Annotated in this window: 44 protein-coding genes and 10 pseudogenes; 26 read left to right on the forward strand and 28 right to left on the reverse strand. The window is 68.6% G+C overall.

What is annotated here, in order from left to right; genetic code table 11:
• Window positions 1–90 precede the first annotated feature (90 nt).
• From EAO73_RS27910 to EAO73_RS36870, 8 genes are all read right to left on the reverse strand, one after another.
• Window positions 91–924 (reverse strand): alpha/beta fold hydrolase, encoded by an 834-nt coding sequence (locus EAO73_RS27910; protein ID WP_147974301.1) that lies wholly within the window; start codon window positions 922–924, stop codon window positions 91–93.
• 75 nt (window positions 925–999) lie between these two features.
• A complete protein-coding gene (locus EAO73_RS27915) occupies window positions 1,000–1,662 on the reverse strand; it encodes a hydrolase (RefSeq protein WP_147974302.1) in 663 nt (220 codons plus the stop codon).
• Between the two features lie 165 nt (window positions 1,663–1,827).
• A complete protein-coding gene (locus EAO73_RS27920) occupies window positions 1,828–2,229 on the reverse strand; it encodes an SsgA family sporulation/cell division regulator (protein WP_147974303.1) in 402 nt (133 codons plus the stop codon).
• Between the two features lie 50 nt (window positions 2,230–2,279).
• Window positions 2,280–2,936: a CE1759 family FMN reductase gene (locus EAO73_RS27925; RefSeq protein ID WP_147974304.1), complete on the reverse strand. Its 657-nt coding sequence runs from the start codon at window positions 2,934–2,936 to the stop codon at window positions 2,280–2,282.
• Window positions 2,933–4,018 carry an LLM class flavin-dependent oxidoreductase gene (locus tag EAO73_RS27930; protein ID WP_147974305.1) on the reverse strand — a complete coding sequence of 362 codons (1,086 nt, stop codon included), beginning with the start codon at window positions 4,016–4,018 and terminating at the stop codon, window positions 2,933–2,935. The genes EAO73_RS27925 and EAO73_RS27930 overlap by 4 nt, the downstream gene beginning before the upstream one ends.
• Before the next feature lie 105 nt (window positions 4,019–4,123).
• On the reverse strand, window positions 4,124–5,134 hold the full coding sequence (locus tag EAO73_RS27935) for a helix-turn-helix domain-containing protein (RefSeq protein ID WP_147974306.1): 1,011 nt from the start codon (window positions 5,132–5,134) through the stop codon (window positions 4,124–4,126).
• 185 nt (window positions 5,135–5,319) lie between these two features.
• On the reverse strand, window positions 5,320–7,650 hold the full coding sequence (locus tag EAO73_RS27940; RefSeq protein ID WP_191134254.1) for a helix-turn-helix domain-containing protein: 2,331 nt from the start codon (window positions 7,648–7,650) through the stop codon (window positions 5,320–5,322).
• A 410-nt stretch (window positions 7,651–8,060) separates the two neighbouring features.
• The gene (locus tag EAO73_RS36870) at window positions 8,061–8,192 is read right to left on the reverse strand and encodes a DUF1963 domain-containing protein (protein WP_147971945.1); all 132 of its coding nucleotides are present in this window, start codon (window positions 8,190–8,192) and stop codon (window positions 8,061–8,063) included.
• Window positions 8,193–8,408: 216 nt separating this feature from the next.
• Between EAO73_RS36870 and EAO73_RS27955 the strand changes: the two genes are divergently transcribed.
• Window positions 8,409–11,885 (forward strand): tetratricopeptide repeat protein, encoded by a 3,477-nt coding sequence (locus tag EAO73_RS27955; protein WP_224756490.1) that lies wholly within the window; start codon window positions 8,409–8,411, stop codon window positions 11,883–11,885.
• Between the two features lie 1,073 nt (window positions 11,886–12,958).
• A pseudogene (locus EAO73_RS37435) lies at window positions 12,959–13,099 on the forward strand (helix-turn-helix domain-containing protein); the annotation flags it as partial.
• A 93-nt stretch (window positions 13,100–13,192) separates the two neighbouring features.
• Here the strand turns inward: EAO73_RS37435 and EAO73_RS27980 are convergent.
• Window positions 13,193–13,768 carry a CGNR zinc finger domain-containing protein gene (locus tag EAO73_RS27980; RefSeq protein ID WP_147974468.1) on the reverse strand — a complete coding sequence of 192 codons (576 nt, stop codon included), beginning with the start codon at window positions 13,766–13,768 and terminating at the stop codon, window positions 13,193–13,195.
• A gap of 102 nt (window positions 13,769–13,870) precedes the next feature.
• On the opposite strand from EAO73_RS27980, the gene EAO73_RS27985 reads away from it, so the two are divergent.
• Window positions 13,871–15,052: an epoxide hydrolase family protein gene (locus EAO73_RS27985; RefSeq protein WP_147974308.1), complete on the forward strand. Its 1,182-nt coding sequence runs from the start codon at window positions 13,871–13,873 to the stop codon at window positions 15,050–15,052.
• 736 nt (window positions 15,053–15,788) lie between these two features.
• Here the strand turns inward: EAO73_RS27985 and EAO73_RS27990 are convergent.
• On the reverse strand, window positions 15,789–16,277 hold the full coding sequence (locus tag EAO73_RS27990; RefSeq protein ID WP_147974309.1) for an isochorismatase family protein: 489 nt from the start codon (window positions 16,275–16,277) through the stop codon (window positions 15,789–15,791).
• Between the two features lie 51 nt (window positions 16,278–16,328).
• Window positions 16,329–17,201 carry an oxygenase MpaB family protein gene (locus EAO73_RS27995; RefSeq protein WP_147974310.1) on the reverse strand — a complete coding sequence of 291 codons (873 nt, stop codon included), beginning with the start codon at window positions 17,199–17,201 and terminating at the stop codon, window positions 16,329–16,331.
• A gap of 315 nt (window positions 17,202–17,516) precedes the next feature.
• Here EAO73_RS27995 and EAO73_RS28000 point away from each other — a divergent pair, with 315 nt between their 5' ends.
• Window positions 17,517–17,705 (forward strand): DUF4236 domain-containing protein, encoded by a 189-nt coding sequence (locus EAO73_RS28000; protein WP_147974311.1) that lies wholly within the window; start codon window positions 17,517–17,519, stop codon window positions 17,703–17,705.
• A 544-nt stretch (window positions 17,706–18,249) separates the two neighbouring features.
• Window positions 18,250–18,429 (forward strand): hypothetical protein, encoded by a 180-nt coding sequence (locus EAO73_RS28005; RefSeq protein ID WP_147974312.1) that lies wholly within the window; start codon window positions 18,250–18,252, stop codon window positions 18,427–18,429.
• 316 nt (window positions 18,430–18,745) lie between these two features.
• On the opposite strand, the gene EAO73_RS28010 is transcribed toward EAO73_RS28005, so the two are convergent.
• Together EAO73_RS28010 and EAO73_RS28015 are read right to left on the reverse strand one after the other, a co-directional pair.
• Complete coding sequence (locus EAO73_RS28010; RefSeq protein WP_147974313.1) at window positions 18,746–19,543, reverse strand: hypothetical protein; 798 nt, start codon at window positions 19,541–19,543, stop codon at window positions 18,746–18,748.
• A gap of 364 nt (window positions 19,544–19,907) precedes the next feature.
• The gene (locus tag EAO73_RS28015) at window positions 19,908–20,192 is read right to left on the reverse strand and encodes a hypothetical protein (protein WP_147974314.1); all 285 of its coding nucleotides are present in this window, start codon (window positions 20,190–20,192) and stop codon (window positions 19,908–19,910) included.
• A 120-nt stretch (window positions 20,193–20,312) separates the two neighbouring features.
• Here EAO73_RS28015 and EAO73_RS28020 point away from each other — a divergent pair, with 120 nt between their 5' ends.
• The gene (locus EAO73_RS28020) at window positions 20,313–20,600 is read left to right on the forward strand and encodes a DUF3303 family protein (RefSeq protein WP_147974315.1); all 288 of its coding nucleotides are present in this window, start codon (window positions 20,313–20,315) and stop codon (window positions 20,598–20,600) included.
• Between the two features lie 722 nt (window positions 20,601–21,322).
• On the opposite strand, the gene EAO73_RS28025 is transcribed toward EAO73_RS28020, so the two are convergent.
• On the reverse strand, window positions 21,323–22,270 hold the full coding sequence (locus EAO73_RS28025; protein WP_147974316.1) for an NAD-dependent epimerase/dehydratase family protein: 948 nt from the start codon (window positions 22,268–22,270) through the stop codon (window positions 21,323–21,325).
• 129 nt (window positions 22,271–22,399) lie between these two features.
• Between EAO73_RS28025 and EAO73_RS28030 the strand changes: the two genes are divergently transcribed.
• The 4 genes and pseudogenes from EAO73_RS28030 to EAO73_RS28045 all read left to right on the forward strand — a co-directional run bounded on the left by EAO73_RS28030 (window position 22,400) and on the right by EAO73_RS28045 (window position 24,772).
• A complete protein-coding gene (locus EAO73_RS28030) occupies window positions 22,400–23,119 on the forward strand; it encodes a TetR/AcrR family transcriptional regulator (RefSeq protein WP_147974317.1) in 720 nt (239 codons plus the stop codon).
• Window positions 23,120–23,269: 150 nt separating this feature from the next.
• A pseudogene (locus tag EAO73_RS28035) lies at window positions 23,270–23,825 on the forward strand (dihydrofolate reductase family protein).
• 101 nt (window positions 23,826–23,926) lie between these two features.
• Window positions 23,927–24,299 (forward strand): annotated as a pseudogene (locus tag EAO73_RS28040) (transposase); the annotation flags it as partial.
• A gap of 119 nt (window positions 24,300–24,418) precedes the next feature.
• Window positions 24,419–24,772: a ferrous iron transport protein A gene (locus EAO73_RS28045; RefSeq protein ID WP_224756492.1), complete on the forward strand. Its 354-nt coding sequence runs from the start codon at window positions 24,419–24,421 to the stop codon at window positions 24,770–24,772.
• 371 nt (window positions 24,773–25,143) lie between these two features.
• On the opposite strand, the gene EAO73_RS28055 is transcribed toward EAO73_RS28045, so the two are convergent.
• Both EAO73_RS28055 and EAO73_RS28065 read right to left on the reverse strand, forming a co-directional pair.
• Window positions 25,144–26,358, reverse strand: a complete 1,215-nt coding sequence (locus EAO73_RS28055; RefSeq protein ID WP_224756493.1) for a YncE family protein — start codon at window positions 26,356–26,358, stop codon at window positions 25,144–25,146.
• Window positions 26,359–27,244: 886 nt separating this feature from the next.
• Complete coding sequence (locus tag EAO73_RS28065) at window positions 27,245–28,402, reverse strand: nuclear transport factor 2 family protein (RefSeq protein WP_147974320.1); 1,158 nt, start codon at window positions 28,400–28,402, stop codon at window positions 27,245–27,247.
• Between the two features lie 95 nt (window positions 28,403–28,497).
• On the opposite strand from EAO73_RS28065, the gene EAO73_RS28070 reads away from it, so the two are divergent.
• Window positions 28,498–29,478, forward strand: coding sequence for a LysR family transcriptional regulator (locus tag EAO73_RS28070; protein ID WP_147974321.1), 981 nt, complete (start codon window positions 28,498–28,500; stop codon window positions 29,476–29,478).
• Window positions 29,479–29,849: 371 nt separating this feature from the next.
• Here EAO73_RS28070 and EAO73_RS28075 read toward each other — a convergent pair whose 3' ends face one another.
• The gene (locus tag EAO73_RS28075) at window positions 29,850–30,434 is read right to left on the reverse strand and encodes a helix-turn-helix domain-containing protein (protein WP_147974322.1); all 585 of its coding nucleotides are present in this window, start codon (window positions 30,432–30,434) and stop codon (window positions 29,850–29,852) included.
• A 58-nt stretch (window positions 30,435–30,492) separates the two neighbouring features.
• Between EAO73_RS28075 and EAO73_RS28080 the strand changes: the two genes are divergently transcribed.
• The gene (locus EAO73_RS28080) at window positions 30,493–31,479 is read left to right on the forward strand and encodes an alpha/beta hydrolase family protein (RefSeq protein ID WP_147974323.1); all 987 of its coding nucleotides are present in this window, start codon (window positions 30,493–30,495) and stop codon (window positions 31,477–31,479) included.
• 201 nt (window positions 31,480–31,680) lie between these two features.
• On the opposite strand, the gene EAO73_RS28085 is transcribed toward EAO73_RS28080, so the two are convergent.
• The gene (locus EAO73_RS28085) at window positions 31,681–32,559 is read right to left on the reverse strand and encodes a LysR family transcriptional regulator (protein ID WP_147974324.1); all 879 of its coding nucleotides are present in this window, start codon (window positions 32,557–32,559) and stop codon (window positions 31,681–31,683) included.
• A gap of 894 nt (window positions 32,560–33,453) precedes the next feature.
• On the opposite strand from EAO73_RS28085, the gene EAO73_RS28095 reads away from it, so the two are divergent.
• Genes EAO73_RS28095 through EAO73_RS28105 form a run of 3 tightly spaced genes read left to right on the forward strand, consistent with a single transcriptional unit; the run spans window position 33,454 to window position 36,240 of the window.
• Window positions 33,454–34,401 carry an alpha/beta hydrolase gene (locus EAO73_RS28095; RefSeq protein WP_224756494.1) on the forward strand — a complete coding sequence of 316 codons (948 nt, stop codon included), beginning with the start codon at window positions 33,454–33,456 and terminating at the stop codon, window positions 34,399–34,401.
• Entirely contained in the window at window positions 34,385–34,846 is a 462-nt protein-coding gene (locus tag EAO73_RS28100; RefSeq protein ID WP_147974326.1) for a nuclear transport factor 2 family protein, read from the forward strand. Before EAO73_RS28095 ends, EAO73_RS28100 begins: the two co-directional genes overlap by 17 nt.
• Complete coding sequence (locus EAO73_RS28105) at window positions 34,846–36,240, forward strand: MFS transporter (RefSeq protein ID WP_147974327.1); 1,395 nt, start codon at window positions 34,846–34,848, stop codon at window positions 36,238–36,240. Before EAO73_RS28100 ends, EAO73_RS28105 begins: the two co-directional genes overlap by 1 nt.
• Before the next feature lie 307 nt (window positions 36,241–36,547).
• On the opposite strand, the gene EAO73_RS28115 is transcribed toward EAO73_RS28105, so the two are convergent.
• The 4 genes and pseudogenes from EAO73_RS28115 to EAO73_RS28130 all read right to left on the reverse strand — a co-directional run bounded on the left by EAO73_RS28115 (window position 36,548) and on the right by EAO73_RS28130 (window position 39,938).
• A protein-coding gene (locus EAO73_RS28115) for an IS5 family transposase (protein WP_412075462.1) occupies window positions 36,548–37,479 on the reverse strand; the annotation gives its coding sequence in 2 pieces (ribosomal slippage) (window positions 36,548–37,099 and window positions 37,102–37,479; 930 coding nt in all).
• 54 nt (window positions 37,480–37,533) lie between these two features.
• A complete protein-coding gene (locus tag EAO73_RS28120) occupies window positions 37,534–38,007 on the reverse strand; it encodes a hypothetical protein (protein ID WP_147974329.1) in 474 nt (157 codons plus the stop codon).
• Between the two features lie 148 nt (window positions 38,008–38,155).
• Window positions 38,156–38,449, reverse strand: a pseudogene (locus EAO73_RS28125) (GNAT family N-acetyltransferase); the annotation flags it as partial.
• A 163-nt stretch (window positions 38,450–38,612) separates the two neighbouring features.
• Window positions 38,613–39,938: an APC family permease gene (locus tag EAO73_RS28130; protein WP_147974330.1), complete on the reverse strand. Its 1,326-nt coding sequence runs from the start codon at window positions 39,936–39,938 to the stop codon at window positions 38,613–38,615.
• 214 nt (window positions 39,939–40,152) lie between these two features.
• On the opposite strand from EAO73_RS28130, the pseudogene EAO73_RS28135 reads away from it, so the two are divergent.
• The 6 genes and pseudogenes from EAO73_RS28135 to EAO73_RS28160 all read left to right on the forward strand — a co-directional run.
• Window positions 40,153–42,122: pseudogene (locus EAO73_RS28135) on the forward strand (catalase); the annotation flags it as partial.
• Window positions 42,028–42,234 (forward strand): annotated as a pseudogene (locus EAO73_RS36885) (DUF5709 domain-containing protein); the annotation flags it as partial. The pseudogenes EAO73_RS28135 and EAO73_RS36885, both read left to right, overlap by 95 nt.
• A gap of 43 nt (window positions 42,235–42,277) precedes the next feature.
• Window positions 42,278–43,435: an aromatic acid exporter family protein gene (locus EAO73_RS28145; protein WP_224756495.1), complete on the forward strand. Its 1,158-nt coding sequence runs from the start codon at window positions 42,278–42,280 to the stop codon at window positions 43,433–43,435.
• Between the two features lie 9 nt (window positions 43,436–43,444).
• A pseudogene (locus tag EAO73_RS28150) lies at window positions 43,445–44,287 on the forward strand (molybdopterin-dependent oxidoreductase); the annotation flags it as partial.
• A gap of 56 nt (window positions 44,288–44,343) precedes the next feature.
• A pseudogene (locus tag EAO73_RS36890) lies at window positions 44,344–44,595 on the forward strand (YbaK/EbsC family protein); the annotation flags it as partial.
• Between the two features lie 450 nt (window positions 44,596–45,045).
• On the forward strand, window positions 45,046–47,028 hold the full coding sequence (locus tag EAO73_RS28160) for a discoidin domain-containing protein (protein ID WP_147974332.1): 1,983 nt from the start codon (window positions 45,046–45,048) through the stop codon (window positions 47,026–47,028).
• Between the two features lie 802 nt (window positions 47,029–47,830).
• Here the strand turns inward: EAO73_RS28160 and EAO73_RS28170 are convergent.
• The 4 genes from EAO73_RS28170 to EAO73_RS28190 all read right to left on the reverse strand — a co-directional run bounded on the left by EAO73_RS28170 (window position 47,831) and on the right by EAO73_RS28190 (window position 51,531).
• Window positions 47,831–48,406, reverse strand: a complete 576-nt coding sequence (locus EAO73_RS28170) for a hypothetical protein (RefSeq protein WP_147974334.1) — start codon at window positions 48,404–48,406, stop codon at window positions 47,831–47,833.
• A gap of 331 nt (window positions 48,407–48,737) precedes the next feature.
• Window positions 48,738–49,256 (reverse strand): hypothetical protein, encoded by a 519-nt coding sequence (locus EAO73_RS28175; protein WP_147974335.1) that lies wholly within the window; start codon window positions 49,254–49,256, stop codon window positions 48,738–48,740.
• A gap of 717 nt (window positions 49,257–49,973) precedes the next feature.
• Window positions 49,974–50,405, reverse strand: a complete 432-nt coding sequence (locus EAO73_RS28180; RefSeq protein ID WP_147974336.1) for a hypothetical protein — start codon at window positions 50,403–50,405, stop codon at window positions 49,974–49,976.
• A gap of 454 nt (window positions 50,406–50,859) precedes the next feature.
• Window positions 50,860–51,531 (reverse strand): hypothetical protein, encoded by a 672-nt coding sequence (locus EAO73_RS28190; RefSeq protein ID WP_147974338.1) that lies wholly within the window; start codon window positions 51,529–51,531, stop codon window positions 50,860–50,862.
• Between the two features lie 762 nt (window positions 51,532–52,293).
• Here EAO73_RS28190 and EAO73_RS28195 point away from each other — a divergent pair.
• From EAO73_RS28195 to EAO73_RS28215, 5 genes are all read left to right on the forward strand, one after another.
• Window positions 52,294–53,199 (forward strand): S41 family peptidase, encoded by a 906-nt coding sequence (locus EAO73_RS28195; protein WP_147974339.1) that lies wholly within the window; start codon window positions 52,294–52,296, stop codon window positions 53,197–53,199.
• A 672-nt stretch (window positions 53,200–53,871) separates the two neighbouring features.
• Window positions 53,872–54,846 carry an SDR family oxidoreductase gene (locus tag EAO73_RS28200; RefSeq protein ID WP_224756496.1) on the forward strand — a complete coding sequence of 325 codons (975 nt, stop codon included), beginning with the start codon at window positions 53,872–53,874 and terminating at the stop codon, window positions 54,844–54,846.
• Window positions 54,847–55,060: 214 nt separating this feature from the next.
• Window positions 55,061–55,426: a MerR family transcriptional regulator gene (locus EAO73_RS28205; protein ID WP_147974340.1), complete on the forward strand. Its 366-nt coding sequence runs from the start codon at window positions 55,061–55,063 to the stop codon at window positions 55,424–55,426.
• A 46-nt stretch (window positions 55,427–55,472) separates the two neighbouring features.
• Window positions 55,473–56,489: an NADPH:quinone oxidoreductase family protein gene (locus EAO73_RS28210; RefSeq protein WP_147974341.1), complete on the forward strand. Its 1,017-nt coding sequence runs from the start codon at window positions 55,473–55,475 to the stop codon at window positions 56,487–56,489.
• A 12-nt stretch (window positions 56,490–56,501) separates the two neighbouring features.
• On the forward strand, window positions 56,502–56,726 hold the full coding sequence (locus EAO73_RS28215; protein ID WP_147974342.1) for a hypothetical protein: 225 nt from the start codon (window positions 56,502–56,504) through the stop codon (window positions 56,724–56,726).
• Between the two features lie 111 nt (window positions 56,727–56,837).
• Here the strand turns inward: EAO73_RS28215 and EAO73_RS36900 are convergent.
• Both EAO73_RS36900 and EAO73_RS28225 read right to left on the reverse strand, forming a co-directional pair.
• Window positions 56,838–57,083 (reverse strand): annotated as a pseudogene (locus EAO73_RS36900) (SAM-dependent methyltransferase); the annotation flags it as partial.
• A 19-nt stretch (window positions 57,084–57,102) separates the two neighbouring features.
• A pseudogene (locus EAO73_RS28225) lies at window positions 57,103–57,378 on the reverse strand (IS5/IS1182 family transposase); the annotation flags it as partial.

Here is a 57,378-nt window from a genome sequence, read left to right on the forward strand (position 1 = left end):
GTGGCTCCCCACGCCCGGACGCACGAAGGTGCCGGGGTGGTGACGTCGTTCGTCACCGCCCCGGCACCCGGGAGCCTTAGAAGAAGGGAGTTACCGCTTCAGGAATGCCAGCAGCGCCTCGTTGACCTCCTCCGCGTGCGTCCACAGCAGACCGTGCGGGGCGCCGTCGATCACGACGTACTCGGCGGCGGGCAGCGCCGCGTGGAAGCGCTCGGCGGTCGCGCCGATCGGCAGGATGCGGTCACCGCTGCCGTGCACGATCAGGGCCGGCACGTCGATCTTCGGGATGTCGTCGCGGAAATCGGTGAGCCACGTCGGGACGGCCGCGCGTGAGGCGTACGCGGAGGAGCCCGCCGCCGTCGCCCAGTTGGCGCGCACGACGGCTTCGCTGATGCGGATTCCGAGATTCTCGTCCAGGTTGTAGAAGTCCCGGTAGAAGTCCTCGAAGTAGGCGTAGCGGTCGCGGGTCACGGCGTCCAGGATGCCGTCGAAGACGGCGCCGTCGACGCCGTACGGGTTGTCGTCCGTTTTCAGCAGGAAGGGTTCGAGGCCCGCGAGGAACACCGCCTTGGCAACGCGCCCGGACCCGTACCTGCCGAGGTAGCGGCCGACCTCGCCCGTGCCCATCGAGAAGCCCACGAGGACCGCGTCCCGCAGGTCGAGCCGCTCCATGATCGCGTGCAGGTCGTCGGCGAAGGTGTCGTAGTCGTAGCCGGTCGTGGGCTGCGACGACTGCCCGAAGCCCCGCCGGTCGTACGTGATGACGCGGTAGCCGGCGTCGAGCAGGACGGGAAGCTGCTTCTCCCAGGAGTGGCCGTCCAGCGGGTAGCCGTGGATGAGGACGACGGGCCGGCCGCTGCCGTGGTCCTCGTAGAAGAGGTCGATGGGGGTGCTGTTTTCATGGCCGACGGTGAGGAAAGACATGGTGGGTTCCTTCGGGAAGGCGGGATGGGAATGACGGGTGCCCGGCACCACATGGGCGCCGGCACCAGGGGGGGATCAGCCGGCCGCGTGCGGGCTGATCATCGACTGGGCGTAGACGACGCCCATGCCGTACGCGCCACCGTGCTCCTTCACGACATCGAGCGTCGCGGCGTAGGTCTCGCCGCGCGCCCAGTCGCGCTGGAGTTCGAGGAGCACCTGGAGCCAGGTGACGGGCACGGCGCCCGCAGCCGTCATGCGCTGCATAGCGTGCTCGTGCGACTCCGCGGTGACGCCCGCGGATGCGTCGGCGACGACGTACACCTCGTAGCCCTGACCGAGCGCGGACAGGGCGGGCAGGACGAGGCAGACCTCGGTCCAGAGGCCGGACAGGATGATCTTGCGGCGTCCGGTGACCTTGACCGCCTCGACGAGCGCGGCGTCTTCCCACGCGTTCATCGAGGTGCGGTCGATGACCTCGTGCTTGGGGAAGACATCCAGGAGCTGCGGCAGGATCGGGCCGGAGAAGGACTCGGCGGCCACCGTGGACAGCACCACCGGCACGTCGAAGACGCGCGCGGACTTCGCGAGACCGACCGTGGCGTTGATGACGCCTGCACGGTCGGCGCTCGCCGCGCCGAAGAACATCTGCGGCTGGTGGTCGACGAAGAGCATCATCGCGCTGTCGGCTGTCAGCAGGTCCGGACTCGGGGCGGCCTGGACGGAGCTGGGATCGAACATGGTGATTCCTTGGGTGAGATAAGCGGGATGAGGTAGGAGCAGCCGGACACCGACCGGTGCCGCGCTCGGCATGGCGAACCTACGGCTTTCGGAGAAAAGGCAGTTGACTGTGAAGGCCCGCTTCCTGTGCCCTGCCTGCACACCTGCGGCCCCGGGACGGAGACGTCAGCCGGCCGTCGTGAGGCCCGCGAGCAGTTCGTCGACCGCTCGCGCGACGCACTCCGCGACCGCCGGCGGCCAGGTGTCGGTGCGGGCGAGATAGGTGAGCACAGCGGCGGTACGGAGGTACAGGACGCACCTGCCTGAGGGCGACCGCAGGACCAGTTCCGTATGAGTACCTGCCGCACGTACGCGTACGTCGCCCTCACCGGCCAGGCCGTGCACACCCTCCTCCAGCAGAGCCCGCGCGAAGACCCAGGTCACCGCCGGTCGACCGTCGGGTGACAGGAAGTCGCAGTGGACGGCGAGCGGGTCGTGCGGAAGATGCCGCAGATGGACGGTGAACCGTGCCAGATGAGCGTGCGGCCCGACGACGTCCGCGGTCAGTACGTGTACGACGCCGTTCATGTCCGCTCCGTCCACGTACGACGGCACAGGCCCCCCCCCGAGCCCGGCGGCTACCCCGCCGAGTTCGCGTGGGGGCTGCGCAATTGCGCCGCGAACGCACGGATGCCCTCCTCTTCCTGCTCGGCGAAACCGGACACCGCCGAAGCCCCGCGCACGGCAAGGGCGGTGGCGAGTTCGGCCGCCGCACGCTCGATGCGGCGGGGCAGCGCGGCATCGGCCTCCTCGGCGCCCGCACCCCAGTCGGCGGTAGCCGCGAAGACACCAGTGGGAACGACCGCGGCACGCAGATACGCGAAGAGAGGCCGCAGGGCGTGGTCCAGGACGAGCGAGTGCCGACTCGTTCCGCCCGTCGCGGCGACGAGGACCGGCCGACCGGTGAAACCGTCCGGGTCCCACAGGTCCACGAACGACTTGAAGAGCCCCGAGAACGATGCCGCGAAGACCGGCGACACCGCGATGAGCGCGTCGCTCGCACGTACGCGCTCCAGCGCCTCTTCGAGGGCGGGCGGCGGGAAACCAGTGACGAGAGCGGAGGCGATGTCACGGGCGAGCGGACGCAACGAGACCTCCTCGGTGACGCACTCGACCCCCACCTCCGCGCAGGCGTTGCGCGTCGCCTCGCCGAGCCGGGACGCGAGCAGAGCCGTCGCCGAAGGGACGCCGAGCCCGCCCGCCACGACCACGACGCGCCGCACGGGGCGGCTCATCGGGCGATCCCCGCCAGGTCACGCACGCGCGCCGCGTGCGTGGGAGCCTCGGCGACGCCGGTGGGCCGGGCAGCCGCCAACTCACGGCGCAGCACCGGAACCACCTCCTCGCCCAGGATGTCGAGCTGTTCGAGGACCGTCTTGAGCGGCAGCCCGGCGTGGTCCATGAGGAACAGCTGCCGCTGGTAGTCACCGAAGTCCTCACGGAAGCGCAGCGTCCGCTCGATGACCTGCTGCGGCGATCCGACGGTGAGCGGGGTCTGCTCGGTGAACTCTTCCAGCGACGCCCCGTGCCCGTAGACAGGCGCGTTGTCGACGTACGGCCGGAACTCCCGCATGGCGTCCTGGGAGTTCTTGCGCATGAAGACCTGCCCGCCCAGCCCCACGATCGCCTGCTCCTCCGTACCGTGGCCGTGGTGGGCGAACCGTCTGCGATAGAGGCGGATGAGCCGCTGGTAGTGGCGCGCCGGCCAGAAGATGTTGTGGGCGAAGAAGCCGTCCCCGTAGAAGGCCGCCTGCTCGGCGATCTCGGGGCTGCGGATGGCGCCGTGCCACACGAAGGGCGGCACGCCGTCGAGCGGGCGCGGAGTGGAGGTGAATCCCTGCAGCGGTGTGCGGAAGCGGCCCTCCCAGTCGACGCTCTCCTCGTCCCAGAGCCGCCGCAACAGTGCGTAGTTCTCCACGGCGAGCGGAATCCCGTCCCGGATGTCCTTGCCGAACCACGGAAACACCGGGCCGGTGTTGCCCCGGCCCAGCACGAGGTCGGTCCGACCCTCCGTGAGGTGCTGGAGCATCGCGTAGTCCTCGGCGATCTTCACCGGGTCATTCGTCGTGATGAGCGTCGTCGCCGTGGACAGGACGATGCGCTCGGTGCGGGCAGCGATCCAGCCGAGCACAGTGGTGGGTGACGACGGGACGAACGGCGGGTTGTGGTGCTCCCCGAGAGCGAAGACGTCGAGACCCACCTCCTCCGCCTTGAGCGCGATGGCCACAATGGCCTTGAGCCGTTCCCCCTCGGTGGGCGGCCGTCCCGTGACGGGGTCGGCGGTGACGTCGCCGACGCTGAAGATGCCGAACTGCATGGTGTTCCTCACTCGAAGCCTGCGGCGCGGCGGGTACCGCGCCGGTGCGAGGCTAGGAGCGGGGGAGCGGGCCGGGGAGCCGCTCGGTGTACGGGGCCTTGCCGCTCAGCGCCCGGCCGTCGGCCGTCGTAGGAAACGCCCCGCCTCGTCCGGCACGCCGCTCGCGGCGAAGGCGCGCGACCGCCATTCGAGCGGTGAACATCCGTGCAGCTGGCGGAAGGTGCGGCTGAAGTGGGCCGCGTTGGTGAAGCCGCACAGCTGGGCGACGGCGGCCACGGTCACGGCCCGGCGCCCGGGCCTGGCCAGTTCGCGTGCGCTCTCCTCGAGCCGACGCCGCTGGATGAGCCGGCCCACGGTCGACTCTTCCGCCTCGAAGACCCGGTGGAGGTACCGCAACGAGATGTGATGGGCCCTGGCTATGGACTCCGGCGAGAGCGAAGGGTCCCGGTAGTGCCCGTCGATGTACGCCCTGACCCTGCGCACCAGCTCTCCGCGCGGACCGTTCTGCACCGTCCCCGGATCCGGCGCGCTGTGCTCCAGTACGAGGAGCGTCACCAGGTCCACGAGCGCGGCCCCCAGCCGTTCGCCGACGCGGGGTGCCCAGCCCGCGGGGGAGGTGACTGCCGGGAGAAGCGACGCGAGCAGCGCAGCTGTCCCGGCCGTCGTGGGCAGGGCCGTGCCGGCTACCGAGCCCAACTGCTCCGCGGAAAGACCGACCGCCCGCGCGGGCACCCGCAGCACAACAGCGGTGAAGGGGCCCGCGTACGACAGGGAGCACCACTGCGCGCTGTCGTGCATCAGGAGCACACTCGGCCCGGCCAGGACATCGGCGTCACGTCGCCGGTACGTTGCCGAGCCGTGCGGGTGCAACAGGAGCACGAGGTCCGGCTCGTCCGCGCCCGACCTCCGCACCGGGACTCGGGTCACGCGCTGCGCGCCCGACACGACGGCGGAGACGGTCACGGCCCCCAGCCGGTGTATGACGACGTCCCCGTCCGGGGCCCTGCCGTCGGCGGTCGTGACGGACACCGGCATCGCGGCGTCGCCCCACCGCGAGCCCCAGCGGGCGAGACCTTCCTCATCGTGGACGGGGGCGGCAGGCAGCAAAAGGCTCAAGTGCGTGCTCCTTGTCTCCTGGGAACGGAGTGGGAAGTCGGGCGGGAAGTGCGGAAGGAGCCGACCGCAGATCGCCCTGCGTCCGGCTCCTTCCGCCGAATCCCAGCCAACCAAGCCGCCACTGCGGTAACCAGGCAGACACCAGGCGGTTTGGAACTGCCTGTCCGCTCCTTCGCCCAGGCGCCCTACTCGAAAGCAGTGCGGGAGGGCAGAGCGCCCGTACTGAGTCCGGCCAGACCCGCCCGCGCCTCCTCCCGAAGTTCAAGCGGAGCGGAATCGCCCAGCCCCAGCACGGCCCGGTAGTCGCCTTCCGCCTCCGCTGCCCGGCCGAGATGGGCCAGGCAGTGGCCCCGGTACAGGTGGATCTTGGTCGTCGCGAGGTGGAATCCGCTGTTCGCGTACGTTTGTTCCAGCCCGGCCAGTACTGCGGCCGCCTCTTCCCACCGGCTCTCATTCAGGTAGACGAAAGCGACGTGGTATCGGGAGATGCGGACAGTGACGGCGTAGCGCGGGTCATGTACCCCGCCCGGCAGTTGCGCCAGTGAGCCCATCACCGCGTGGTGCGTCTCGATCGCCTCCTGCCCGCGGCCGGCCTTGCGCAGCACTGTGATGTTCATATTCGCCGCTTGGAGATACCGGCGAGTGTCGCCCGCACGCAAGAAGAGATCCATGGCCTGCGCGATGTCCTCGACGGCGGGCACCACATCGTTCACGACATCGCGCAGCCAGCCCAGATACATGTATGCCTCCGCCTGCCGGCCGAGGGAACCGCACGCGGACGCGATGGCCAGCGCGGAGATGGCGGCCTCGAGCGCTTCCTCGTGTCGGCGGTGGCACTGCCAGCGCACCCAGGCAAGCATGCTCAGGCATCCGGCCTGGGCATCGAGATCGCCCGTCGCCTCGGCTGAACGGGCGCCGAGGGCAAACACCTCCGACCAGTGCCCCCAGGAAATCCAGGAGTTGCACACGCCCTCGACGGCGAACGCGATCACGACCACCCGTCCGGGATCCTGCTGCTCGGTTTCCTGCCGCAGCGCCGCGAGCCAGTTGTCGCTCTCTGCACGCAGCCACTCCAGGGCCTGCTCACGGGTACGGAAGTGTTCAGGCGACGCCGTCGAGTCGCTGCCTTCCCGGGCCTCCTCCTCTCCAGTGGCGACCTGCGCGGCAGCGGCGACCGTATCCAGGAGCCACCCGCGCAACCGGGCGGCAGCAGCCACCGAAACCGCCTCGTCGTCCGTGTCGCGATTCCGTGCGCGCCCATACAGGCGCAACAGGTCGTGCAAGCGGTAGCGATCCCCAACCGACGTCATCAGGAGCCCGGCCTCCAGCAACTCCTCCAACGTGTCCTCCGCCTCCACCACACTCGTCTCCGCGAGCACGGCTGCGTACGGAATGCTGAAGTCCCCGCCGGGAATCAGCGACAGCAGGCGGAACACACGCGCCGTTTCGGGAGCGAGGCGGGAGTACGACAGGTGAAACGCCGAGGCGACTCCCAGATCGCCCGCGCTGAGGGCATCCATCCGGCGGTCCTCGTCGGCGAGCCGATCCGCGAGCCGTCCCAGGGTCCAACCGGAGCGCGTCGCCGCCCAGTTCGCCGCGACCCTCAGGGCCAGCGGGAGGTGGCCGCACAGTCCGGCCACCCGGGCCGCCGAGTCCGGGTCGGCATCGACCCGGCCGTCGGCCACGACCGCCCGCAGCAAAGCGGTGGACTCAGATCCGGCGAGCGTTCCCAGCTCCAGGCGGTGCACACCGCTCAGCCCGGCCAGCGGCCGGCGGCTGGTCACCACGACGAGCATCCGCCCCTCCGCCGGGAGGAGCGCCCTGACCTGTGCCTCATGGCCGGCATTGTCCAGAACCAGAACGGCACGCAGCCCGGCGACGGTGGACTGATAGAGCGCCAGCCGTTCCTCACCGGTGAGCCGGCCAACCTGCGCGTCGTCGACCCCCCAGGCGTTCAGCAGCCGGACGACCGTCTCGTCCGGAGTCGGAGGCCGGTCCTCCAGGCCACGCAGGTCGATGAAGAAGGCGCCGTCGGGAAAGTCCGAGCGCCGCTCCTCGGCAAGACGGAGTGCCAGGGTCGTCTTGCCGCTCCCGGGCACCCCGGACACCACGGCCACCGGCGGCAGAGGCGGTGCGGTCCCTGTGGGCACCGCACCAGAGCGAGCGCCCTCTTCGATCAGGTCACCCAGCACCCTCAACTCGCCTTCGCGCCCGACGAAGTCGCGGATGCCTCGAGGCAGCGGAGCAAAATGCGCGGTGGGCGCGGACACGTCGGCTGCCCTCTCGCTGCGGTCGGCACGCGCGGCCACGAGCAATTCCTCGGCCTCCGCTTCTCCGAGCCGGAGGCCCTGCATCAGCGCGGCGACGGTGCCGTGCCTGGGCTTCGTGCTGCGGCCCCGCTCCATGTCACTGATCGCGCGCACGGACACCCCGGAAGCCTCCGCGAGCTGCTCGATCGTGAGCGCCCGTGCGAGCCGCAGCCGACGTACCAACCTGCCGAGAGAAGAGACCGTCACCGGGTGACCGTCCCGAACCATGCTGGCCTAGCCTTCCTCGTGGATCCGCCGGAAACGAACTGCGGCTGCATCGACGATGGTGTGCTCATGAGGAGCGAAGCGCTCTCATGAGCACACCGGACGAAGATGGGCAATTCACTGCCCTTGACATTAGTACTCGCGCACCGGGCTCTGATGGCCGCCCCCACCAGCCGCGATGCACGAGTGACAGATCGAACGCCGGGAGTACGCCCGGCAGGATGCCAGGCGCGGTAGGAGGCACGCCTACCGCGCCTCGACCCGGCGCGCACCGCGCTGATCGTGATCGACACGGCGCCGCTCTTCGTCCAGGCGAGCCCGTACTAGGGGCTGTGTGATGTCGTGATCACGCGGTGCTCGTGAGGCCCCCGGGACCGGCCGAACCGCAGGGGTCAGCCCAACCAGTAGTGCTCGACCTTGTCGAACCGTCTGGCGTGAAGGTCGTCGCGGCTGATCAACCAGCTGATGTCGCCGTCCATCCAGTCGTACTGGAGCGACTCCATGTTGAAGGTCGCGAGGTGCAACAGCGGTTGTCCGGGCAGCTCCCGCCATGCCCGGTCGTAGACCTCGTCGAACCGCTCCGGGGCGTCCCTGAGTTCGCGGACCGCCTCCTCCCGCAGGGGAGCAGGTCCATCACGTACTGGTTGCCGACGAACCCGCTGCCCGGATTGATCCGCCCTTCCGCCTGGACGGCTTCTACCGGACGTCCCGGCCGCTGGGCAACGTCGGGCGGGAGTCTGGTGCTGACGTCCGCGCACGTCGCAGCGGGGGCCGGTGAGCGGGTCGAGGTGTTCCGGCCCGGCCGTGACGGCGTGTGTGGCGGGCGGGTGGTGTGGTGCGGCACGCCCGGGGGGCGGGACGACGCCGCACTGGTCCTGCTCGACGACGGACCCTCATGGTCCTGGCCGGGGATGGTGCACTGGGGGCGGATGATCACCGACGAGCCCGGCACGGCGTGCCGGACATGGGGTGTGCCCGACGTTGCCCAGCGGCCGGGACGTCCGGTAGAAGCCGTCCAGGCGGAAGGGCGGATCAATCCGGGCAGCGGGTTCGTCGGCAACCAGTACGTGATGGACCTGCTCCAGCACCCTCCGCAGTGGTCCCAGGACGGCACCTCCCCTTGGGGCGGACTGTCCGGGGCAGCTGTGTTCTGCGACCGGCTGCTGACGGGAGTGGTGGCCTCCGACCGGGCGCATTCCGGCCACGGCCAGCTGACCGTCGTCCCGGCCTACGTTCTGCATCACGATCCGGCGTTCCGCGCGGCGCTGGCTGAACACGGCGGACCTGCCACCGGCTTGGAGGCGGTGGAGTTCCAGCACCTGGCCGACACCCCGACCGGCAGAGGCGGGGCGGGGGCGGCGTCGCCCGCGGTCCTGCTCCAGGCAGGCTGGCAGACGGTGCCGTTCCACGGCCGGGACGAGCTGCTCACCGATCTGCTCGCGTGGTGTGGCCGGGGCGGGTTCGGGGCGTGGCTGCTGCACGGGCCCGGCGGGCAGGGCAAGACCCGCCTCGCCCACCACCTGACCGGCCTCCTGGGCGCCGACAGCTGGGCCGTACTGTGGCCCCGCTCCGATGCCGACGCTGCCCAGCTGCGCGAGCTGCGGGATGTGGTCAAGCCGCTGCTGATCGTCCTCGACTACGCCGAGGCCCGCACCGGACAGCTGACCGCGCTCATCGAAGCCGCCGCCGACCACCCGGGCGCCACCCCCTTCAAGGTGCTGCTGCTGGCCCGCACCGACGGCGACTGGTGGGCCCAGGCCAGGCACGCCTCCCGCCTTGCCGAGGACTACCTCGACGATGCGCCCTCCGTGCTGCTGGCGCCGCTGGAACAAGCTCCGGAACCGCGCGCACAGGCTTACCGCACCGCCGCCCGCGCCCTGGCCGACGCCCTCCCCCGCGTGCGCGGCTTGGCCGGACACGACTGGCCCGCCGTCGCCGACGCCTTACCGCCCCCGAGACTCGACCAGGGCGCGTTCGCCAACGCATTGACGCTGCAGATGACCGCCCTCGCCGACCTCCTCGACGCCGCAGCCAGGGGTAACGCGGCGGCGGTGCCGACGGCTGAGCGGGCGCAGGGCGTGGAGGACCGGCTGCTGGGGCACGAACGCCGCTACTGGCAGCAAAGCGCCACAGCACGCGGCCTCGATCCAGCACTGAGCGGCGGCACGCTGGAAACGGCCCTGGCCGCCGCCCACTTGGCGGGCGCCGCTGACCGGGAACAGGCCGATCACACCTGGTGCAGGATTCCGGCTCTGGGCGATCAGCCACGCGATCGGCGCGACCAGATGACCGCCTGGATCGGCGCTCTTTACCCGCCCGCCGCGCCGGCCCGGCCATGGGGCGCCCTCCAGCCCGACCGGCTCGCCGAACGCCACATCGGACGCGTCCTGGACTCCGACCCCGCCCTCGCCCAACACCTGATGAGCGGCGCCGACGACGTGCAGACGGCCCAGCTCCTGACCGTCTACAGCCGTGCCGCCGCCCACCCGGTCTTCGACGGCCGCCTCGACATCCACCTCACCCACCTGTGCACACACCTGCCAGCACGGCTCGCCTCCCACGTCATCACCACCGCCATCCAGGCCGACCACCCCCAACCCCTCATCACCGCTCTCAACACCCTCGCCACCGACCCCACCGTCGAACCCGGCGACCTCGCCACCCTGTATAACCGGCTCCCGCACTCCAGCCAGCGCCTCTCCCGCACCGCCGTCAACCTCTCTCAGGCCATCACCAACCACTGCCGCGCCCTCGCCGAGGCGAACCCGGACGCCCACCTGAGTGATCTCGCCACGTCCCTGAACAATCTCTCCGTCCGTCTGGGGAACGCGGGGCGGCAGGTGGAGGGACTGAACGCGATCGAAGAAGCCGTCCGCATCCGCCGAGCCCTCGCCGAAACAAACCCAGACGCCCACCTGCCCCACCTCGCCAGATCCCTGAACAATCTCGCCGTAGACCTGAGGAAGGTGGGGCGGCGAGCCGAGGGCCTGAACGCGATCGAAGAGGCCGTCCGCCACTACCGCATGCTCGCCGAAGCCGACCCAGACGCCCACCTGCCCGAACTCGCCATGTCCCTGAACAACCTCTCTGCCGAGCTGGGGGACATGAGGCGGCGGGCCGAGGGGCTGAACGCGATCGAGGAAGCTGTCCGCCACTACCGCATGCTCGCCGAATCCAACCCGGACGCCTACCTGCCTGACCTCGCCATGTCCCTGAACAACCTGTCCACCGACCTGGGGGACACTGGACGACCGGCCGAGGGGCTGAAGGCGATCGAGGAAGCCGTCCGCCACTACCGCATGCTCGCCGAATCCAACCCAGACGCCCACCTCCCTGACCTCGCCATGTCCCTGAACAACCTGTCCATCCGGCTGGGAGACACTGGACAACCGGCCGAAGGGCTGAACGCGATCGAGGAAGCCGTCCGGATACGCCGCGCACTCGCCGAAACCAACCCAGACGCCCACCTCCCTGACCTCGCCACATCCCTGAACAACCTCTCCGTCGACCTGGATGAGGCGGGACGACTGGCCGAAGGTCTCGATGCCGTCGTGGAGGCCGTGCACATACGCCGCACCCTCGCCGAAACCAACCCGGACACCTACCTGCCCGACCTCGCCACGTCCCTGAACAACATGTCCAACTATCTTGCGAAGGCCGGACGACCGGCAGAGGGGTTGAACTCGATCGAGGAGGCCGTGCATATACGCCGCACCCTCGCCGAAACAAACAGAGATGCTCACCTGCCCGAACTCGGCGCCTCTTTGTACAGCCTGTCCGTCCAGCTGGGGAACGTCGGGCGGCAGGTGGAATGCCTGGAGGCGGTCGAAGAAGCCGTAGGCATCCACCGCACTCTCGCCCAAGCCAACCCAGACGCCCACCTGCCCGGCCTCGCCATGTCCCTGAACAACCTGGGCGGCCGGCTAGGGGAAGTAGGGCGGCGGGCAGAGAGCCTGGACGCCACCGAAGAAGCCGTACGCATCCGCCGCACCCTCGCCCAGGCCAGCCCAGAGGCCCACCTGCCCGGCCTCGCCATGTCCCTGAGCAACCAGTCCATCCGGCTGGGAGAGGTCGGGCGTCCGGCGGACGGCCTGCTCGCGATAGAGGAAGCCGTACGCATTTACCGCACCCTCGCCGTAACCAACCAGACGCGGTTTGACCCGTATCTACAACGTTCACTGGACATCGCCGCTTGGCTCAGGTCCCTTCCGCAGTAGAAGGTCACCCCCTGCTTCTTCGCCGCTCCCCCTTCGATTCGGCCGTCGTACCAAGCGTTGTCCTGGGTACTGAAGGGACAGCACCAGCAGGAGGCCGGGCGCAGTCGGGGGCAGGTGCGACGAGTGCAGGTGGTTGCCGGGGGCGGGCCGCAGCCGGTGCTCCGACAACAGCCGTCCGGGTGATCCATCCCGACAGTGGCGGCGTGCCCTCGCAAACCGCATTCGAGCATTCACACTATTCAATGGTGTCCACGTACGACTTCCCCCAGGTCCTGCGCGACACCCCGCTCGCCCTCCACCGCGCCCGTGCCGCCTACGGGCAGTTCGCCAGGACCTGCCGTGGTCGGCCGAATCGATGCCCGGGTGAGAGGCGGGCAAGCAACTGCACTCCAGCTACCGCCAAGCCCGACAGCCCCGGCTACGCCCCCGAACAGCACGAACAGGTCAAGAAATTCCGTGCCGAGCTCCTCGGGCTCAGCGCCTCCGTGACCACGCACCTGGACTGGGCAACGTTCAGCGAAGGCGCCGTGAAGGGCACGGACGGCGCTCAAGCACGCCCACGAAGCACAGCCCGACGGCGAGACGTGCTGAACACCGTGGCCGGCTCCGGCTCCATATCCCCGCTGGACAAGTGGCGTGGCACGCGGGAGTACCTCGCGTGGCAACTGCGCTGCGCCGACCAGCGTGTGCGCGAGCTCGAAGCCCAGGAAGAGCAGGAATGGCAGCAAGCCGCCCAGGAACGGGAGCGGGTATGGTTCAAACTCCAGCCGGGGCGTTCGCACGAGGGCGCGCTCTTGCCCTGCGGGGACTGCGCCGCCCGGGCAGGGTCAGGACGCGGAACGCTTTTCCGCCGTCCTCTTCGAGGCTGTGGTCTTCTTCGTCGCGGTCTTCTTGGCCGCCGGCTTTTTCGCGAGGCTCTTCTTGCGGGGCCGGATGTCATGGACGGTGGCGCCCTCGCCACTCTCGCCCCGCTTCTCCTTCGCCGCCGTGACAGAGGCGTTCAGAGCCGGTCCTCGACAGGGTGTTCCCGTTCGAGGACGCCAGGCGCGCATCGTCAACCTGCACGAGTGGGCATGGCGCGTTGCGTCGTCGAGAACGGATGGCCCGTGCGGCGGGCGGCAGAGCGTTTCCAGGTCAGCCACACCACCACCGCCTGCTGGGCCCGCGGCTACCGGCAGCTCGGCGTCACGGGAATCAGCGACCGTTCCAGCAGGGACAGGGGGTCCAACGGGCCCTGCCGATCTCTTGCACCAGCAGTACCGATATGCGCGATTCGACACGGGAGTTGGCCGTCGCGACGGCAGTAATTATTCTGTCACTGTGGCGCTTCTGCTCTGGTTTGCGTGGAAGCGTGCCTTCTTCTGACGGTTCCCGCAGGTGTTCATGTCGCACCACCGGCGGGTGCGGCTTCTACTGGTGTCGAAGAAGGCGGCTCGACAGGTCGGTGAGGCGCAGAGGGCCAGCCGCCCGTCCCGTTCACCGGCGACGATGGCGATCGCGTCGGCGGCGATCACGCCCAGAGCATCCTCCAGCGCGGAGGCTGGTTGCAGCTGCCAGCGGCGCTTGCCCTCAGGTGTCAGCATCGCGGTGGCCCGGCCCTGTCTGCTGCGGTCGTTGAGGATGCGGACAGCGCAGGCGGGCAGCGGGTCCTGGAGCGCGGCTGCGGTCGCGGCCGCGTGGATCGACTCCCTCAACTCCCGAGCGAGGTCGAGCTGCTCGGGAGTGCAGGAGCGCACATCGAGGCCGTAGATCGCCAGCCAGTCGACGAGTCGTCGCGGCGCGGGAATGCGCTCCACGGCCTCGCCATGCCGCTCGGACAAGGTCCCCGTGAAGCTGGTCGCCAGTACGACTCCGAGGCGGAAGTGGGGGAACTCAGCAGGCATCGAACCACCATAGCCGGTTGCGCGCAGGTACAAGGACACGCTAGAACCGTCATTGCCGGTTCGCACTGGGATGCTGCCGGTACGCGATGACCAGGAGGTCCCATGTCTCGCCCCACCGATGACGTGTACGCATTCACATCCCGCACCACCGACGCCGAACTCGACGACCTGCGCGCGCGCCTGTCCGCGGCGCGGCTGCCGGAGACCGAGACGGTGCGCCGCGCCGCGCCGGGCCCGCACCGGTGGGACCAGGGCGTACCGCTCTCCGACCTCATCGATGTCGTCCACTACTGGCGCACCGGGTACGACTGGCGGTGTTTCGAGGACCGCCTGAACGCGATCGGCCAGTACCGCACGACCATCGACGGCCTGGGAATCCACTTCCTTCACCGCCGATCACCTCGAACGGATGCCACACCACTGGCCCTCACCCACGGCTGGCCGGGCAGCGTCGCCGAGTTCATCGACGTCGCCGATGAACTGGCGGACCCGAAGGATGTCAATGCGCCGGCGTTCCACATCGTGGCCCCGTCACTGCCGGGCTTCGGCTACAGCGACAAACCGGACGCCGCAGGGTGGGGGGTCGGAAAGATCGCCGCCGCCTGGGTGGAACTCATGCGCAGGCTCGGCTACGAAAAGTTCGCAGCCCACGGCGGCGACTGGGGAGGCGTGATCACCACCGTCCTCGGCGGCAGGTTCCCCGCCCAGGTTCTCGGCATCCACACCACGCTTGCCCAGGCGCCACCCGGGCTGACCACCGATGGGCTGGCGCCGACCGAACGCCAGTGGGCCGAGGAGACCCGCGATTTCTGGCACCACCGCTCGGCGTACGCGAAGCAGCAGGCAACCCGACCGCAGACCATCGGCTACTCGCTCGTCGACTCCCCGGTCGGACTCCTCGCCTGGATCCTCGACAAGTTCGCCGAATGGACGGACACGGACGACAGCCCGTTCGAGAGGATCTCGATCGACCGACTCCTTGATGACGTCACCCTGTACTGGCTGACACGGACCGGTGCGTCGGCAGCCCGCATTTACTACGAGAGCCACGGCGGCGTCAACGCCCTCGACCCCGACCTCCGCGTCGGCGTCCCCTCAGCCATCACCACGTACCCCAGCGATATCGAAAAGTGCCCACGGACCTGGGCACAGCAGCGGTACCAGCAGATCGTCCGCTGGACGACGGCCGAAGCCGGCGGCCATTTCCCGTCGCTGGAAACGCCGGAATACTTCGTCAAGGACCTGCAAGCAGGCATGACGGCAGTCCTGACCGCCAACGGCTGATGAGCAGCAAACGAGCCCTGAACCGAGTCAACGCGGCTGGGACACTGTCTGGGTCACTGCCCGCCACAGATGGGTCAAGCACGCCCGGACGAGGGCGAGGTCGTCCATGAACAAGAGTCCGGCCTCGCTGTGCCCACCGATCTGAAGGGCGGTCCGCGTCCCACGGTCCCGGCGGCGTACGTCGCTACGGCGGGACGCGGTCCGTGGTGGTGTGTGATCAGGCGTGGCTGCGTCGGCGGCGCATGGCTGTGAAGCCCACGGCGGCGGCCGGCCACGCTCGGCATGACGGCGATCGCGGCCGCTGCGGGAATGCCCGCGTGGCTCGCCGGCGTACTGATCGTCGCCGGTGTTGTCGTGCACACCATTGGGGAACTCTGGCCCTCGGCGGCCTCGTTCAAGCTGAGCTTCGGACTCGCGCCCGCCCAGCCGCAGGGCCAGTACTCCGGACTGCACGCCACCGCCACGGGCCTGGCGAGCTTTCTGGCGCCGTCTTTCCTGGCCCTGTTCTGCATCAACTGGGGCGTCCCGGCTGGCTGGCACTGGGTGGCGTCTTCTTGCTTGCGGGACTGGCGATGCCGAATGCGGTCCGGTGGGCCGAGCAGGCCGGCCCGACAGCAGCCGGACAGGCCGCTCCCCAAGCGCGACCACAGCCCGCGCTCAACCCACCCATCGGCGGTGGATCACGGGGCAGCTCCGGGGCTGGTGGCACGAGCTCGTTGGGCCTGGGCGTGGATACCTACAGATAGCGCTGCGTCGTGGTGACTCGACCGAAACGAGGGAAGATCCTCTCCACCGCGAAGTCGTGTTCCTCCGACGCCATGCCCGACATGGCGTCGGCGACGAACTCGACCTCGTAACCGAGATCGCTCGCGGCCCTGGCTGTGGACTCCACGCCCATGGAGGTGACCAGTCCGCCGAAGACGACCGTTTCGACGCTCAGCTCCCGCAGCTGGGCGTCGAGGTCCGTGGTCGCGAACGCGCCGATGCTGCACTTCACCAGTACGACATCGCCGTGCTGCACCAAACCGGGCGCGAAGCCGCTGCCCGGCGGCTGCTCGACGACGTTGGGCCGGTCCACGCGGACCTGGACCACCGGCCGACCCCGCGCACGGAAGGCATTGGCGAGCTCCAGGCATCGTTTCAGCACCTCGTCGCCCGTGTGCGGGGCCAGGGGTAGCGCGATGATGCGCGGCATCAGATCGATCAGCACCAGAGCGGTTGTCATACCGCTAGACCATAAGACCTTTCCAGGTGGGCAATCGTCGTCGGAGCGCAATTACGAAGTCGAGTCGGGTGCGGCCATGACCCACCGGATCGTCTTGGTCAGGGCGTGACCTGCCGGGGGCACACACGCCTGCACCGGCCCTGGGAGGCGACGCAGGCCCAGGGACGTCTGCGCCCACTGAGGGAGGGAGGCGACCGCGTTCGCCGCGAGAACGGCATACGGAGCTCGCGCGACCCATGGGAGCGGCGGGTGCAGCAGAATGAAGCGGGCGGCGTCGCGCGCCTCTCTCGTGCCGCGCAGTTCGCTGCGATAGGCGGCGAGCCGCTCATCGAGTTCTCGTCGGGTTGTCGGGGGGTCGCTTATTCCGAGCGCCCTTCCCACCAGAGCCATATCTGCCACGTAGGCGTCACAGCCATCAGCGTCGAGGGGCTCGGCACCAAAACGCTGGTGAGCAACGAGGAAGCTGTCTGCTTCGGCTGCATGGACCCAACCGAGAAGATGAGGATCCGATGCCTCGTACGGATCACCGTAGGCAGTGGTGCCGCGCACGTGGCTGTGGACCTCGCGGACTCGCTCGACCGCTTCCCGGGCATGCTCGGAGGTTCCGTAGGTGGTCACAGCGAGAAACGTGCTCGTTCGTTGGAGGCGTCCCCACGGATCACCGCGAAACCCGGAGTGCGCGGCCACAGCGGCCATCGCCAATGGATGCAGCGACTGCAACAGCAAAGCCCTCAGCCCGCCGATGAACATCGACGCGTCGCCGTGGACCCTACGAACAGGGCGGCCGGCGCCGAACCATCGCGGGCCAGGTGTCTGATGGATACGAACTCGGTTCTCGGGCCCCATGGGGCCGGCGACCCGCTCGAAAACGGCACTACCCATACGTTCGCGTAGGTGCGGAAGCGCTCGGGCGAACGAGGTCATGACCTCAGTATGCGCCTGCAGGGCTGACAGCCGCGAGCTTCAGCACCGCGCCCCTTACGTTGCGCGGTCATGTTCCGACCGTCCCGGGTCAGGGGAAGCGGTCAACTAACGATGAATCTCCGACTCAAGTCACTAGGTCCGACTGCGTGTCTCCTGGCAGATACCGACGCATAACACCAGGTCGTGATCGGTCCCGTAGGCCCACAGTCCGAGAAGCATCGAACGCGCGCTACGGGGCACAGGAGAGCCAACTGGCCTTGTACACATCGTTGGTGGGACCGCCAACCCTGGCGGGCACCGAGGAAGCGAGACGTCATGCCGCTGACATTCCGCAAGAGCTTCAGGATCCTGCCCGGCGTCCGCCTCAATATCAACCGGAAGTCCTGGTCGATCACAACTGGAGGCAAGCACGGGCCCCACCACACGCGAAGCAGCACCGGGCGCCGGACAACCTCGATGAACCTCCCCGGGCCCTTCGGCTGGCGCAAAACCAGCCGCAGCTAGCCACCGAAGCACGACACACGTGGCCCCGGCCGGGCGGGCCGGGGCCACGTGTGTCGTGCTTCGCTGCGCCCTGCGCCACCGTGCCGCACGAGCAGCACTGGAGCGGCTGCTGCACCTCGCCGAAGGCGAGCACCACCGCGGTCTTCATGGCAATCACTCAACACCCGCTGCCCCCGGCACATACCCCGCCCGCAGAGCCCTCGCAGTCAAACCGGACAGGCAGCCTCACCCCGGTCAGAACCCGAGCTCGCGGACACCCCCGCCAGCCGGTTACTGGACTCAGCCGCAGCCGTTCCCGGTGTATGCCGGGACGCGGCAGCGGTCTGACCATCCACGCTCCGGAGTGAACGCCCGGCAAATCGACCCGCCATGCAGGCACCAGGCCGTCACGAAGAGCACGAACCGTCTGTGCTGATCTTCGAAAAGGACCCGCGTACGCATCCTCGTCTCCCTGCCGGCCGCCGCCGCGCTCGCCGCTCTCACCACCCACGCACACGCGGAAGCCGGGCCCATCGGCGAGAAGGGCAGCGTCCTGACCCTGCCCATGACCGACGCCCTGCAGGCCCTGCCCGTCACCGACGATAGCCGCGCCGGCTACGAACGGAGCAACTACAAGCACTGGATCGACGCCGACAAGAACGGCTGCAACACCCGCGACGAAGTCCTCCTGGCCGAGGCCGTCATCGCACCGGAACAGCGAGCACGGTGCAAACTCACCAGCTGACAGTGGACCAGCCCTTACAGCAACACCTACGTCGACTCCCCCAGTGCTCTGGACTACCACCTCGCGCCGCTAGCCGATAGCTGGGGCTCGACGTGGGCAGAGTTGTCTCGGCTCCGTCATGCCGCCGGGTGCGGTGATCGCCTCCGACCTGGTAGGGAAGGTGCGGCTGTCGCTCGTCCATGTGATGACAGTGCCTTGTGCGTCGCGAGATCCTGGTACAACGCCACGGTGTCGCATCTGGGGCAACCGTGGGAGCTGGTGTGGGCTTCTACCGATGTACCGGGCTCAGTCGGGGGGATGAGTCCAGGAGACTCGATCAGACCATCTCGGGGGGTTCCTCCGGAGCGCCGGCGAGGTTTTCGAAGTACTCGTCGATCAGACTGATCAGGCCAGCCACGGCATGCTGCTCAGTCATGGGCGACCAGGGCTTCTCGGGGCGCCCGTCAGGAAAGATCAGGTTCTCGGCCAAGGCCCAGTACACCAGGTTCCAGCCGTATCCCAGTTTGGCTGCGAGCCACTCCCTGAACCCATCCAGCACGGCTCTGTCGGAGGCGATGTCGTAGCCGTTGAGGAACGCGACCACCGTCCCGAAACTCAAACGGTCGACGAACATTTCCGGCCTCCTCCTGAAGTGGGCCCAGAGATCCTGGTGTGACCGCGCCGGCTTGCCCCGGCCGCGACCCCAGGCAGCCGGCACGTGCCTCAGATCAGTGCCGACCCCCCAGACGGAATACGAGACCGTCTCCGGCCCCACACCAAGAGCAGCGAGAAGGCTTGCCGTGCGGGCCGCTGGATCGACAGGCCCACCCTTGCGGGTCCACACGTGGGTTCCCGGAGCATCCCCCTCATGGTGGGTGACGACGAAGTCCGTCCCGTCCAGCACAAAGAACGCCGCCCGCACACGGCCGTGCCCGTCCCACGAACTCTCAAGGCTCAGCTTCAGCCGCCGTGCCACCGCCTCCAAGTCCACTGAGAGCAGCGCCAGAGAGCTCAACGGCCAGGTGGCGCTCTGGAACATAGAGGCCTGCCGCACCGGATTGCGCCCACTTGCCCGGGGCTCCGCCGCAGGCTCCCAGTCACCCTCTGCATCTGGTACTTCGATCATCTCGGTCACGACGGATAGTCAACCAGTACCGAACTCGTTCCTGCTGGCCATCAGCTGTTCACGAAGCTCCGGTCACAGCCATGACCAAACGGCTCCACCAAGGCGAATACCGCACAGTTGGAATGACGCGCCCCGCCAGTCGGGCCTGGACCTGGACGCCAGCCGAGCGCGAGGCGTATGCGAACGACATCGACGAGGACCGCTCCCTGATCGCGGTCACCGCCGCGACCAACCGGTCCAACGCTGACCAGGACCCCGCCGAGTGGATGCCCCCGTATCAGCCCGACCGTTGCCAGTACCTCACCGACTGGATCGCCACCAAGCTTCGCCGGCAACTCGCCATCGACAACGCCGAGCACAACGCCCTCCTCGTTCAGGGCATCGCGTCCCGGGCTGCGTGCGTAGCGGTGGAGCCGCGTACGGGCTCGAGCTCGGGGAGGTCGAGGCCGGTGGGGATCGTGTCCCAGGACGTGTCGGCCTGGGCCGTGTGTGCGGCGACTGCGCAGACCTCGGTGATCGTGGGCTCCAGGGCGGCGACGATGCGGAGGGAGGCCAGTGGTGCGTCGTCGGCCAGGACGTCCGGACGCTCCCGCAGGCGGGCGCGGAGATCAGCGACGTCCTCGGGAATGGGGACGCTGCGGCAGCCCGGATGGTGCACGAGATGTTGGCCGGCTCGACCGCTTCCGGAGACGCTGAGCGGGACGTCGCCGGCTACCAGCGAGCGCGGACGGATCCGCGTCGGCCCCGGCGTGACGGAGGGAGCCAATTTATGAGGGTCATGCTGCGAGCCCGTCTGGACCCCCAGCTCGCGAACGAAGCGGTCAAGAACGGCAGCCTGCCGAAGACCATGCAGTCGCTCATGGAGCGGCTGAAGCCGGAGGCGGCGTACTTCGGTCCCAGCGAGGGAAAGCGGGCCTGCACCTTCGTCTTCGACATGCAGGACAGTTCGCTCCTGCCCTCCATCACGGAGCCCCTCTTCGAGGGCCTGGGCGCGGAGATCGAGATCCAGCCGGTCATGAACACCGAGGACATGCAGAAGGGCCTCGCCGCGCTGCGACAGGGCTGATTCGCGCAGCATGGACCGGCTCGGGCCCTCCGTCGCAGACCGGGCACGGCGTTCACCGGACGGCCGCCGGACCGGACGAACACGGGGGCATTCCGGCGTTCCTGGTCCCCTCACCGGGCCAAGCCCGCGCTCGGTAAATGGCGTCGCTCCTCTCGTAACGGGTGGCCGGGCCGCGCGCTGCTTGAGCTTGTCGATGCAGGGCTCGACCGTGTTGCGTTGCTTGCAGACGCCGGGGTCGAACGCGGGTGGACGGCTGCAGCGACGGCCGAGCCCGTGGACGGGGTGCCGGGCTCATTGGGATCGAGTCGGATCTCCGACAGGCCGGCGGGAGCCAGCGTGCCTTTGTCGAACACGTAGCCGTGCTTGGCGGCGGGCCAGGATGGCTCGGGCGGCAGGAAGTGCACAGCCAAGAGTCGGCCGCAAGGTCGGGCGAGGCCAGTATCCTCGACGGTCTCCCTGATCGCGGCGGTGCGGGGTGACTCGTCGTGGTCGGCTGAGCGAATCGGGAAGGTCGTCGTCGCCGCGGTGCCGGCTGTCGGGGTGCGGACGGGCTGCGCGACGGCCACTGGCCAGGAGAAGGAGACGGTCCGGCCGGCACCTCTGCTGGCGGTGCTCTTCGGCCTCTGGGCACCACGTACGCAGCGACACGGTTTCCTGGATGAGGCATCATCTCGGCGTTGTCGAACCTGGCGGCTGTCGCCCTCGTCCGGACCGGGCCGGGTTCAGTGCGCGGCGAGCAGTTCTCCGTACCAGGTGAGCGTGGCGTCGACCGTGGTCGGCATCGGGTTCGGAGCGAGGCCGTACGCCTTCTCGATGGCCGTGGAGTCGACGATCTGCGCCTCCGTGTGCTGGTAGAACATCTCGGCGTACTCCGCCATGAACACCTCGTCGAACGGGCCGTACGGGCGCGGCTCGGCTATGACGGTGAGGTTCAGGGGGCGGCCGATGCGCTGCGCCACCAGGTCCATGATCTGTCGGGTGGTGAGCGCGGGTGCCGTGGGCAGGTGCCAGACTCGGCCGTCACCGTCCGGGTTTTCGCCGAGCGTCGCAAGGCCTGCCGCCACGTCCCCGATGTACGTGTAGCTGTGCGGCAGGTCGATGTCGCCGAGTACTGGGACCTCTTCCCCGGTCAGCGCGTTCGGGAACACCGCGCCGCCGAGCGTGGAGTTGAGGACTCCGGGGCCGACGAAGTCGGCCGACCGGCCCAGCACGACGCGCAGCCGGCCCTCGTCGTGGGCGGCGAGGTAGCGGGCGTCGAGCTCCGCGCGCATGCGGCCCTTGCGGGAGGTCGCGTTCCAGGGGGTGTCCTCGGTCATCACCGCGCCGTGTGTCTCGCCGTACGGGTAGAGCGTGTCGAGGACGACGAGGCGCGCGCCGGCAGCCTCGGCCGCCGAGAGGATGGACCGTTGGATGCGCGGCATGACCTCGACCTGCAGGTGATAGCCGACGTTCAAGCAGTGGTAGGAAACCGCCGCCCCGTCGAGCGCGGCCTGCGCTCCTTCCGCGGTCGACACGTCGGCGGCGAACCGCTGGACCCCGTCCGGGGCGTCGCCGTCGCCGCTCCGGTCCACCAGTCGGACCCGGTGGCCCCGGCCTGCCAGCTCCGTCGCGAGCGCGGTGCCGGCGGGGCCGGAGCCGAGGACTACGTGGAGATCGCGTGCTGTGGTCATGAGGACTCCCGGAGTGGTGATGATTGACCATTGCTTTCGTTATGGACTGTAACTGTTGCGACGGTACATCGCAACAGCTTTTGTTAGACTCTGTAACTGAAGTGAGCCTGTCTAGCAAGAGGACCGGGAATGGCAGAGACGCAGCAGGGGCCGAGGGCCAGATACCGGGAGCAGACCCGGGCGGAGATCAAGGAAGTCGCGCTGCGCCAGCTCGCCGATGGTGGTGTGGGGACGCTCGCGCTCACACGGATCGCCAAGGCGCTGGGACTCTCGGGCCCCGCCCTCTACCGCTACTTCGCCAACCGCGACGACCTGCTGAGCGCCCTGATCAGGGACGCGTACGACGACGCCGCAACGGCGATCGGCGAGGCCGCGGCCACAGCGCGCGACCGGAGCCCGCGCGAGCGGCTGCGCGTGCTGGCCGGGGCCTACCGTGCCTGGGCGGTCTCCGAGCCGCACCGTTATCTGCTGATCCAGGGCTCTCCGGTGCCAGGGTATGTGGCCCCCGACGACACCCTGGAACGCGCGCGCGCCGTGCTCGGGCCTTTCCTGCCGGTCTTCACGAGCGGCTCCCCGGGAGCTGGCACGGCCGCGATGGTGGACCGGATGGTGGCGTGGCTGGAGACGGACGCCGGCGTGGGGTCCTGGGTGGCGGAATATGTGCCCGACGCCACGGGAGACGTCAGGGCCTCGGCCGTTGCCCTGGCCGGTGCGGTGCTGGCATGGGCGCAGTTGCACGGGGCGGTGGGCCTGGAGGTGGCCGGGCAGTTCGCCGGCATGGGCCACGACGGGGAGATCCTGCTCGCTGCCCAGAACGGCATGCTGGCGGACGCCTTCGGCCTGGAGTAGGCGATCGCGTCCGGGAGTCCAGGCCCGTCGGCCGTTGCGTGCTCCGTCTGTGCAGGGCGGGCCGGCGGTCGGTCGATGAGTTCCGGGGGGCGCGGGGGTCAGCAACATAGGACCGCTCACAGGCTGATGCACTCGGACCGAAGGAACAGCATGGCAAAGCTCATCTATTCAATGGTCACCTCGCTCGACGGCTACGTTGAGGCGGAGGGCGGCCTCGGCACCGGGGCCGACGACCCGGAGGTGCACACCTTCATCAACGACCTCTTCCGCCCCGTCGGCACGTAGCTCCACGGCCGGCGGATGTACGAGACGATGGCCTACTGGGAAACCGCGCAGGCCGAACCCGGCCAGCCGCCGCACATCCTGCAGTACGCCCGCGACTGGCAGGCCGCGGAGAAAATCGTGTCCTCCACGACCCTTGAGTCGGTGTCCAGCGCGAAGACCCGGATCGAGCGCACCTTCGACCCGGAGGCGGTGCGTGATCTCAAGGCCTCGGCCGATCACGACATCACCGTCGACGGCCCCAACCTCGCGGCCCAGGCGATCACGGCCGGGCTGGTGGACGAGTACCACCTGTTCATCACCACGAGCGTAGTCGGCGGCGGCAAGCGGTTCTTGCCCCGACGGCCTACGCCTCGATCTCGACCCGGTCGAGAAGCGCGCGTTCGACAGCGGACTGGTCTACGCGTGCTACCGGACCGGCTGAGCCGCAACGGTCGGTCCCGCCTCCCGGTGCAAGGGGGAGAACTACGCCCAGCGTCCAGCAGCCCCTAGGGTGCGGTTGGCTGCTGCGCGTCCATCCATGTGGAGGTCGTCATCGACCCGACACCCGCATGGTCGTCGTGGTCGGCCGGCCCCTCGCCGGGAACCGCAACGACTGCAAGGCCTGGGAGGAATCCGGCGCCAAGGTCGCCGTGGGCAACACTCTCACGGTCGCCGACGACGGCTCCCGGGCGCCGGGCTCGTCATCCCGCACCGTCGCAAGCGCGGCCAGACCGAACTGCCGGCCTGGAAAGAGGCACGCAACAAGTCCCGCAAGCAGGTCCGTGCCCGCGCCGAACACGTCTTCACCCGCATGAAGACCTGGAAGGAACTCCGCAACTGCCGCCTCGAAGTCGACGGCGTCCACCACGCCATGCTCGGCATAGCCTGTCTAGACAATTTCGCCGTCGCCGGATAGATCGCACGCGGCACGGTGGCCCGCGACGTCTGGCTACTCCAAGATCCTTAACGGGACAACCCTTAGCTTGTTCTTTATCTTCTGGCGTTGCCGGAAGTGGTGCGGGCAGAGTGGGCGGCATGTCAGAGAGTTCTGGATCGGTCCCGTCGGATGTTGATGACCGCGAGGCGGTGGAGCGCATCCTCCGTCGTCCCTTGAGTCAGACATGGCCAGCGGGTGCACTGGGGCCGAACAGTCGCGTCACCGTCGTCCGCGCCCAGGACTGGGACGGTCCCTGGCAGGTCGAGTTCGCTGGAACGATCGATGCCATGGGTGCGCCCGAACCCAACGAGCATGCCGACGCCCTCGATGGCGAGTTGCTGTATTGGGTCACCTTCGACACGCCGCAGTACGACAGCGGCGGGGGCGGCCCCTATCGCAAGGCCCGGATTTGGGGTCGTTACCTCAGGGCCGAGCCGAAGTCCGGGGTGTAGTCATCCCGCAGGTCGTCTTACTGCGCTCGAATTCTCCGTCGAGCTGAGTTGCTCACCTGGGGATTCTCCGGACGTAGGGGCGGCCTTCGTCTGATCATGTGCTCCGACCAAGGTGCACGTGACCACGACGAAGGCTGTGAGGGTGAGTCTGCCGCCTGATGCTGTCCGGAGGGAAGCGTTCGCGGAAGCGTCACCAGCGCCGGCGCGCGTCCCCCCGCGCGCCGCACCGATGCACGCACCTAACGGAGCGTCTTCCGTGGACGGGCCCCGGCGGTGTGCGGGGGGGGACGCCCTGGCCCGAGCTGACTGTGCAGCGATTCCGGGTCCCCGACCTGAGTGGTCCTGGGGCACGCGGGGAGTGGGGGTGGGGGTCAGCGGATGTAGACCTCGATGCTGGTGCTGGACGGCAGATGGAGGGCGTCACCGGTGAACGACGCGGTGTAGGTGATGTAGCCGCGGGTGGTAGCGCGGTCAGTGAGGGCGAAGGTCTCGTCCGCGGCAAGAGTGGTGGGCGGGAGCTTCACCGGCTTCGTGGCGTCGGGGTCCAGGCGGGTGAGGGTGACGGTGGTACCAGCCGGAAAGGGCAGGTCGGAGGCGAGACGGCCGGTCAGGGAGCGAGTGCCTGAGGGGGTGGTGGAGGGTATGTGCAGTACGGTCTCGGTGGCGGCCTTGCCGGGAGTGGTCAGTACGCGCAGGACGACCGGTGCGCCCTGGCGTGTTTCCCGGGTGACGGCGAAGAGGCGGCGGTTGTCCGGCGCCCAGCCGAGGCCGGCCGGCAGCAGCAGCGGGGAGGAGTCACCGGAAGCGAACTCGAAGACGCCGTGCGAGACACGGGCGCCCGGCTTGAACATGAAGACGTCCGAACCGTGGCTGCTGTCCACCCCTGCAGCGACGGCTCCGTCGGCGGCGACGGCCACCGCGTTGGGGTAGGCCGCGGCCGGGTAGCGGCCCGCGTCGGCGAGGTCGGAGGTACGCAGCACCTGGTGGTAGTAGGGGCTGCCAGTGGCCAGGATGACGTTCTTGCCGTCGGCGCTGAAGGCCAGGTCCCGGGTGTCGCCGGCGTCGGGAAGCCGTCGTTCGGCCGTGCGGCTCGCGGTGGCGGTGTGTACGTCGTACACGGCGAAGGTGGCTGGGCTGACATCCCGCTCACCGGCGACCAGGACACCGGGGGCGGCCGCGGAGGTGGCCAGTGCGGGTGCGGAGTACCAGCCGTCGCCGGTGGCCTGGCCCAGGGTGACGACTGGGCGCGCCGTGGTGAGGTCGACCGAGCCGATGTCGCCGGCGCCCTCGGCACCGTAGCCGAACCACAGGCGCTCACCGCTGACCGCGAGGGTGCGCGGAGCCGTGCCGACGCCAGTGGCATACCTTGCGACGACCTCGTGGGTGGTGGTGCTGATGGCCGCGACGGTGTCCGCATCGGGCAGGGCCGCGTAGAGGGTGGCGGCATCCTTCGACAGGGCCAACTGCGCCGCTCCGGACAGGCCCGTCACCTGCTTCAGCACCACGCCGTCGAAAGCGGTGACGACGACCGCCCCGCGCGCGGGGTCACTGAAGTAGAGGCGGCCGTGGACGGCGTCAACGACCATGTCGCCGTAATCGTCGAGCGGCAGGACGGCGGAGACAGCGCGGGGCTGAGCGGCGGTGGCCCATCGGACCACCCCGGCAGCTGCACCGGATGGGTCACCAGCGGCGGCAGCCGCCGGGGTCAGCAACGCGACGGTGAGGGCGGCAGTGCCCCAAATGCGCACGGCGGAGCGGGCGCGCGGCCGGGTGACAGTACCCGCCACGGCCTGGGCATCGGTGCTGGTGCCGACTCTGTGACGACGTGAGAGCACTGGTTCTCCTCTGATGAGTGCACGGTGTCCAGCCCGACGTGTACGGAGCCGGGACGAGGAACGCGGTCCCCGGGGGCACTTCACCCCGCGGTGGTGATGGCGCGCCGTCCACCTACCCCCGCCAACTCCGTTGATGGCAAGCACATCGGAGGTGACGGAAGGTCACGTAGCGGCACTGGCGGCGCAGTTCATTGAAGCGCCCTCGCTGACCACTGAGTTCGCAGGCGTGGAGCCCTCAGAGCGAGGAGGCCGACCGGTGATGCGGGTGGAGACGGGCCCACGGGGTGAAGCACCCGCCCGAACGGGGTGGGACGCTTCGTGCGTACCCGGCCGGGTGCGTGGGCGGCTCAGGAGATCGCCCCATAGATGTTCCGTTTGTCGCGATCTGCACCCGCGGGCTGATCGAACCCGTGCCGGTGGAGGTGTAGCGGTACAGGTCGCCGTAGCCGTTGACGCCGATCAGGTCGGCCGTGCCGTCACCGTTGAGGTCGCCCGGCACGGCGGTGTTGTAGATATCGAAGGCCGTGCGCCGATCACCTTGCGGGCCTTGAGCGGCTCGGAGGCGTTGCCCGTGCTCGCAATGAGCACGTGACTTGGGCGCCATACTGAAGGGGGTGACGGAGAGCTTCTCGCTCTCTCATGAGTGTCGGTGATAAGCCTTGTTGGCGATGCGCCAACTGCCGTCAGCGCGAATCAGCAGGAAGATGTCGGTGAAGGTGTCCGCGCCGTGCTGGAGCGTCATGGTGGCGGTCGCGATGGCGCCGTGGACGTCGACGGTGTCGATCCGGCGAGAGCGGGTGGGTTCGTCCGGGGCCGGCTGGCCGTGGAAGAGAGCGCAGTATTCGTCCAGAGGCCACGAGACGAAAGCGCCGCCCCGGATTCCCTCGATGTGGGCTGTGGGCAGGAACGCGTCGCGGAAGTGCGTGGGCTCGCCGGTGGCGTGCCCACGAATATAGGCGCGGAGCGGGTCAAGAACGGCGTCCGACACAGCTGGGACCGTGGCGGCCATGGCAATGTCGGACTCGGGGGCGGCAGGGGTGTCAGCCAGACCGGCGGCGCTGCGCAGAGGCGTGTTCGACGCGTCGGCCAGCAGAGCCATGTCCTTGGCCAGCGCACCAATCGTGAAGTCGGCAGTGCCGACGGGTGGCTTGCCATCAAGGAAAGGGCGTTTGCGGGCCACGAGCCCTCCGAGCTGGCCGAGTTCGAGGACATCCAGCACCGAAGTGCGCGGCACGCCGAGGGAGTCTGCCTGCCGAAGTGAGTCGCGCAGTGCGAGGACAGCACCGGCGAGGCTGTTGTTGGCGATCAACTTGAGCGCGGCGGCGGTGGAGGCGTCGTCGACGCGCCGCACGGTGCCGAGGGATTCCAGAACCGGTCTTGCTCGATCGAGCGCGTCTTGGTCGGCGGCGGCGAGAATCTGCAGTGTGCCCGCAGTGGCAGCCGGCACGGAACCGAGCACGGGGGCGTGGACATAGGACGGGCCGAATTGCCGGGCCAGATTCGTCGCCTCGGCAGGGGCGATGGTGCTGGTGTTCAGCACCATCGTGTCCGGTCGCAGCGAGTCACGGACGTCGTCGAGGACCTGCTGGCAGGCCGGACCGTCGAACAACGCCAGGAGCACGAGATCGGCCCCAGCCACTGCCTCATGCGGATCGCCGATCGTCTTGAAGGCGCCCGATGTGAGCCGTGAGCGTGTCCAGCCCACGACGTCCCGGCTCTGGGCAGTGAGTCGAGTCGCGATCGCGCGACCCATGCGCCCCAAGCCGAGGACGGCGATCGTGTGTGGTGTGGTCATGCACGCCACTGTGGTGCACCAGGAAGGCTGCGACAAGCGCATATTGTGCAGGTCAGCCATGCGGAAGGCGCATGCCAGGCGGGCATACTGGCGCCATGGAACTGATGGTGTGGCGCACCTTCGTGACCGTGTGCCGACTCGGGTCATTGTCGGCTGCGGCCGCTGAGCTCAAGCACACGCAGTCGGCAGTCTCACGGCAGATCGCAGGGCTGGAGCGGCAGCTCGGCGTGCCTCTGGTTGAACGCCATGCGCGCGGTGTGTGTCCTACGCCTGCCGGCGAAGTGTTCCGGCGCCACGCGGTAGCCACGCTCAACGAGGCCGACCGCGCTGTTCGTGCCGTACGAGAGGTTCGTGACGGGGCGTGCAATCGGCCGCTTGCTGTTGGCGCGACACCGTCTCTGGCTGCAGGGATCGTTCCCGAGGCCATCCGTGGGCTGCTCGAGCGAGCTGGATCCATCCGGTGGAACCTGCTGCCGGATCTGAGCGCGCAACTGCACAACCGCGTGATCGCCGGCGATCTCGACATTGCTGTTGTCACCGATGCACCGCCGGGGCTGCCCCATGACCACCGGGTCGAACGCCGGTTCCTCGGGCTGGACGGCATGGTTGTCGCTCTGCCGGTCGGCCACCCGCAGGCCGGGTGCGGCCCGGTGCACATCCGGACGCTGGCCGGCCAGATCTGGGTCGAGGACAACGACGGCTCGGCGGCGCTCCTGCGCCAACACGCCGCCCGTGCCGGAGTCAGCGCCCGCATCGACCTCACCGCAGCCGATCTGGCCGGCAAAATGGCCTTGGTCGCGACCGGTCATGCCATCGCGCTAATACCCGGTGTACTGAGGGGCGCGCTCCGGACCGGCATCACCACCATGCCTCTCGTCGATCCTCCAACTCGTGGCATCTACGCGATCACACCACGCCGTGCCCCCCACCCCTCCGCAGTGCCCTTGCTCGACCAGCTCGCCACGTCCTTCGCCTCGGTCCGTCCTTTCCTGACTCCTCAGCAACCGCTGGAAAGGGACGACCATGCCGCCGCGTCGGCATTTCACAACAGCGTCACGGAAACGCCCCGAGTATGAGGCCCTTGCGCCAGGAGCACGTCTCCCGCCCAGTACCTCTCTCCGTGCGCGGACGTGCTGGAGGGTGGCGGTAGCAAGACGCCACCCTCTGCCTCGCCGGACTCCACATCGCAGCCATCTTCATATGGCCGGCGAGATGATCCGAAAAAACGGCATAGATCCCGCTCACTCGCGACACGTTCCAGCGACTGTGCGCGGCGTCGGCCGACGGGCTTGCGCGCGATGCAGCCCACGAGCTCCGCTGGAGCGCTTGGCGCCGCCGTCATCAGAGGCCCAGGCCAGTCACCACCGCCGACCATCCTCGTTGCACATGAGACCGCGATCTGGGCGGGGGAACGGGCGGGCAGCGCAAGTACGGTGATGGGCCTTGCTCAGACGCCGGGCCCTTGAGTTCGACTGTCTGCGGCGGTGTTGTCGGTATCGGTCGGCGGCACTTCGACGGGGAAGAGGATCGGGCTGATCAGGTACTGCGTGCGGCCGGGTGATGGCTCATTGGCCAGGCCAGGGGCGATTGCCCGTCGCATCCCGTCGATGATGTTGTGCAGTTCATCAGCATTGAGCCAGATGGCGTGCTGTCTGTAGCCAACGAGGTCGGCTACCGGGTCGGCCGTGTCGCGGCCGAGGTATGCGGTGAATTCGGCGGTCAGGACCGCCATAGCGGCAGCGAAGGCGCTGCGGTGGTCCTTGAGCGAGAGGGCATTGGCCGTTGCCGGGTCGATTCCCGCGCGCTCGCGGCGCAGACGGTAGTGGCGCTCTACCGCGCCGCGCACGCGCCGTTCCTGGGCGACTTCCAGGACCCCGCCGGCCGTGAGTAGGTCGACGTGGCGGTAGACCGTGGCCTTGGAGACGTCCCGGATCCGGTCGCACAGGTCGGCTGTGGTCAGTTCCCTGCCGCCGCGCATCGCATGAACCACTCGCAACCGCACGGGGTGCGCCAAGAGTTCGAAGGCATCCATCCCGCAATGATCTCACGTCATGCTACCGTTCGCATAAGTTGAGAAAGGTTGTGATGGGATGCCCGAGAAGGCAGCGACGGAGCCTATGACCGGCTCAGAACTCGCGTGGACGCCACCGCCGTATGCCGAGCTTGGCAGCTTCAGCGAGCACGAAGTCACCGTCGGAGACGGTCCACTCGCCGTGCCCGGCACGATGAGTGTCCCCAGCAGGCAGGGGCCCGGCCCCGGCGTGGTCCTTCTCGCCGGTGGTGGACCGTTCGACCGCGACGAGACCAGCGGGCCGAACAAACCGCTCAAGGATTTGGCCTGGGGGCTCGTCAGTCGCGGGACGACCGTGCTGCGCTTCGACAAGGCGACGTATGTGCACCGCGATGTGGCCGCTGTATCGGACCTGACGATGACGCAAGAATACGTGCCGCATGCCGTCGACGCGGTCGATCTGCTCCGCACCCACGCCTCGGTTGACCCCGAGCGGGTCTACGTCCTCGGCCACAGCATGGGCGGCAAGGTCGCCCCCGCCGTCGCCGTCGCCGCCCCCACCGTGGCGGGCCTGGTGATCATGGCCGGTGACACGCAGCCAATGCACCACGCCGCTGTCCGCGTCGTCAGCTACCTCGCCACAGTACTTCCCGACCAGATCCCACCTGCGGTCATCGAGACCTTCCAACGGCAGGCCGCCCTGGTCGACAGTGCGGAACTCACGCCGTCAACCCCAGCAGCCGATCTCCCCTTCGGCCTGTCGGCGCCCTACTGGCTCGAACTACGTGACTACGACCCGGTCACGATCGCCGCCGAACTGGACAAGCCGATGCTTATCCTCCAAGGAGGCCGTGACTACCAGGTCACCATCGACCATGACCTGGTGCAATGGCGAACCGGCCTGGCCGGCCACCCACAAGCTGATCTACGTGTCTACGAAGCCGACAACCACCTCTTCTTCCCCGGCACAGGGCCATCCACCCCCGCCGATTACAGCACCCCACAGCATGTCGACCCCGACGTCATCTCCGACATCGCCCATTGGCTCAGCCACCACCACAAATGAGCGTCCGCGCCACTCGCGCGGCTACGACAGATTTCCCTTCGGCCGGGGCCGACGGCAACGATCTCGCACGCCGTCGACCGCGATCGTTGACATCTCACCGCCGAGACCGCTGGCGATCTCGCTCTGCGCGCCATAGGACAGCCCGACTTGTACAGTTCACCGGTGGTGGAGATCGAGTCGAGCCAGCGCGTCAGCTGACCATCAGGTCTCGTCAGCGACGGTCTGGGCCAGGGCGCGCAGCCCGGCGGAACGGTTGTCTGTCCGCCACATCAGCGCGTACTCGACCGGATCGGCATCTTCGAACGGGACATAGGCGAGGCCGGAACGCGCCTGGTAGGGCTCCGATCGGAGAGGTGCGACGGTGCCGCCTCTGCCCGCCGCGACGAGCAGGAGCACGCCCTGCCAGCCGCCCGCGGTCGGGCCATGCTCGACCGGCAGCCCCAGGGGGGTGCTGCAAGGGAACAGCCGGTCCCCCCACAACTGGGCCATCCCCGAGGCGGTGACAAGGGGCAGGAGGGCCAGGTCCTCGAGGGACACGGTTTCCCGCCGTGCCAGGGCGTGCGAGGCGGGCACTACGAGCGCCAGGCGTTCACGGGAGAGAACCGGTCCCACGGTGATGCCGGCCAGGTCGACGGGCGGCACCGCGACCGCTACGTCGATCTGCCGCTCCCACAAAGCCGTGACGACGAGGTGGTAGGCGACCTCGTGGGGCTCGACGGTGCAGCGCGGATACCGGGCAAGGAGGGTCTCGGCGGACCTCAGGACGAGTTCCCCGGACCACGGGGCGGTGAAGCCGATACGGAGCACGTCACCGAGGCTCCCGTAGGCCGCCCTCGCGTCGGCCACGGCACGCAGCGTCCGCTGATGGGCAGGGGCCAGGTCGTCCCGGAACTGCCGGCCAACCGGCGTCAGACTGACATGACGGCTGCTGCGCTCGAACAGCGCGCCACCGATCCGTCGCTCCAGCGCCTTGATCGTCTGGCTGACCCGGCCGGGAGTGATTCCCAGGCGCTCGGCAGTGCGTGCGAAGTGCAGCTCATCGGCCAGGGCGAGGAAGGTCTCGATCTCGTACCGCTCCACACAGGCCCCTCTCATCGGCGCGGACTGCGTCGTCGCCTTCCGGCTCGCTGTCGCGCCACCTCCTGACGGAGGCTACCGGCACCCCCGGCAGCGACGCGCCTGGGTCAGCGCATCGGGCCGCCCCGTACTGCGGGGGGCGCTGGGCGACTCGTGCCACCAGCCGCTCCGCGGACGCGGTGCTCCACTCCGGCACCGCTACCGTTCACAACGGCTGGCCTACTGGGCCGGTGAGATAGGTCTGGGCGTGTCGCAACTACCGTCGGCGTCGAATGTACCAACCGGCCACCAGCACGATGAGGATGGCAACCACAAAGGCCCATATGGTCGTTGCGCCGTGGTACGAGCGGTAGGCAATCAGAGCAAGCATGTTCAAGCGGGTACCCCAGGCGTACGACTTCAGCCGGCGCGCGTCGCCTACCCCGGTGCCTGGGCTGAGCGCTGCAAGGGGAACGGATCACGGGGGTGCTCTGAGGGGCGTACTCGCGGACGAATGCAGCAAATGCCAGCACTTCTGGCACCTCGGCTTCGGTGAGCCAGACCAGCGCCCATTCGGTTGTGGGCGCGTGTGGCATGGACAGGAACCGTACGCCGGGATGTGTGTAGTAGCGCAGCACGTGAGCGTTGAGCGGTAATCCCTGGTGACCACGGGGGTCCGGCGTGGCCAAGCCGATACCGGACAGCGTTCCTGATGGGTCCACCGCTTCCACCTGTCCGGAAGCGCGGTGAACCGTCTTGCGCCACGGTCCGCCCGGAACCTCCCACGGCAGCCGTGCGGCCGTTTTGCTCGGAGGTTTAGTCCAGCTCAACCTCCTTTTACACATGCGGTGTTGTTCCCATGGGCTCTCGGGTGCCAGCGTGGAGGCATTCCATCTCCCCCTCTCACAGGAGTGACACGTGCCTGTACGTGAACAGGTGAGCTTCGTCGGCGCCAAGGGCAAGCTCGCAGGCAATCTCTATCTGCCCGACGCCGATGCGGCCGCAGCGGCAGCAGGCGTGCTGGTCGCCGGTACCTGGACCTCGGTCAAGGAACAGATGGCCGACCGCTACGCACAGGAGCTGGCCGCGCGCGGCTACGCGGCGCTCTCCTTCGACTTCAGCGGCTACGGCGAGTCCGAGGGCCAGCCACGTGACTACGAGTCGCCGGCGGCGAAGGCCGATGATCTGGGCGCTGCGGCCGACTTCCTCGCCGGCCACCCGGCCGTCGCCGACGGGACTCTCGGCGTGCTCGGTATCTGCGCCGGTGCCATGTACGCGAGCGCCTTCGCCGCGCAGGACACCCGGGTGCGGGCGCTGGCGCTCATCGCTCCGTGGCTGCACGACCGCCGTGTCTGCGAGGAGAACTACGGCGGCCCGGAGGGCATCGCGACGAAGAAGGAAGCAGCGGCCGAGGCAAGGCGGCGGTACGAAGAGGCCGGTGAGGTCACCTATGTGCCGGTGGTCAGCGGCAACATCCCGGAAGCGGCCATGCCCTTCGACATCGACTTCTACCTGAATCCGGAGCGGGGCGGGATTCCGCAGTGGCCCAACCGGTACGCCGTGATGGCCTGGGCCGAGTGGCTCGACCACGACGCCATCGCCCTCGCCTCGCGTGTGACCGTACCCACGCTGCTCGTGCACAGTGAGGACGCCGCGATCCCGGACGGCGCCCGCCGCTTCCACGCCGCCTGGCCGGTCCCTCACAGTTCTCGTGGACTCAGGGCACCCAGTTCGACTTCTACGACCAGGCACCCCAGGTCCGCCTGGCCGCCGATGCCGCCGCCGAGCACTTCGCCCGCACGCTGTGAACAACGCCGCCCGCTCGACCCGCAGAAACAGGATGACCACCATGCCCGAAATCGCTGAGTCTCTCGTTGACAAGTACGCCGTAGCCGAGACCTGCACTCGGATGGCTGTTTATGCCGACCGCCGTGAATGGGAGAAGTTGGACGCGCTCTTCGCCGACAAGGTCGTGCTCGACTACACGAGTCTGAACGGCGGTGAGCCGGTCCACCTCACGCCGAAGGAGATCACCGGGAGCTGGGCTGCCACACTCTCGGGCTACGACTCCACCCAGCATCTGCTCGCCAACCACCTCGTCGATCTCGACGGTGACCGGGCTGTGTGCACTGCTTCCTTCCACGCCACCCACCGTCTGGCAGCGCCCCATGGCGCGTCGCTGTGGACACTCGGCGGTGACTACCGCTGGGGGCTGACCCGCAGCGGAGACCGCTGGCTGATCGACGCCGTAGTCATGGCTGCAACCTGGGGCGACGGCAATCAGGGGCTGCCCGCGCGGGTGGCCGGCTGATGACCACCGGCACACAGTCCGCGACTGCCACTGCCAGGGGCGGCTCACCCGCCGTACTGGGTGCCGCCCTGTTGGGCTTCTTCCTGATCTCCCTGGACGCGTTGATCGTCACGGTGGCCCTGCCCGACATCGGGCGCAGCCTCGAAGTCGGGATGTCCGGTCTCCAGTGGGTAGTGGACGGCTACACGCTGATGTTCGCTGCCCTGATGCTGTCCGCGGGCGCACTGTCCGACCGTGTCGGGGCGAAGCAGGCGTTCGGCGGAGGCCTGGTCCTCTTCGCGGTGGCCTCCATGGCATGTGGGCTGGCGCCCGGGCTCGCGGTGCTCGTCACGGCCCGGCTGGTGCAGGGCGCCGCAGCCGCGGTGATGATGCCGGCTTCGCTGGCACTGGTCCGCCAGGGCTACCCGGATCAGGCAGAACGGGCGAGGGCGATCGCCGTCTGGACGGTCGGAGGCGCGGTTGCCGTGGCGGCAGGTCCGGTGGTGGGCGGGGCGTTGACCGCGTCCGCCGGCTGGCGGTGGATCTTCTACGTCAATCTGCCGGCGGCCGTGTTGGCACTGGCTCTCCTCTCTCGGGTCCCCGCGTCCCGGCGGCTGCCGTCGCGACTGGACTGGCTCGGACAGGTGACGGCGGTCCTGGCGATGGGCGGGCTGACGTACGGCGTGATCGAAGGGGGAGCCGAAGGCTTCGGCCGCGCCGGAGTTGTGGCCTCCCTGGCCATGGCCGCCGCTGCGGCCATGGGCTTCCTCGTCGCCCAGGCGCGAGGCGCGCACCCGATGCTGCCGCTGCCACTGTTCCGGACCCGCGTGGTGACGGTGTCCCTGGTGGTGGGCTTCATGCTCAACGCCGCCTACTACGGCGGGGTATTCAACTTCAGCCTCTACCTCCAGCAAGAACGCGGCCAGACTTCCCTGCACGCAGGCCTGATGTTCATCCCGATGACAGCACTGGTCGCGATCGTGAACCTGGCCTCCGCCCGACTTGCCGCCCGCTACGGACCTCGCGTCCCCATGGCAGCCGGCCAGCTCATCGGCGCGGCAGGGCTCCTCTCCCTGCTGATCGTGGGCACGCACACCTCGGTATGGGTCGTCGCCGTGCTGATGGTGCCCGTCGGCCTCGGCGGCGCACTCGCGGTACCCGCGCTCACCGCCATGCTGCTCGACGCCGTACCCGCCGACCGGGCGGGAACAGCCGGCGCCGTGCTCAACACAGCCCGCCAAGTCGGCGGTGCGATCGCCGTGGCTGTCTTCGGCGCCCTGCTGGCCGGAGCGGACTCCTTCCTCACGGGCATGCACTGGAGCATGCTGCTCGCGGCCGCCGGGCTACTCGCCACCGCCGGCGCAACGCTGATGCTCCCAAGGGCCCGTCGCGCCAGTGCCCCGGCGGCCGCATGACGACCCGCCGAGCCTCAAGACGACTTCGACGACCTCACGACGAAGGCCCTGCAACCTCAACGAAGCGTCGCCGTTCCGCCACATGAGCGTGTACTCAGACATGAAGGCCTTGTTGCGGCGAATTGCATGGGAGGGGACGGCTGCGCTCGGGCGGCGGCGCGTCGAACAGCTGCCGAACGCAGCATCGGTGACGCTCGCGGTGTTCCCGGGCAACTACAAGAGCCCCGGCCACCGGCTGTGTGGCGGCCAACTCACCGTCCTGGCCCGCCTCGGGCGGGGGCTGACGGCCTAGGACCTGTTCGGTCGATCATGTTCGAAGCCAGATGGCGATTGCTGCGGCGGTCACGGTGCCGAGGTAGACGTTGCCGCGCTTGTCGTAGCGGGTGGCGACCGCCCGGGACTGTTTCAGGCGGTTGATAGTCCGCTCGACGGTGTTGCGCTTCTTGTACCGCTCCTCGTCGAAGCCGGGTGGCCGTCCTCCGCGTGAGCCTTTGCGTAGGCGGGCGGCCTGGCTGTCGGTCTTCTCCGGGATCGTGTGGCGGATTCCTCGGCGCCGAAGGTAATCACGGACGGGCCCCTTGCTACATGCCTTGTCGCCAGCAAGGCTTTCCGGCTTCACGCGCGGTCTCCCCGGCCCGAGTCTGAGCACTCGGATCTTCTCCATCACGGCGATGAACTGCGTGCAGTCCGTCCGCTGACCTGGGGTAACAATCAGCGACAGCGGGCGGCAGCGTCCATCCGCGCTCAGGTGGAGCTTGGTGGTGAACCCGTCGCGCGAGCGGCCCAGGCCCTCACCTCCTGCACCACCTCCACCAGCCGGGCGGCGAGACCCCACCACGTCGTCTCGTGCTGCTGTTCTGCCGTTGCGTCCCCTTTTGAGACGGAGGTCGGCGGCGGTTCGGTGCGGGCGCCGGCCGCGTGCTGATGTGCTCGCGCGATGGTGGAGTCGACCGAGATGTCCCAGACGATCTCACCGGCCGCGTCGGCCACGGCCTGCGCCTGTTGGAGCAGCCGTTCCCAGGTCCCGTCGGCCGACCACAGGCGGTGGCGTTCATAGACCGTCTTCCACGGACCGAACCGTTCGGGCAGGTCACGCCACTGAACGCCGGTCCGCACCCGGTGCAGAATCCCGTCGATCACCTGCCGGTGATCCCGCCACCTGCCACAACGCCCGTTACTGACCGGAAGGAATGGCCGCAGCCGTTCCCACTCGGCATCCGTCAGATCGCCCCGCCTCATGTCCATAAGAACGATCAGCAGCAAGAGTCAGTCGCATGCTCTTCCGGATCAGTCCTAGTCTCCTGAGAAACCGAAGATTCCCAGGTGAGTCGGCCTGTCGTCGGAGTAGAGGACGATGTAGTAACCGGTCCACCGCATGTGGCACTCGCCGAGCAGGCTTTGCTCGTGCTCCTCATGGCTCGCAGCCTCATTGGCAGCAGCGGCGAATTCCTCATACTGCTCGACCGGCGGGCGGTTTGTGCCGAAGTGGTGCATCACGCGGCTGAGCGCCAGAGGACGCAGGGTGCCGTAGTCGGCGATACCGGACCTCGTCGGCGGGTCATCCGTGGCAACAACCCTGTCGATGTCGAGGATCGTGTGGGTGCCCTCGGTCCCCATGAACTCCTCGTCCTCGTAGAGGTCCCCCAGGCTTCGGTATCGGGCATCACTGCCGTACTCCTCCTGGAACACCTTGGCCTGCAGTGTCGCCAAGGCCGCTTCGACATCGCCGTCGTACCTGGTGACGTAGTCCCATCCGCCGGCACCCATCGAGCCACCCCTCCCTGATGATCGTGAACGCGCGAACGATAGCGGCGGGGACTGACAACGCTGCTGCCTGGTGTCGGGCTTTGCTCAACGTCCCGGATTGAGGTGTCCAGGCCCGTCGACCGCGTTACGGAGATCGCCCGGACAGGCCCTAGGCGGATCGGTTATTCCCTTCACGGTCGAGGATGGCGTGGACGACGGAATCGCGCCATTGGCCCGCCTTGAGGATGTGCTCGCGCATGATTCCCTCCTCGACCATCCCGGCGGCGGTCAAGGTCTTTGCTGACGCTGTGTTGTGCGGGGACCGTGCTCCCCAGATGCGATGCAGGTTGAGTTCCTCAAAACCGAGACCTAGGAGTAGGCGGACCGTTTCGAGGCCGAGACCGGCCCCCCAAGTGTCGGGGCGGAGCGCGAAACCCATCGTGGCCCCGCGCGGCTGATAGGGGTGGTCATGACACGATTATCGAACCCCGACCGTCAGCCCGTCACTTACCTCGCAGCCCAGGTCACCGCCGCCGACTGCGCCCTACACCGACAGGCATCCTGGCCACGGCACCCGGCACATCCTGGTCGAGCCCGAACTTCAAGGCGAGGTAGTGCAGCCCAGTTCAGTCGACACGACGCAGTCGCGTCGTGGCGACCGCACCGAGGGCGCCACCCACGGCGAGGACCACGAGCCCTCGTAGCCAGACGTCGCCTTCGATCTGTGTCGCGAGCCCGACGCAGGAGGCGGAACCGAGGACGGGCACCACCGTCGGGGCTCTGAAGTGGCCGGGGCGCCCCGGGTCGCGGCGGAGCACGAGCAGCGACGTGTTGACCAGGAAGAAGACGACGAGGAGGAGCAGGACCAAGGTCGAGGCGAGCGTGGAGACGTCGCCGGTCAGCGCGAGCAGCAGCGAGAGGGCGGTCGTCGCCGCGATCGCCGCCCATGGGGTGCGCCGGCGCGGAAGCACGGACGTCAGGAATCGGGGCAGCAGCCCATCGCGGGCCATGCCATACGCCAGCCGCGAGGACATGATGCCGGTCAGGAGCGCCCCGTTGGCCACGGCCACCAGCGCGATGGCGCTGAACAGCCAGGTGGGCACGGACCCGGCCGTGCGGACGACTTCGAGCAGCGGCCCGCTGGACTCGGCCAGCTTCTCCGTCGGCACGGCGGCCGCGGCGGCGGCGCCGACCAGGGCGTAGACCGCGCCTGCGGTGAGCAGCGCGCCGAACAGGGCCCTCGGATAGGAGCGGCGGGGGTCGCGCGTCTCCTCGGCCACGTTGACGGAGGTCTCGAAGCCGACGAAGGAGTAGTACGCGAGGACCGCGCCGCTCAGTACGGCCAGGACGGGCCCTTCGCTCTCGGTGCCGAGGTCGGTGAGTCGGCCCAGGTCCCCGTCGCCGCGCAGGACGATCCAGCAGCCGAGTCCGATCACCAGCAGGAGGCCGCTGACCTCGATGACGGTGGCGACGGCGTTGGCCCGGGTCGACTCGCTGATGCCCCGGGCGTTGAGCAGCGCGAGGGCCACCAGGAAGACGACGGTCACCAGGATCAGCGGGAGCGTGACGAATTCGGAGAGGTAGTCCCCGGCGAACCCCCGGGCCAGGGCCGCCACCGACACCACCCCGGCCGCGAGCATGCAGAAGCCGGCGAGGAAGCCGGTGAAGGGCCCGTAGGCCAGCGTCGCGTAGTGCGAGGCGCCGCCCGCGCGCGGGTACTTCGTGGCCATCTCCGCGTACGAGGCGGCGGTCAGCAGGGCCAGGCACTGCGCCACCAGGAGGGGCACCCAGACGGCGCCGCCGGCATCGGCCGCGACCTCGCCGACCAGCACGTAGACCCCGGCGCCGAGGACGTCTCCGAGGATGAAGAAGTAGAGCAGCCAGGTGGTGAGGTCCTTCTTGAGGCTCGTCGGTGCGTCCGGGCTCTCGGGCGTGGTTCGGGAAGCTTTCACGGGGCCCGTATACCCGGTGCGTCCCCCGGCAGACGGCCCGGGGACGGCCGGAGGACGGCCCGCGTCGCCCGTTGGAACGTGTCGCCGATGCGAATGGGCCAACCGAGGCGTCCGCCCGTGGATCAGCGGGTGCGCGTGGTCGGGCGATGCCGTCCCAGCTCGTTGCGACCACTCCGCGCGGCGCTGTTCCTCCCTCTCCCCCTCCCCCACGAGGTTGGAATCCAGTGAGCGACAACGAGATCCCCGGTGCCCCGGTCCCGAACCCGCCCGGATCGACGAGCCCACGAAGCCGCGCGGGCCGCTGCCGCCCAGGCACGACCAGCCCGGCCCCAAGACCGTGAGCCCGACCGGGCAGCCGACCGGCGCCGACCAGGACAAGGGCGCGTGGTGCCGCCGCACACAGTGTCGTCCCCCGTACGGCGCGGCGGCGGGCATCACGAAGGCCGCGTTCCTCGCCGAGACGCCGGTCTTCGTCCGCTTCTCCACCGTGCTCGGCTCGCGCGGTTCCGCCGACACGGTGCGCGACACCCGGGGCTTCGCGACGAAGTTCTACCGACGAGGGCGTCTTCGACCTGGTCGGGAACAACATCCCGGGTGTTCTTCATCCAGGACACGATCAAGTTCCCCGACATCATCGACGCGGGCAAGCCGCACACGGACCGGGAGATCCCGCAGGCGCAGAGCGCCCACGACACCTTCTGGGACTTCGTCACGCTGCACACCGAGGCGACCCACCACACCCTGTGGAACATGTCGGACCGGGGCATCCCGCGTTCCTACCGGATGATGGAGGGCTTCGGCGTCAACCCTTCCGGCTGGTCAACGGCGAGGGTGCGACCACGCTGGTGAAGTTCCACTGGAAGCCGAAGCTGGGCGTGCACTCGCAGGCGTGGGAGGAGGCCCAGATCACCTCGGGCATGGACCCGGACTTCCACCGTCGTGACCTGGCCGACGCGATCGAGGCAGGCGCCTTCCCCCAGTGGGAGCTGGTTGTGCAGACGTTCCTGGACACCGAGGACCAGATGTTCGAGGGCATCGACCTGGTGGACCCGACGAAGATCGTGCCGGAGGAACTGGCGCCGGTCCGCCCGATCGGCTGATGGCGCTGAACGCCAACCCGTCGAACTACGTCGCCGAGACGGAGCAGGTCGCTTTCAACGTCGGCCACCTGGCGCCCGGCATCGACGTCACCAACGACGCGCTGATGCAAGGGCGCCTCTTCTCGTACGTCGACACCCAGATCACCCGGCTCGGCGGACCCAACTGCGCGCAGCTGCCGATCAACCGCACTCACGCGCCCGTCAACGACATGCTGCGCGACGGGATGCACCAGACAGCGGTGCACCGGGGGCCCCGTACCGGCCCAACTCGCTCGACGGCGGCTGCCCCTTCACCTCCGGAGCGGACACCGGTGCCTACATCGAGGCGCCGGGCGATGTCCCGGCGGCCCGTAAGGTGCGTGACGCGGCGGCCTCCTTCGACGACCACTTCAGCCAGGCACGGTTGTTCTGGCTGAGCATGACGCCCACGGAGCGGGAACACATCACCGCCGCGTACACCTTCGAGCTCGGTAAGTACTGGGACCAGGCGGTCAAGGAGCGGGGCCTCAAGGTGCTCGCCAACATCGACCCCGAGCTGTGCGCGCACGTCGCCGAGGGGCTGGGTCTGTCGGCGCCCGAGGCGACCGAGCCCCTGGCCTCGCCCGAGCCCAGTCCTGCCCTGTCCCGGCTGGGGCATACCTGGCCGGTCGACGGGCGGATCGTCGGCATCGTCACTGACGGGGAGACCGGCCTGGACGCCGTACGGGAAGCGCATGGCGCGGTTCTCGACGCCGGGGTGGTCCCCCTGGTCATCGCGCCTTCGGGCGGCAAGCTGGGTGCCGGGAGCGACGCGATCACCGTGCAGCGCACCTTCGCCACGGCCCGGTCGATCGAGTTCGACGCGATCGTGCCGGCGAGCGCGCCCGCCCCGGCCCCGGACGCCTACGGAGCCCGTGACGCCAAGAGCGACGACCGGGCCCGGTCCACCGGTGTGGACCCACGCGTCCTGCTCCTGGTCACCGAGGCGTTCCGGCACGGCAAGGCCGTCGGGGGACCTGGACGACGGCGAGGGCGGACCGCCGGAGCCGGAGGAGGGCGAGACACGCTCGGGGCGACTGAGCGCGGCGGACCAGCTGCCGGGACGGCGCACCGACGTCTACGCCGACGACGTGGGCATCGACGGCGGAGCGGCCTCGGCCGAGGAGGCCGCCGTGCACACCACGGACGAGGAGGAGGGCCAGGGGCGGCCGGGCTGACCCGCGGCTCACCCGGATCATTCGCGTACAGGGAGGGTTGTCGGTGCTGGGGAGTGAGAAAACGGCGGCTGTGCGGGAGCGGCTGGGGGCGCTGACCTCCGATGCACGCCTCCCCGACCGGTACCAACTGGTGCAGTCCCTGAAGGCCGCCGCCGCTGCCGCCCTCGCCTGGGCGCTCACGGGGTGGTGGCTGGCGGCGCCGATGGCGCTGATGGCTCCCTGGGCCGCCGTCGCCCTCGTTCAGGGAACCGTCTACCGGTCGCTGCGCTCGGCGGTCGAACTGATCGCGATGATGGCCTCCGGCACCCTACTCGCGGCGGGCGCGGCAGCGGTCACCGGCAACACCATGACGGCCATGCTCATCGCCCTGCCGCTCACCGTGCTCCTCGGGAACTGGCTGCCGGTCGGCGAGCAGGGCCTGTACGCACCCACCACCGCCCTGTTCGTCCTGGCCTACGGAACGTACTCGCTGTCCGCTGTCGGACACAGGCTGCTGGAAACGGTGGTGGGGGCCGTCGTCGGGATCGCGGTGAACGCGATCGTCCTGCCGCCGGTGCACTCGCTGCACGTCAGGAACCTCGCGTGCGCGCTACCAAGGGACTGCTCACGGCTGCTGCGCGAGCTGAGCGAAGGACTGGTCGAGGAATACGACGAGGAGCGGGCGGAGCGCTGGCACCGGGCCGCCGGGGAACTGCCCGGCGCGCTCTCGGACCTCCGCGCGGCGCGCGGCTGGGCGACGGAGAGCTTCCGCTTCAACCCCGGCCACCGGATGCGCCGGAGCACCCCCTCGCCCTCCGAACGGTGGGACGTCGTCTGGGCGCAGGTGGGAAACCAGCTGCTCACCATCACGCTGACGCTCTGGGAGACCGCGTCCGAGCGGCGCGCGCTGCCCCGCCCGTCGGGGCCATTTCTGGAGGACCTGAGCATCGTGCTGGCCGCCGCGTCGAAGGTCTGCGCCGCCGACGAGACGATCATGGAGCAAGGGCCGGACGACGCATGCCTGGGGAAGCGCGCCGGCCACCTGGCCGAGGCCCGGCGCGCCCTGGCGGCGGCCAAGCGGCATCTGCGCGGGCCGGGTCCCGATACCGGTGCCTCGCTCGGCAGCCTGGTGGCCGGCTGCCAGGCCCTGCTGGACGACCTGACACCCGGCGAGGACGACTCGGCGCCTCTCGCCGGCGGCGCCCGCACCGGCCGGATCTGAGGAGTACGCATGACACGGACGGACCGCATCGCTCAGCCCTGGGGCACCCGGCCCCCCTACGGTCCCGGCGAGCCCTGGCCCGTACGGGTGGACACCCGGCTCGCCGACGGGGTGACACCGGATCAGGTCGAGCGGTGGGTCAGTCGGCGGCGATCCTGCACTCCAACGGGGACGGTCTCGACATCGCCGTGAAGGACGGCCGAATCGTCGGCGTGCGAGGCCGGGCCGAGGACCGGGTCAACCACGGCCGCCCGGCTCCGAAGGACCTGTTCGGCTGGCAGGCCAACGGCTCGCCCGACCGGCTGACCCGACCCCTCGTGCGCGACGGGCACGGGCGGCTGGTGGAGAGCGACTGGGACACCGCGATGGATCGGGTGGTGGGTCGCACGAAGGAGCTGCTGGAGGAGCAGGGGCCGTCCGCGGTGGGGTTCTACGCCTCGGGGCAGCTCTTCTCGGAGGAGTACCACACGCTGACGCTGATCGCCCGGGGGGCATCGGCACCAACCACCTGGGTCCGTCGTCTGCGTCGACCCCCGCCCCACGCCGGTGGCGCAGGCGGCGACCGTGCATCTGGCCCCGCGTCCGGGACGAACGTCGCCCTGATGAACGGCCTGCTGCGGGAGATCGTGGAGAACGGCTGGACCGATCAGGAGTACCTCGAACGCAACGTCGTCGGTTTCGACGAGCTGAAGAAGCGCATCGACGCGTACACACCCGATCACATGGCGGACATCTGCAAGGTCCCCGCCGCGCAGATCCGGGAGGCGCGCCCACGCGCTCGGCACCGGCGAGCGGCTGCTGTCGACGGTGCTCCAGGGCTTCTACCAGTCCCACCAGGCGACCTCGACGGCCCGCTGTTGCTTGTGGTGCTGCGGGCGGAGGGTCGGGGGGACTTCGCCCGTCCGGCGGTTCTTGCGGGCACGAGTCGTTCCCTGCTGCGCGCGGCTGACGCCGGCCTGCTCGCCGCTGTGGGCCTGGTGCCCGGTGGCGTGCCTCCGGTGAGCCACCGGCCCGGGGTGCCGTGCCTGATCGATGCTGCGGTCACCAACCCGAGCCGGTCCGTCTACTGCGGTGCCGGATCGGCCGACCGCACTCTCCAACTCAACTCCGCTGACCTGGCACGCCTGCCCCGCGCCCAGGTGGGCACATTCTCTGGGTAGCCGTGCCGCCTGGACGCAAGCCCACCCCTCGTCACGCGCTGCCGGCGCACTGGAACGGCCGTTCCTGGCAACGGGTCCCGGCGCCCGCAGGCACCGGCAGAGTGAACGACCTGGCACTCGCACCCGAGGGAATCGCGATCACAGGGGCCGTGTAGGACCAGCTCCTGATACCCGATGAGCCGGTCCCGGGGATTTCGTCAGCACCCTGGTCGACAACCTCTTGATCAGGGTCGCCGCCAGGCCGGCGCCAAACGCAACCGACTGAAGAGGCAGATTATCGAGCAGGACAACCATCGCGCACACATGGCAGCTTTTTTCATCTGTATGACAGCCTCTTGCGAGGACGTGTTCACGTCAATACAGTTCCCGGCGTGAAGTTGCAGCGCTACCGGCGGTTCGTTCGCGACCCCGCGGGGCGCCGCAGTGGAGAACTGATCGGAGGAGCTCTCGGTGGGATTCACGCGGCGCACGTTCTTGCAAGCGGCGACGGCGGCGGGGCTGACAGGAGTCATCGCGGGCGGGGAGGCCGCGCTCGCGCCCGCCTCCTTCGCGGCCAGCGGCCCGGGGGACGTGGTCGGCAAGGTGACCGTCGGGTATCAGGGCTGGTTCGCCTGCAAGGGCGACGGCGCCCCGATCGACGGCTGGTGGCACTGGGCGCGGAACTGGGGAGAGTCACCCTCCGCGTCCAACCACGCCATCGTCGCCTGGCCCGATGTCCGTGAGTACCCGGCCACGTACCGGACCGCCTTCGGCAATCTCGGCAACGGGCAGTCGGCCTCGCTGTTCTCGTCCTTCGACCAGTCCACCGTCGACACCCACTTTCGGTGGATGAGGCAGTACGGCATCGACGCGGCGGCCCTCCAGCGGTTCAACCCCACCGGGGGCGAAGGGCCGACGCGCGACGCGATGGCGAGCAAGGTACGCGCCGCCGCCGAGGCCGAGGGCGTCAAGTTCTACATCATGTACGACGTGTCCGACTGGATGTCCATGCAGACGGACATCAAGGCCGACTGGACCGCCAAGATGCGTGCACACACCGCTTCTTCCGCCTATGCCCGGCAGAACGGCAAACCGGTGGTGTGCATATGGGGATTCGGCTTCAACGACGCCCAGCGGCCGTTCGCCCCGGAGGCGTGTCTGGACGTGCTGAACTGGTTCAAGACCCAGGGCTGCTACGTCATCGGAGGGGTTCCGACATGGTGGCGAACGGGCGACCGGGACTCCCGGCCGGGCTTCAGCGGTGTCTACCACGCCTTCGACATGCTCTCGCCGTGGCTGGTCGGCCGAATCGGCAACGCCGGCGACGCCGACAACTTCTACAACGCCGCGACCGTGCCCGACCTCGCCGAGTGCACCGCGCACGGCATCGACTACCAGCCGTGTGTCCTGCCCGGGGGGGTCACCGAACGCCAGCGCGCCCATGGCGACTTCATGTGGCGGCAGTTCTACAACATGGGCCGGGCCCGGGTGCCCAGCGTCTACATCTCCATGTTCGACGAGTACAACGAGGGCAACCAGATCGCAAAGACCGCGGAGTCCCGGAACTGGGTACCGGCCGGGTCGGGCTTCCTCGCACTTGACGAGGACGGCACGGCCTGCTCGTCCGACTACTACCTCCGGCTGACCGGCGACGGCGGACGCATGCTCAAGGGCCAGCTCGCCCTCACCGCCACCCGTCCCACCCCACCGCTCATCGGCGGCAACGACAACCAGCCGCCCACCGCACCCGGCAATCCGCACACCACCGCCGTCACCGACACCACGGTGGCCCTGGCCTGGACCGCCTCGACCGACGACGCCGGCGTCACGGGCTACCGTGTCCGCCGAATCACCGGCGACACAGCCACCCCGGTCGCCACCGCCCCGGCGAGCGCCACCACCTGCACGATGACCGGTCTCTCCCCCTCCACGTCCTACACCTTCGACGTCCAGGCCCTCGACTCGGCAGGCTCCGTCTCCCCGCCCTCGGCCCGGATCGCCGTCACCACCGCGGCCAGCGGCGGCACCCCCACCGGCGACCTGGCCCTGCACCGACCGGTCTCCGAAAGCAGCCACACCCAGACGTACAGCGCGTACAACGCCGTGGACGGCGACCCGAACACATACTGGGAAAGCGCCAATCACGCATTCCCCCAATGGCTCCAGGTCGACCTCGGAACCACCACAGCCGTCCGTCGCATCGCCCTCGCTCTTCCGCCGTCCACCAGTTGGACCGCTCGCACGCAGACAATCACCGTCGAGGGCAGCACCGACGGCACCTCCTTCTCCGTACTTCGCGGCAGCACGGACTGCTCCTTCGACCCGCTCGCCGGGAACACCACGACTCTGACTCTGCCCACCGCCACGGCCACCCGCCATCTGCGGCTCGTCTTCGCTGCCAACACGGGCTGGCCCGCAGGCCAGGTAGCCCAGCTCCAGGTCTACGGCACCTGACCCCGGCAGCAGGGGATCTCGGCCGGTGCGGCGAGAAGTGGGGTCTCCCCTGCTCAAGCGAAGCCGAGAGCTTGGGGAAGTGCCAGGCGTCGCACAGCAGAGGGGAGTTTGACGACAGGCCCCAGGGGCCACGCAGGGCCAGCACCAGCCAGCTCTCCATCGAAGGCAGTCCAGTCCCAGGGGCCGTCGAACCGCCATTCCCGGCCGATGATGTCGGCGACTTCGTCGCCCACGGCTGTCCACGAGGGTCATCAGCCAGGGGGCTGATCCGGCACGCAGGCAAGGGACTGCTGCCCAACCGTCACGGCAATGACCGCTTCAGCATTCGTGATGGTTTCTCAGCTTGTGGTGGTGTGTGGCCGCGTACTGAGACGCCGCCACCGCCGGCGAACGGACGGATCCGGTGCACGCCTTCCGGCCAACGCCGGCTTCGACGAACCCATTGGGTCCGTGAACGACGGATGCCTCTGCAGACACAGACAGCGGGCAGGACAGATCTCGTGAGGTTGCGCCAGAATGGGCTCAACGCACCAGGACCCCAAGGCCATTCACACCAAGATCGCCGAGATGGTCATCTGGCCGGCCTCTTCAGCGGCGCACCGGCCCAGAACTCAAGCCGGATGCCACAGCCCCGTGGCGGCTGCCGCCACGGGGTCGTCGCTTCGCCGGTCAGCCGCAGACAGTGTTCTGAGCATCAGGTCGGTTGCCACCGCTCCGGGAACCAACCCAGAGGCGCAGACGCTGCGGAACTGGGCGCGGGCAGCCGTGGCAACCGTCCCCGGAGAACACCGGCCCTAGAAGGTCAGGAGTCGGACGGGGCCGGCGGAGCGGGAACCGTGCTGTAGAAAACCGAGCGCCCTTGCTTGGATCGCTCCAGCAGGCTCTGCGCGACTCCCTGTTCCAGAGCATTGCGCACCACCGTCACCTGAACCGTGCGCTCGGGGTGCGCTTTGCTCAGCGCATCCGAGACCTCGGCCGCAGACCTGGGTTCGCCCTGTCCGCCCAGGTAGGCGGTGGCCAGCTCCAGCCAGGTCGCCCCGCCCGGCTTACTCGCTGAGGCAGACTTCCTGGCAGCCTTGCGCCCGCCTGCGGCACCCGACTTCCCTGTCGATGCCGTGCTGCTGGATCGCCGGGATGCCGGAACCGCAGCCGCCTTTGGACTCTTGCCCTGCTTGGCCGTCTGCTTGGGTGCACCGCCGAGCACATCCTGCATCTTCGTCAGGACCTGCTCACTCTCCTCCAGACGGACGAGCTCGTCCCGCAGCCGATCCAACTCCGAACGCACACGCTCCTGCTCATCCCGGTTCGCAGACAAGTCGTCAGCAACCCGCTGTGCATAGTCCGTCGTGATACTCCGGGCAGAAATATTGGTGGACATGTGGTCCTCGGCTTTCGACGTGGGGGGTTAGCAGTAGCAGCGATAGTACTCACACCACTCGAACCACCCCTCCTTCGCGTCCTGCGGCATAACGCGACTTGCAGCAGGCAGGAAGAAGCTCAATGAGGCCGCAGGTGCGAATGAAGGCTGGACTGGGACCACAATTTCGTAGGCAGGCGTCAGCCGAGGCGGAAGAATGTTCGACTTCAAGCCCTCGAACCCCGCACGCAAGTGTTTCCTTTGGCGCCTTCGGCTCTCCTGTCAGACCGCCGCCCCCACTGCGTCTCCATCACGGGGTCCCGGGGACTTCCGCGAGGAAAGGCGGGGTTCATCATGCGCCGAAGCCGTCATCTGCAGCGTGGGCCGGGCGGGGTGGGCACGTGTGGGTGGTGCTCCAGTGGCCGGCATTGGTCAGAAGTGGCTCGGAGCCGGACTCGGTCCGGAAGGTGAAGGTGACACCCGTCGCTTCGACCAACAGCGCTGTTTGTCCGGGCGGCTGGTGGAGCGTTACCGGGCTGAAGCGGCAGTCCATCGCGCTGAGCTCGGCCGTGATGTGTGAGTGTGTGAGTGGCCCCGTGAATGTCGCGCATTTCTCCGTTCCGAGAACGGGAAGCTCGACGGTGTCTCGCCAGGTCTGGACGCTGATCATCGTAACGCGGCGGCATCGACAGACGCAGAGCCCAGCATCCCCGTAGGAGAACAGATGCGGCCAGCGCCGTCGCTTGCTCACCCGACCGATGTCCCATGGCGGCCCCAGAATCGCCGCGATGTCGTTGAGAGACGCGCCGCAGTGCAGCGGGCCGATGGCTGCGGAGGAACCGAACTCGGCCAGGATTCGAATCGCGGTCACGCAGCGGAGCGTGCCACGTGACCGGTCGGACATCCATCGCGTTGATCCCCCCGGAGGAGGCCAGTACGCATCACACGGTGTAGACGCGTTCGACTTCGTAGCGCTGCGTGTGCAGGTCCCAGTAGAGGGCGGCGACCTCCTCGGCCGAGGCCGCCTGGACTCCGGGCGGGCTGTCCATGCACACGCCGATGGCGACGTGCCCGCTTGGACGCCGGTGCCGGCCAGTTCCCTGTGCAGGCTGAGTACCCAGTCGCGCAGCACGGGTTGGGCGACTTTGAGGATACTGAGCACCGAAGTGGGGCGAGCTGGGATCGAAATACACCTCAACACCCATCAAAACGGGCTCCCGATCTCCCTGGGCATCTCCAGCGCGATACGACAGCGAAGGCCTGGAACCGCTCGCGCGGCGGCCCATCAGCTCCCGCGCGGCCGCGCCGCCGGCGCCCGGCAGGACTGCACGCCTACAAGAAATACGGCTACCACCACCCTCGTCGACAACATCCACTACCGGCCCGCCCGCATGGGTGTCGAGTCTTCACAACGTCTGGAACGTACTCGATGGGTAGTGGAGCGAACTGCGTCCTGGCTGGCCGGCTGCCGACGCCCCCATCGTCTCTGCGAACAAACGGGTGAGCACTTCCTTGCCTTCGTCGGTGACACGGGCGCCCTCGTCTGCTACGCCGCCTCCCCCGAAACGGGGCGGGCTCAGGTCTCGGCTCAGCCCACGCGTCCTGGCGGCACCTGCGCATAGCCCCCTTCCCGAAACACGAACACGGTCGGCTCCGTATCGTGTTCGTGACGCAGATAGCCCCCGTATCCCGGGACTGCGATGTGTGGTGCGACCAGAGCCAGCAGGGCGTCCATCATCAGCAGGTTGTCATCGACCCAGTAGTTGCGCGCGAAGAGTTCCCACATGGGGTGGCCTCGTTCGTCCTCCATCGACTCCGAACGGCGCAGGGCTGCCGAGTCTCCTCCTGGTAGTCGGCTGCCGGGGTGCGTGAGAAACAGCGGCCAAGGATGCTCCTCCTCGTCCAGGCCCGCTGGACAGTCGGAGATTATGCCCAAGTGCCAGCGACAGGCGGCCAGGACGGACTCCGGTACGTCACAACGCAGGAAACAGGACAGAACGATCTCGTAGCGCTCACTCATGGCCCGCATTATGCGTGCCCGCACTGACAACGCCGACGGCGTACCCGATCTCGGCGGCGGGCATGCCGGGCTCGGTGGCCAGTATGCTGTTTCTACTCGCCGCCTGCAGCGGCTACTTCGTCTCGTCGCGGGTGATCATCGCGGAATTTCTTGGTGCAGGTTCCGTCCGACCCAACCCGTCGCGTTTACGCAGGCGCCGGTCCGGCCGTGGTTGTCGGACCACTCCTTCTGCTGCCGAGCTGATCGGGCACCCGTCACTGCCAAGCCGGACCGCAGCCTTCAGCTCCACCGGTCCGACGTATCGGTAACTCCGCCCCCGCACACTCACATCAGCCAACCCGGAGCACTTCCGACACACGCCGTGGAAGGGTGGCGCACACTATCCCTGGCTCGCCTGTCCGGCGCTGCCTGCAACCACGGACGAGCACTGCGACCACCGTTTTCGATGCATGTCCTAGTGCGGACAAAGGGCCCTTGGCCTCTTTCGCTCGCCTTCCGGGGTGAAGGTGAAGGTGTCAGGGAAAAGGCCCTCACCGAATCGCACCGCGAGGAGCAGCGGCTGCTCGTGGTCGGGCGGCCAGGAGTTGGTTCCTGGAGCGCTGCCGTTCCACAGGTGGAAGAGCACCATCGGCTGCTCCATGTCCTCGCTGAGGTAGCCCAGGGTCTTCCCGTACAGGGGGTTGTCCCCTCCCAACAGGACAGAGGGGGGCCCGAACGTCGCGGTCACATCCGGCCATGTGCGGTCCTTCTCGGCCCACTGTCGCACGGATCCCGTGAGGGTCTCGTACTCGGCGGTTGTGAGGAGTCGGTCCGACTCCAGCCAGCCGCATTGCTGTGCGAATTCCGCGTACACCGAGGCCATGCCGTCGTTGTAGCTGTGGCCGGGGATCAACTCCCTGTAGGCCCCGGTCACGCCGGTGGCCCTGAAGGTCTTGTTGTCAATCCAAGCCTGCCGCTGGGGGGTGTAGGCGTCGGGCCGCCGTTCGACGAACAGTAGGTTTGTGATCAGAAGGTGGAGCGCGACCTCACCTCCGAACGTCTCAGGGGAACGAAGGGCGCGGTTGAACTGCTTAATGAGGTGGGCGTGTATCTCAGCTGCGGTTGCAGGGGAGTTGGCAGATGTCACCCCACAGTTTCTCGCACATGAGGGCTGGCCGGCCAGCCCAGAGTTCCCTCATCGACATTCCAAGGAGTCGGCGAGGGCAGGGGGCGTTGGTTCGGAAGCAGTGGCTGGCGGCGGGCGGCAGGTCGGCGCCCGGCGCCGCGGTCCACCACCGCGCTGCCGCTGCCAAGACTCTCTTGAGAATAGAGCGACCGGCCGGTGCTTTCGATCTGCCATCAGGACAGAGAAGGGCAAGCGACTATGTCGAGCACAGGCCGCATCGCCCGCGTGAGGCGACGCAGCGGGAGGCTGACGAGGCGATTGTTCGTTCTTTTGAGTTGCCTGTGCGGTCGCTTGTGCCTGAGCGGGGGCTCGTAGTCAGTTGGCATGGCGACGAGGTCGGGGAAGGCCCGGGGCGCGGCCCGCCCCCGGGGGTCCAAATACCGATGCCCAGCGCGCCTTGGAGATTGCCTGCGAGCTTGCCCTGGGTGCCGACGAAGCTCACCTGTTCACGTACAGGCACGTGTCACTCCAGAAGAAGGGGGTGGAATGCACACACGCTCCCACCCGCCCGTTATGTCGAGCAACACCCGACGGTTGGACGGAGGTTGATCCGAGATAGACCTGTCCACGCCGATACTCCCTGTCGGGTTCGCGCGGCCTGCGGAAGGCCATGGCAGGGAGCCGGGGCCGAGCGGCGCGGATCCCCGTCCGGCCGTGTGTACCCTCTGGGCGGCGGTGTACTCGCGTGGACGCTTGCCTGAGCGTGGTGATCTACTGCGTGCCATGACGACTGTGACGAAGCTTCAGCCGGGCCCTGTCATCGACGAGATCGTCCGGCTTCTGACCGAGCACTATGTCTTCCCCGGCATAGCCGGGCAGCTCGCCGAACTGCTGCAGGAACGGCTTGCCGAGGGCGCATACACAGGTGCCGAGGCTGAGGAGCTCGCGCGGCTGGTCACCGAGGACCTCCAGTCCGTCAACGGCGACCGCCACCTGAGCCTGCAGTACCACACAGACCAGGTACCCCCGAAGAAGGGGGCGGCAGTCCTGGAATCCATTCGTAAGGACTTCGACACCTCGCTGGGCGGTGTCCCCCGGGTGGAGCTGCTCGACGCAGGGGTTGCCGTACTGGAGCTGGCACCCATGCTGTTTCCGCTGGAGTGGGCCGCCGAACCTTTGAGCGCCGCGCTCACCCTGGCCTCCCGCGCCCAGGCAATGATCGTGGACCTGCGCGGCAACCGGGGCGGCGACCCCGATACCGTCGCCTTCGTCTGCAGCCACCTCCTGGACGAACGCACCCACCTCAACTCCATGTACTGGCGTGACGGCGAACGAACTGAGCAGTCCTGGAGCCAGCCGCACGTCTCCGGCGCCCGCTTCGGCGGAACCAAGCCGCTCTACGTCCTGACCAGCAACCACACCTTCTCCGCAGCCGAAGAACTGGCCTACGACCTCCAACAACTCGGCCGCGCGACGGTCGTCGGCGAGCACACCCTCGGCGGCGCACACCCAAGGGAAGGGTGGACCGTGCACCCGCACCTGGAAGCCTCCATCCCCATCGGCCGTGCCATCAACCCCATTTCCGGCACGAACTGGGAAGGCACCGGTGTACAGCCCGACGTCCCCTGCGCTGCCGCGGACGCACTCGAACGGGCTCATACCCTGGCCCGCGCCGAGCTGGCCGGCTGATTCTCCAAAACTCGGCGCGTAGTTCTTGCAGCTGACCGATAGCCGCTGCGCGGGCCCCGGAGCCAGCGGCGTACCCCGGGCCTACTGCGTTGTCGCCTCAGTGCCTGGTAGTCACGTGTGCCGCCTTCAGCACTCCAGGCCGCAGGCACAACCGTCGGGCACTGCCTTTCACATCATGTTCGGAGCCGGATGGCGAGGGCTGCGAGGGTGACGGTGCCGAGGTAGATGCAGGCGTGTTTCTGTAGCGGGTGGCTACGGCACGGTATCCCTCAGGCGGTTGATGGCACGCTCGGCGATGTTGCGTTTCTTGTATCGCTCACTGTCGAAGCCGGTGGGACGGCTGCCTCGGGAACCGCGATTCTTGCGGCGTCGGGCGACGCGGACCAAGGACGAAGCCGCCACCTGCCTGCTGAGCCGGGCTGCCCGTCCCGCACCGACCCGATCTCCGACGGCACCCTGGAGCGACTGTTACGCCTGGTAGAGGAATGTTCTGCAAGATCCACGGAACCATCGACCCGCCCCGGGACTCAGAACTACGACGGAGCCGCGCTGGGCACAGCCAGCCGGCTGCTCAGGCCGGTGCAACCGCATGAGCAACGCCCCCTGCCGGACGATGCCCTCGAGGATGCGTCAGAGCGCTCCTCCTGTGCGCCTACGCGCCCCCGTACTGGCATGGTCCGCCGCTTCGGCTGGCCTCACCATGAGCGCGGGGACCGGGGTGCGGCCGATTGCCGCACGCCGGGCGAGGACTGGATCAGAGATGCCGCACAGCGTGGGGGACTCATGGGTCGACGTTGGCTGGTGACCGGGTGCTCGTCGGGTCTGGGCCGGGCTCTGGCGGAGGCGGCCGCGGCCGCCGGACACCAGGTAGCCGTCACAGCCCGCAGCACCGCGGGATTGGAGGAGACGGTTATCCGCTATCCGGGGCAAATCGTGCCGATCCCGTTGGAGCTGCGCGACGCGGTCCAGTGCGAGGAGGCGGTCCGTCAGGCCATCGCATGTCTCGGCGGCATCGACGTCCTGGTCAACAATGCCGGGGCCGGGCTGTTCGGCACGACAGAGGAGGTGTCCGACGACGAGATCCGCGATCAGATGGAGACCTTGCTGATCGGCCCGTGGCGGTTGATCCGCCTCGTCCTGCCGGGCATGCGTGCCCAGGGCCACGGCCACATCGTCAACGTGTCGTCGCTTGCCGGCCGGATGGCCTTTCCGGGCCTCAGCGCCTATGTCGCGGGGAAGTTCGCGCTGGAGGGCATGAGCCAGGCGCTCGCTGCCGAGGTCACCGCCCTCGGAATCCGGGTCACCGTGGTCGAACCGGGCGGCTTCGCCACACGCTACGGAGCCTCGCTCACCCGCTCCGCGCGCCGGATGCCCGAGTACGCCGCCGCGACAGCCGGACTATTGGACGGACTGCGCGGTATGGCCGACGACGCGGCGATGGGCCGCTCCGAGGACTTTGCGGCCCGGGTACTCGCCCTCGTCGCCTCCCCCGATGCCACGCCGCTGCGGGTCCCGGTCGGAGAGGACGCCTTTCTCTACCTCGAAGCCGTGGAGCAGGCCGCTCGCGACGAACTGGCCGCCGCCCGCCTCCTCACAAGCGCGGCGCCACCCCCGGGCGTGGAGGGCGTCGCCCACGACCCGGTATGACACCGGGCGCAGGACCCAGCATGGCCCCGTTGGCTACATGGCACCTTTCGTACGAAAAGCAGCAGCTGCTGACGCCAGCCACCCCGCTCTGCGCTGAACGGCAGGCCCTAGCTAGGTGTCCGCGGGTCAGGGCGTTGTCGACGCCTGAGAGGGTCTTCAACTGGTCGCCACGAGTGCCGGAAGATTGCGGTGGGACTGGGCGTTGGCTGCAGGTGTGAAGATAAGCGAGGCTTCCAGAGTCAGCGGTGTGAGCGCGCGGTCGTTGCGGCACTACGAGGACGAGGGCTTGATCGTCCCCGGTCGTTTCAGCAACGGGTTCCGTGACTACTGCCGGACCACGATAGATCGGGTGCTCATCATCCGGTCACTGCTGGACTCCGGGCTGCCCGTGCGGTTGATCAGGGAAGCCCTCCCCAGCCTCACTGCCGGCTCCGAGGCCAGCGGGGAAGCGGTGAGCGCGGAGTTCCTGCACGAAGTGCAGGGTTACCGCGATCGGCTTGCTGCTCGCATCGCCGTCCTGAGCGATCAGCAGGCAGCCCTCGACGCCTACCTGAGAGAGGCCCGTCGTGCTGATCTCTGACGGCCGCTTGACCTTGACGTAAGTGTGAGGTTCCTACGTTCGGTTCATGCAGATCAACGAGCAGCAGCACACAGTCGAGCAGACGGTTCGAGCCCTGGTACAACAGTCGCACCAGGGGCCGAAGGACCTGACTCTTACGACGGATCACCGCCGCCCTGCCCCGGGACCTGACGAATACCTGATCCGCGTCGGCGCCGCCGGGGTCAACTTTGCCGATGTCATGCAGACCCATGGCACCTACGGCGCAGGCCCGCAGGCACCCTACGTGGCGGGCTTCGAGGCGGCCGGTGAGATCGTGGGGAGCGGCCCGGACGTCGATAATCCATTGCCGTTCGGCACCCATGTCATCGGAGCCGGCACGGGCGCTTTCGCCCAGTACATGACGATGCCGGCAGCAGGAGTACTTCCCGTACCGTACGGCTGGAGCGACGCCGAAGCTCTGGGCCTGGTCCTGAACTGGGCCACCGCCTTGGCGGCACTGAAGCCGTTGGGCGAGATCAAGGCGGGTGAAGTGGTGCTCGTTCATGCCGCGGCCGGCGGCGTCGGGCAGGCTGCCGTCCGCCTCGCCCGCCACTACGGGGCGCGGGTGATCGCCACGGCCTCGCCGGAGAAGCACGACACAGTCCAGATCCTGGGCGCCGAGAAGGTGCTGGACAGCCGTCGTCCTGATCTGGCTGAGGAGATCCTCCGCGTGACCGGCGGAGTCGACCTGGTGCTGGAATCGGTGGGCCAGGCCACGTTCACAACCAGCCTGTCCGTCACCAAACCCTTCACCGGACGCATCGTCGTGTTCGGCGCCGCTTCCGGCGACGCAACGCTGACCACGCACGACCTGGTCTTCACCCATCAGGTTCAGATCAAGGGCCTGCACATCGGCGCGCTGGCGGTAGCAGCCCCGTCCGTCTATCAGTCGTTGCTCGTCGAGATCGAGGCCCTGATCGCCCGCGGCGTCTACACCCCCGGGGCCCCCCGCGTGCATCCTTTGGCTGAGGGACCGGCGGTAATGCAGCAACTGGAAGCGGGCCAGACCCGTGGCAAGCTGGCCCTCGATCCCTGGCGCTAGGAACGAACGCCTGTGCTCCCCAGGGACGACTTCGGCTCGTGCAGCGTTGCGCGGCGCCAGCTCGCCCTCCACCGCACCCGTGCCGCCTACGAGCAATACGCCGAGACCCTCCCGTCCGAAGTCAGCGCCACCGTCACCACCCACCGTTACTGGGCAATGCTCGGCGAAGGCGTCGTGAAGGGACGGATGGCACTCGAGCATGCTCACGAGGAACAGGTCGACGGCGAGGCAGGCTGAGCAGCGTGGCCGGGTCCGGCTCTATATTCGCGCTGGCGAAGTGGCGTGCCACGCGGGAGTACCTCGCGTGGCAGCTGCGCTGCGCGACCGGTTTTGATCGCCTGGAGGGCTCTACCGGCGGACGGCCGAGATCAGTCCGCCGGGGCGCTCTTCAGGCTGCGGAGGGGTTCTCATCGGGCGGCCGTAGACGGCAGCGCGCTCACGCAAGGTGTGACTGTCGGCCCTCCAGCCGTGCCCGCTCAGCCAGCCCACCGGGTCATCAGGCATTTCCGAGACCCACATGGACGCCGCCGATCCCGGTGCGGCGTCCGCGCCGAAGCGCTCGATCACGCCGCGCGAGCCCAACGTCACCCCTAGGGGCTGTGTGATGTCGTGATCACGCGGTGGTCTTGAGCAGGTCGTCGATCCAGATCATGGAGGCTCGGAGGTGGAGGCCGGCAAGGTAGCTTTCGGGTGACTTGTCGTAGCGGGTGGCGACGCCACGCCAGGCTTTCAGCTTGTTGATCAGGCGTTCGACGGTGTTCCGTTCCTTGTAGAGGTCGGCGTCGTGGCTGATGGACCGGCCGCCGCGTGAGCCCTTCTTCTTGCGGTTTGCGGCCTGGTCCTTCTTCTCCGGGATGACTGCTTTGATGTTGCGTTTTCGCAGGTAGCG

It is taken from the genome of Streptomyces sp. col6, assembly GCF_008042035.1.
Classification (GTDB): Bacteria; Actinomycetota; Actinomycetes; order Streptomycetales; family Streptomycetaceae; genus Streptomyces.

Excerpts from the sequence above, each read along its gene's own strand:
- EAO73_RS27910 (WP_147974301.1), bottom strand. The coding sequence starts at position 924 with ATGTCTTTCCTCACCGTCGGCCATGAAAACAGCACCCCCATCGACCTC.
- EAO73_RS27915 (WP_147974302.1), bottom strand. The coding sequence starts at position 1,662 with ATGTTCGATCCCAGCTCCGTCCAGGCCGCCCCGAGTCCGGACCTGCTG.
- EAO73_RS27920 (WP_147974303.1), bottom strand. The coding sequence starts at position 2,229 with ATGAACGGCGTCGTACACGTACTGACCGCGGACGTCGTCGGGCCGCAC.
- EAO73_RS27925 (WP_147974304.1), bottom strand. The coding sequence starts at position 2,936 with ATGAGCCGCCCCGTGCGGCGCGTCGTGGTCGTGGCGGGCGGGCTCGGC.
- EAO73_RS27930 (WP_147974305.1), bottom strand. The coding sequence starts at position 4,018 with ATGCAGTTCGGCATCTTCAGCGTCGGCGACGTCACCGCCGACCCCGTC.
- EAO73_RS27980 (WP_147974468.1), bottom strand. The coding sequence starts at position 13,768 with ATGCCTGCTGAGTTCCCCCACTTCCGCCTCGGAGTCGTACTGGCGACC.
- EAO73_RS27985 (WP_147974308.1), top strand. The coding sequence starts at position 13,871 with ATGTCTCGCCCCACCGATGACGTGTACGCATTCACATCCCGCACCACC.
- EAO73_RS27990 (WP_147974309.1), bottom strand. The coding sequence starts at position 16,277 with ATGACAACCGCTCTGGTGCTGATCGATCTGATGCCGCGCATCATCGCG.
- EAO73_RS27995 (WP_147974310.1), bottom strand. The coding sequence starts at position 17,201 with ATGACCTCGTTCGCCCGAGCGCTTCCGCACCTACGCGAACGTATGGGT.
- EAO73_RS28000 (WP_147974311.1), top strand. The coding sequence starts at position 17,517 with ATGCCGCTGACATTCCGCAAGAGCTTCAGGATCCTGCCCGGCGTCCGC.
- EAO73_RS28005 (WP_147974312.1), top strand. The coding sequence starts at position 18,250 with ATGACCGACGCCCTGCAGGCCCTGCCCGTCACCGACGATAGCCGCGCC.
- EAO73_RS28020 (WP_147974315.1), top strand. The coding sequence starts at position 20,313 with ATGCTGCGAGCCCGTCTGGACCCCCAGCTCGCGAACGAAGCGGTCAAG.
- EAO73_RS28025 (WP_147974316.1), bottom strand. The coding sequence starts at position 22,270 with ATGACCACAGCACGCGATCTCCACGTAGTCCTCGGCTCCGGCCCCGCC.
- EAO73_RS28030 (WP_147974317.1), top strand. The coding sequence starts at position 22,400 with ATGGCAGAGACGCAGCAGGGGCCGAGGGCCAGATACCGGGAGCAGACC.
- EAO73_RS28045 (WP_224756492.1), top strand. The coding sequence starts at position 24,419 with ATGTCAGAGAGTTCTGGATCGGTCCCGTCGGATGTTGATGACCGCGAG.
- EAO73_RS28055 (WP_224756493.1), bottom strand. The coding sequence starts at position 26,358 with ATGGTCGTTGACGCCGTCCACGGCCGCCTCTACTTCAGTGACCCCGCG.
- EAO73_RS28065 (WP_147974320.1), bottom strand. The coding sequence starts at position 28,402 with ATGACCACACCACACACGATCGCCGTCCTCGGCTTGGGGCGCATGGGT.
- EAO73_RS28070 (WP_147974321.1), top strand. The coding sequence starts at position 28,498 with ATGGAACTGATGGTGTGGCGCACCTTCGTGACCGTGTGCCGACTCGGG.
- EAO73_RS28075 (WP_147974322.1), bottom strand. The coding sequence starts at position 30,434 with ATGGATGCCTTCGAACTCTTGGCGCACCCCGTGCGGTTGCGAGTGGTT.
- EAO73_RS28080 (WP_147974323.1), top strand. The coding sequence starts at position 30,493 with ATGCCCGAGAAGGCAGCGACGGAGCCTATGACCGGCTCAGAACTCGCG.
- EAO73_RS28100 (WP_147974326.1), top strand. The coding sequence starts at position 34,385 with ATGCCCGAAATCGCTGAGTCTCTCGTTGACAAGTACGCCGTAGCCGAG.
- EAO73_RS28105 (WP_147974327.1), top strand. The coding sequence starts at position 34,846 with ATGACCACCGGCACACAGTCCGCGACTGCCACTGCCAGGGGCGGCTCA.
- EAO73_RS28120 (WP_147974329.1), bottom strand. The coding sequence starts at position 38,007 with ATGGGTGCCGGCGGATGGGACTACGTCACCAGGTACGACGGCGATGTC.
- EAO73_RS28170 (WP_147974334.1), bottom strand. The coding sequence starts at position 48,406 with ATGTCCACCAATATTTCTGCCCGGAGTATCACGACGGACTATGCACAG.
- EAO73_RS28180 (WP_147974336.1), bottom strand. The coding sequence starts at position 50,405 with ATGAGTGAGCGCTACGAGATCGTTCTGTCCTGTTTCCTGCGTTGTGAC.
- EAO73_RS28195 (WP_147974339.1), top strand. The coding sequence starts at position 52,294 with ATGACGACTGTGACGAAGCTTCAGCCGGGCCCTGTCATCGACGAGATC.
- EAO73_RS28200 (WP_224756496.1), top strand. The coding sequence starts at position 53,872 with ATGGTCCGCCGCTTCGGCTGGCCTCACCATGAGCGCGGGGACCGGGGT.
- EAO73_RS28210 (WP_147974341.1), top strand. The coding sequence starts at position 55,473 with ATGCAGATCAACGAGCAGCAGCACACAGTCGAGCAGACGGTTCGAGCC.